Origin of the sequence: Mycobacterium paraffinicum, assembly GCF_001907675.1 — a bacterium.
Taxonomy (GTDB): domain Bacteria; phylum Actinomycetota; class Actinomycetes; order Mycobacteriales; family Mycobacteriaceae; genus Mycobacterium; species Mycobacterium paraffinicum_A.
The window spans coordinates 1-57671 of the sequence record NZ_MPNT01000032.1 but is presented as its reverse complement, the minus strand read 5'-3'; the positions used below and the strand labels follow the sequence as shown (position 1 = coordinate 57671).

Here is a 57671-nt window from a genome sequence, read left to right as displayed (position 1 = left end):
CCACAGCGCGGACAGGATCCCGACCAACAGGAACATCGAGCCGCCGCCGAAGTCGCCGACCAGGTTCAGCGGTGGCACCGGGCGCTCGTCGGCCCGGCCGATGGCGTGCAGGATTCCGTTGAGCGAGATGTAGTTGATGTCGTGGCCCGCCTGCTGGCTGCGGGGGCCGGATTGTCCCCAGCCGGTCATCCGGGCGTAGATCAGCCGCTCGTTGACTTCGGCGCACTGCTCGGGGCCGAGCCCGAGCCGCTCGGTGACCCCGGGCCGGAAGCCCTCGATCAACACGTCGGCCTTGGCGACGAGCTGGAGCACGACGGCGCGTCCCTCGTCGGACTTGAGGTCGACGGTCACCACCCGCCGGTTGCGCAGCATGGCGTCCTTGGCAACACCGCCGGGACCAGTCGACGGCCGATCGATGCGCACCACGTCGGCGCCCAGATCCCCCAGGATCATCGCCGCATGCGGGCCCGGCCCGATCCCGGCCAACTCGACGACCCGAAGCCCCTTCAGCGGTCCAGCCACGATGCACCGACCTTTCGTCTGCTCTGACGCCCGTTGTAGTTGGCATCTTCGCAGCCGCGTTCGACCGGCGCGCAGCCCGGTCACTTAGGGTGAGCCCATGCCGCAATCCGCGATCGACACCCTGGCGCCCGTCGCAGGGCTTTCCGTCACGCTGTCCGACGGCGTGCTGTCGGTGACCATCGACCGGCCGGACAGCCTCAATTCCCTGACCGTGCCGGTGATTACCGGCATCGCCGACGCGATGGAGCGCGCGGCCACCGACCCGCAGGTGCGGGTCGTGCGCCTCGGCGGTGCGGGCCGCGGGTTCTGCTCCGGGGCCGGCATCAGCGCCGACGACGTGTCCGACAGCGCGGTCCCGCCGGACGAGATCGTCCTGGAGATCAACCGGCTGATCCGGGCGATCGCGGCCGTGCCGCACCCCGTCGTGGCCGCGGTTCAGGGACCGGCGGCGGGCGTCGGCGTTTCCCTGGCGCTCGCCTGCGACGTCGTATTGGCCTCGGAGAGCGCGTTTTTCATGCTCGCCTTCACCAAGATCGGCCTGATGCCGGACGGCGGGGCGTCGGCGCTGATCGCCGCCGCCGTCGGCCGCATCCGGGCGATGCAGATGGCGTTGCTGCCCGAACGCCTGCCGGCCACCGAGGCGCTGTCCTGGGGGCTGGTCAGCGCGGTCTACCCGGCCGACGAGTTCGAAGTCGAGGTGGACAAGGTGATCGCACGGTTGTTGGCGGGCCCCGCGGTGGCGTTCGGCAAGACGAAGCTCGCCATCAACGCGGCCACGCTCCCCCAGCTGGATCCGGCGCTGCAGCGCGAATACGACGGGCAGACCGTGCTGCTGCGCTCACACGACTTCGTTGAGGGCGCAACCGCTTTCCAGCAGCGCCGCACGCCGGACTTCACCGATCGCTGACCCCGTGGCGCTTACGGCTGGCCCAAGCCGGTAATCCTCCCCCGCGTCGGGTCCGAATAGTTGGCAGACGACGAACGGAGATGCCATGGCTGGACGGCTGCGCTGTCTCGTGACCGGGGCGACCGGCTACATCGGCGCCCGGCTGGCGCCCCGACTCCTGGACGAGGGTCATCAGGTGCGCGCGTTGGCTCGCGACCCGGCCAAGTTGGAAGCCGTGCCCTGGCGGCAACAGGCCGAGGTCGCGTGCGGCGATCTGGGTGACGTCGATTCCCTGGTCGCGGCGTTCGACGGAATCGACGTCGTCTACTACCTGGTCCACTCGATGGGTTCGTCGAAGGATTTCGCCGACGAGGAAGCCCGCGCGGTCGGCAACGTGGTGACGGCGGCGCGGCGCACCGGGGTGCGGCGCATCGTGTACCTGAGCGGGTTGCATCCCGAGGGCGGCAAGCTCTCGCCGCACCTCGAGTCGCGGGCGGCGGTCGGCGACGCGCTGATCGCCTCCGGCATCGAAACCGTCGTGCTGCAGGCCGGCGTCGTGGTCGGGTCGGGATCGGCGTCGTTCGAGATGATTCGGCACCTGACCGACCGGTTGCCGGTGATGACCACCCCGAAGTGGGTGCACAACAAGATTCAGCCGATCGCGGTGCGCGACGTGCTCTATTACCTGGTCGCCGCGGCGACGGCGCCGGTGCCGTCGTCGCGCACCTGGGACATCGGCGGACCCGACGTGCTCGAGTACGGCGACATGATGCGCGTCTACGCCGACGTGGCGGGCCTGGGGAAGCGCTATCTGATCGTGCTGCCGTTCCTGACGCCGACGATCGCCAGCCTGTGGGTGGGGACCGTGACACCGATCCCGCCGGGGCTGGCGCGGCCACTGATCGAATCGCTGGAGTGCGACGCGGTGATGCGCAACCATGACGTCGACGGCATCATCGAGCCGCCGCCCGACGGGCTGACCGGCTATCGCCGGTCCGTCGAACTGGCGCTCGAGCGGGCCGCGCGGGGCGTCCCGGAACCCTCGTGGTCGTCGTTGCGGTCCGAACCCGCCGAGCCGCTCCCCTGCGATCCCGACTGGGCGGGCGAGATCGTCTACACCGATGCGCGCACCGCCGAAACCGCTACCGAACCCGCCGACGTCTGGCGGGCGGCGGAGAACGCCGTGAATGCCCGGGCGGGCTGTTGGCGGGTCGAGGAGCGCGCGGCGGGCAAGCTGTTGCGGCTGCGCTCGACCAAGCGGGCGCCGGGACGGGAATGGCTCGAGATCGCGGTCACCGGCCACGACGGCCGCGGCAGCCGCTATACCCAACGGTCCATCTTTTTGCCGCGGGGCATCCCGGGGCGGATGTATTGGTTCTTCGCGCGGCCCGCGCACAACGCCGCGATGCGCAGGCTGGCCCGCGAGGTCGTCGGTTCGGCCGGGTAGCCGCCGTCAGACGCCGAACATCGGGGGCAGCGCGAGAACCATGATCAGCCCCCACACCAAGTGGGTGAGCACCGGCGCCAGTACGCCGCCGGTCGCCCGGCGCTCGTAGGCGCACACCGTCCCCAGGATGACGGCGGCGAACCCGAGCATCGGATTGCCGCTGGCCAGCGTCGCGATCGTGTAAAGGATCGTCGAAATCAAGACCGGGTGATACCGGCCGAGGGCCGTGTAGAGCGCGCCGCGAAAGAAGACTTCCTCGGCGACGCCGTTGACGAGCGTGATCGCCACGATCACCGGATACCAGCCGTGGTGGGCGTATTCCAGCACCCGGGTGATCAGCTCGGCCACGGGTGTGATCTCCCGGGCGATCAGCCCCCCGACCACGAACACCCCGCCCAGCAGCAGGCCGATGGCCGTCCCGGTGATGACCGGGCGCTGATTGCGGCCGCGCCAGCAGATGCCACCCAGATGCAGCGGGCCGGAGGCGAACCCGCCGGCGACCCACACCCCCGCCAGCGCCAACGTCAGCCAGTAGAAGCTGGAATCACCCGGATGGCGTCGCAACGAAAACCCGAGCACCACGGCACCGAGCACCACGGTGATGGCCACGATGACCCGCCGACGGCGCACGACGACGGGCGACTCATGATGCGGCACAGCGACTTTGCTGAGCGCCCGGCGGAGCTCGGTCAGCGTGCCGGTGGCGGACGGGGCGGTTGACTGGCTCATGCGGGACGCACCTTCGGGGTCAGGGCGATCAGGAGGTCAAGGCCGGTTCGAAGCGCTCCGGCCAGCGGTCCCGGGACCATGTTGACCAGCCGCAGAGCCGGCCGCACGACCGGCGGGGTGAGCCGCCGCGCAACATGGCGGATGCGCCGCGCGTCACCGCCGGCCCACACGGGGTCGGTGTTGGCCAGGTGATGAGGGTCGGCCAGGGCGTTGACCGGGGACGGGCGATGTGGCTGATCGGCCAAGGCTAGGGCAATCGCGTCCTCCACGCCGAGCAACCCACCGGGCGGGTCGGGCACCCGATCCCGAAGGTCGCTCTCGGACGCCACCATCGGATGGTCGAGCGACTCGACCAGATCGCCGGCCAGCCCCGGCGGCACCGGCAGCGCGACCCCGGTGACCAGCGACGCCAACCCGGTGTCGACCCTGCCGACCGGCAACCCGGCGTGCCACCGCCCGGAGATCCGCGCATACGTCTTGAGCAGTTCGCGGTAGGACGTGGTGTCCGGCCCGGCGATGTCGTACGCCCCCGGGACCAACAGGTCGGGATCGGCCGCGGCGACCAGGTAGTGCAGCACGTCGCGGATGGAGATCGGGTCTATCGGGTTGTCCATCCAGCGCGGGATGGGCAGGAGCGGGAATCGGTCGCCGACGTAGCGCATCATCTCGAACGAGGTGGAGCCGGCACCGATGATCATCGCGGCGCCCAGCCAGACCAGCTCCGGGCCGTCCGGGACCGTCAGGGCCTCGGCCACCTCGGCCCGGCTGGTCAGGTGCTCGGACAGCACCTCGTCGGCGGGCACGAATCCGCCCAGGTAGACGATGCGTCGCACCCCGGCGTCGCTGGCCGCGGCGGCCAGGTTGGCGGCCGCGGCCTGGTCGGCATCGCGGAAGCCGGGCTGCCCGATCGCGTGCACCAGGTAATACACCACGTCAACGGGACCCGCATCGGCGAAGGCCGCTCGGGTCGACTCGGGATCGGCGGCGTCGAGGGCCACCGGCGCGACGTCATCGAACCATCCGAACCGCCTGAGGCGCTCGGGGTTTCGGGTGGCGGCCACGACGTGATGCCGATCCGCCAGCAGCGCCGTGACCAGCCGCGATCCGACATAGCCGGTGGCACCGGTGACGAGGATCCGCATACCCTTCAACCTAGCCCGGCGACGATCAACGCAAACCTGGCGGGCACGGCCGCTCGCGAACGTAAGGCCACGGCGCTTTTCGGGCCGGATTTTCGCCACGCCGTTACGCTCGCGGATGTTGAACCCCCGCGGCGGCGGCACCGTAACCGGTATGAGACATCGCAAAAAGATAGTGGAGACATGTATTACCTGCTGATCCTGGTTGTCGGCGTCGAACGCATAGTCGAGCTGGTGGTTTCCCAGCGCAACGCGCGGTGGTCTTTTGCCCAGGGCGCCAAGGAGTTTGGGCAGGAACACTATCCGGTGATGGTGGTGCTGCATACGGCACTGCTGGTCGGCTGCGTCCTCGAGCCGTGGGCGCTGCACCGGCCGTTCATCGGGTGGCTGGGCTGGCCGATGCTGGCGGTGGTGGCACTCAGCCAGGGGTTGCGCTGGTGGTGCATCGCCACGCTGGGCCCGCGGTGGAACACCCGGGTCATCGTGCTGCCGCAGGCCCCGTTGGTGCGCGAGGGTCCCTATCGCTGGCTGCACCACCCGAACTATGTTGCAGTGGTGGCCGAGGGGTTGGCGCTGCCGTTGGTGCACACGGCGTGGCTGACCGCGGCCATTTTCACCCTCGCCAACGCCGCGTTGCTCAAGGTGCGACTGCAGGTCGAGAACTCCGCTCTGGGCTACACGTGAGCGACTTCGACACCGACCTGTTGATCGTCGGCGGCGGGCCGGGCGGCCTGGCCACGGCGTTACACGCTCGGCGCCACGGACTTTCGGTGATCGTCGCCGACCCGCGTGAGGGCCCGATCGACAAGGCGTGCGGTGAAGGCCTGATGCCCGGCGGGCTGGCCGAGCTGACGTCGCTGGGCGTCGACCCGGCCGGCATGCCCTTTCACGGAATCGCCTACGTCAGCGAACACCGCCGCGCCGAGGCGCGGTTTCGCGGCGGCCCGGGCCGGGGCGTGCGACGCACCACGCTGCACGCGGCGCTGGCCGCGCGCGCCAAAGAGCAAGACACCGAATGGCTTCGGGCGCGGGTGACCACCGTGCAACAGGACGCCCACGGGGTGACGGCCGCCGGCGTGCGCGCGAGATGGTTGGTGGCGGCCGACGGACTGCACTCACAGGTCAGGCGATCCGTGGGGATCACGGCGGCGGCCGGAACGCCGCGGCGCTACGGGGTGCGCTGGCACTTCCGGGTGCCGGCCTGGTCGGAGTTCGTCGAGGTTCATTGGTCGCGGTTGGGCGAGGCGTACGTGACGCCGGTGGAGCCCGATCTGGTGGGCGTGGCGATCCTGTCGCGCGGCCGGCCCGACCTCGACTGGTTCCCCGGCCTGGCCCGCCAGCTGGGCGGCGCCGCCCGCGGCGCCGCGCGCGGCTGCGGCCCGTTGCGGCAGGTGGTTTCCCGCCGGGTCGCGGGGCGCGTGCTGTTGGTGGGCGACGCGGCGGGCTACGAGGACGCGCTGACCGGTGAGGGCATCAGCCTGGCGGTCAAGCAAGCGGCCGCGGCCGTCGCCGCCATCGTCGACGAGACACCGTCGTCGTATGAGCTTGCGTGGCAACGGATTACCCGCAACTACCGTCTGCTCACCCGCGCACTGGTGCTGGCCAGCGCCCCGCCGATCACGCGCCGCGCGATCGTGCCGGCGTGCACGCTGTTGCCCGCGGCCTTCCAGCGCGGGGTGAACGTCCTGGCGACGTAGGCCTATGCCCTAGCGCGCCTTCCAGACCGGCTCACGCTTCTCTGCGAACGCCAGCGGGCCCTCCTTGGCGTCCTCCGACCTGATCAGGCTGCGCATCTCCTCCATGGTCCGCGCCCAGCCCGCCTCTTCGTCGGTGATGACACCGTCGTCGACCCCGTAGGCGATGCGCTTGCTGGCCTGCACCGACAGCGGCGCGTTCACCGTCACCCGCGCGGCCAGCGCCAGCGCGGCTTCCAGCACCGTGCCCTCCTTGACCACCTGGTTGATCAGGCCCCATTCGAGGGCGTCGGCGGCGGTGATCGGTTCGCCGGTCAACAGCAGCTCCATCGCCACCTTGCGCGGGAGCTGCTGCACGATCCGGAAGACGCCGCCGGCGGCGGCGATGAGTCCCCGCTTGACCTCCGGAAGCCCGAACCGGGCCCGCTCGTCGGCCACCACCAGGTCGCTGGCCAGCGCCAGCTCGGTGCCGCCGCCCAGTGCGGTTCCGTTGACCGCCGCGATCGTGGGTTTGTCGATGAAGTGGTGCACGTAGCCGGCAAAGCCCCACTCGGGATGGTCGGGGTGGTACAGGTTCTCCCGGCGGGAGATCGCCTTGAGGTCGGCCCCGGCGCAGAACGACTTGTCGCCCGCGCCGGTGATCACCACCGCCCGAACCTCGCGATCCCGTTGGGCTTCTTCCAGCGCGTCGCCGACGCCGATGCTGACGGCACCGTTGACCGCGTTGCGGGCTTCCGGCCGGTTGATGGTGATCACCATGACGTTGCCGCGGCGCTCGGTCAGCGCGCCGCGCGCCGCGGTGTCGACGTCCGTCACAACAATTCCACGATGGTGGCGTTGGCCTGGCCGCCACCCTCGCACATGGTCTGCAGGCCGTAACGAATTCCCTTGTCCCGCATGTGGTACAGCAGCGTCGTCATGATCCGGGCGCCCGAGCCGCCGAGCGGGTGCCCCAGCGCGATGGCGCCGCCGTTGGGGTTGAGCTTCTTCTCGTCGGCGCCGATGTCCTTCAGCCACGCCAGCGGCACCGGCGCGAACGCCTCGTTGACCTCGTAGGCGCCGATGTCGTCGATGGACAGGCCGGAGCGCTTGAGCACCTTCTGGGTGGCGGGGATCGGCGCGGTCAGCATGATGACCGGGTCGGCCCCGGCCAGCGTCGCGGTGTGCACCTTCGCGATCGGCTTCAGGCCAAGCTCCTTGGCCTTCTCGGCCGACATGAACAGGATCGCGGCCGAGCCATCGGAGATCTGCGAGGAGTTGCCGGCGTGGATCACGCCGTCTTCCTTGAACGCCGGCTTCAGCGACGCCATCTTCTCCATCGGGGTGCCGCGACGGATACCCTCGTCCTTGAGCACCACGTTGCCGTCCTGATCCTTGATGCCGACGATCTGGTCGTCAAACGCACCGGAATCCTGTGCGGCAGCCGCCTTTTCGTGTGAGCCCAGGGAGAACTCGTCCAGCGCGGTGCGGTCGAATCCCCACCGCTCGGCGATCATCTCGGCGCCGATGCCCTGGTTGGGGATCTGGCCCTCGTAGCGGTCCAGGAAGGTCTTGGGGTAGGGGCGCCCGCCGTTGGCCAGCGACGACCCCATCGGGGTGCGCGACATCGACTCCACCCCACCGGCGACGACGACGTCGTAGTGCCCGGCCACCACGCCGGCGGCCGCGAAGTGGATCGACTGCTGGCTCGAGCCGCACTGGCGGTCGACGGTCACACCGGGAACGGATTCCGGCCAGCCGGCGGCCAGCAGGGCGGTGCGGCCGATGTCGAGGGCCTGCTCGCCGGCCTGCATCACGCAGCCCCAGATCACGTCGTCGACAAGGCCGGGGTCGACGCCGGCCTTGTCGACGAGGCCGTTGAGCACCTGCGCGGACAAGTCGGCCGGGTGGACGCCGGACAACCCGCCGTTGCGCTTCCCGATCGGTGATCGCACTGCCTCGACGATGACGGCTTCAGCCATGGTGGTGTCTCCTTTGACGGGTCGAGCCTCATAAAGCTTTGCGTCGATTGTCAACCAAGGGGTTGGGAGGTCAGCGGCCGGGGTTGCTCTGGGGCGAACAGGCGGCGCGGGTCTGGGTTCGCGCACCGGTTCGGCCCTTCGCCGCCCGTCCGTCCGGCGCCGCGCCGAGCCGGAAATTTGCCCCACGGTGCAGCTGTTGGCCATAAAGCTGTTGTCGAATCGGACCGATCGCTAGTGGCTTTCGGGACTTGGGTCGCCCAGCCGACTTCGAATGACCGCCCACGGATCGGCGTACGTTCCCGGCCGGCCGTGGTATGCCGACCGCCGGGTCAGGATGGCGCGCACTATCGGTACGAATGGCCGCAACAGCTGGCGCTTCCAGCCTAGTTGTGCACGGATTTCAGCCAGGATGGCGGGCCACGAATAGTGTTGGAACGCAAGATATTCTTGGGCGGGGCCGGCGTCCATCCAGTCGGTGGCGAACCAGTTCAGGTCATTGTTGGGGTCGCCGGGTCGGCCGGGTGGCAGCGCGCCGCCCAATCCGACCGCCTCCGTCATGTCGTGACCGGCGTCGGAGTACCGCAGCAGATGTGAATCGTCGCCACCGATGAGCAAGATCTGGCCGGCGACGTCGGCCGTGGTCGCCGTGGCGAATGCTTTGGCCGCGTCACGCACGTCGACGGTATGGATACGGCCGTCCGCCGGTAACGCGCTTTCGAAGAAGACGACGTCCCAACTGCTCAGCATCGAGGTCAAACGAGTGCTGATCACCCCACCCAGGCGCAGGATCACCCACTCCAGGGAACACGAACGAACCAGTTCTTCGGCCTCCAATTTCGTTGCCCCGTAGATGTCGTTGGGGCATGTCGGTGAGTCCGCTCGCGCCCGGTCGGAATAACGATGCGGGTTTCGCGGGCCGAACACCGCGACGCTGGACGCGTGAACGAACCTTGGCGGTGTGGCCTGGGCCTGTGCGGCCGCCAGCAGCGAGCGGGTGATACCGACGTTGACCGCTCGGCCGAGCTGGGGATTCTTATAGATGGCGGGCGCGATCATGCCTACCAGATGGATGATCGCCGTCGGTGCTACGCTGCCGAGCAGCTCGTCAACCTGGGCCCGGTCGGTCAGGTCGGCCCAGCGAACTTCAACGCCGGCCGGTAGCTTCTTGGCCGCCTTGACATACGCGGGCGTCTCGAGATCGGTCGCGACGACCCGACGACCGTCTTCGGCCAACCGCCTGATCGTCGCGGTACCGACCAGGCCGAAGGCGCCAGTGACCAGCACAGTCTCCGAGGCGGTCGGCGAAGATTCCCTTTCGCCATCTCCGGGGGCCGCGGAACCAAATTCAGCCATGCAACGAATACGTTTTTGTCACAACGGATCCCGTTGTCGCCGCCGCCAGTTCGTCAGCGCAGATCGACGGTGCCCGAGTCCGGATATTCGCCACGGAATCGCCCAGCGATGTCCAAAGCGCTACCGGTGCGTCGTCGCACCGCTCGACGAACGGGTACTTGTAATCGGCCATCGCTTTCCTTTACGCATTACGTCCACTCGCCCCCGCGTCGTCTGGCCCCCGTGAGCGAGGCGGTACTGTCCGAACATTATCTATGCCACATAAATTTTAACTTGTCGACCAGATGAAGCAAGCCACCCCCCGTCGCTCTGCCCGACTGGGTGACGCCGCCGCGCGGCACGCGACGAACGATCGAAGAGCTCGCCGATCCAAGGCTGGCGGACACGTGCCCCGAGTCCTGTCTCCTCACCATCGACCGCGGACGGGCGTGCGGTTGACGCGCTTATCGTGCAACCAGCGCGAGGATAATTTCTTCTTGGGCCAACCCGACCAGGAATCCCAGCGCCGCGCCGACGACGATGATGATCCACTCGTCGTCCTTGAATATGGGGCGTAGGAGATTCTCGAACTGCTGCGCATCCATCTGGCTCATCTTCTCGACCATGATTTCTTCCAGATTGATCCGCTCGGCAAAGTATTTCTCGGCATAGCCTATGTTTTCCGGCAGTTTCTTGATGACGATGTCGGCGATCTGCTGCTTCATCTCCCGATATTTGCGGCCGCCGACAGCACTGATGATGCGGGCCGCGAAACCCATTTGCTTGTCAATGGTTTGGTGGATTTCGGTTTGGATCGCGTCGAAAAACCTGTCCGACATCGGACCGGTCAGCAGGCTTTCCAGGATGGCCTGTGCGGTGAAGATTTCCCGGGCCATCAACTCCGAGTAGTTGCGAATGACCTCGTCGCGGCTGGCCTGGAATACGCCCTGCCACTTGAAACCGGGAAACACTGTCCGCCGTTCGATCGGCCGGAAGATCATCTGTAGGGCTAAGTAGTCGGTAAGGCCGCCGGTGAGCAGACCGAACGCGGGCAACGTCCACGACCATCCGGTCAAGCCGAAAGAGATCGCCTGGATCAGGCCGATGATGAATCCGAATATGAGTCCGGCTTTGACGAAGAACTTGAACGCCGTTCCGCCCATGTCCTCGAATACCTTAACGAGCCTTGCCTTATCGGTGACCATCTTGGTGACGACCATGTGCTTGACGTCGAAAAACTGATCGAGTTGATCCTTGAACTGATCAAACATTTCGCGCGAGGCCGCCGGCATGCGTGCTTCCACACCGATGACGATCAAATCCTTGACCTGGTCGGGAGTCGCCCGCCACAGCTGAGGTTGGAAAGACATCATTATCGCGTCGACAATCTCGGTTGTGGCGGCCCGCAGCGGTTCTCCGAGTTCTTTGACGAGCTCGTCGGGATCCAACTGGTCAAAGAGCTCCTGGGGTTCGATGATGTCGGACATCATCGTATCGACCATTGTGGCGGCCACCTTGGGCGCCATTCGTGGAATCTGTCCCTGCCAGCCGAGAAACGGCCTTATGCCCTTGAACTCCAACGGATAGAACATCATTTTGAGGGCGAGGATCTTCGTCGCCCAACCGATCAATGCCGCGCCGAGCGGTATTGAAATGTAAACCCATGCGGGGTGAACGAAGATGTTGCCCAGGTCGACGTCGATGTCGATTTTCACTTCGCCGCTTCCCATACTTCCCGGCCCAGTGCGGTGATGCTCACTGTGCGCCTCGTTACCTTTGCGCCGCGCATACCGCGGCGCGCTTTGACTTGAGCCAGGTTCACCGCGTCATCGGCAAGCAGCACCTCGTAGTCGTTCGCCATGGTGCTGGGCCCTTCCGGTCCGATCGCGACCAAGCCCGCCTGCAACATCCGGGTCAGGTAGAGCGGCGTATAGGAGGGCAGCGATACACCCGCAACGCGACCGACAGACGATGCGTTGGCCAATACCGTGACGTTGCTCCCGGTAGTAGTTGGTTCGGCCACGTGGACCACCGGGTAGGCGGAACCATCCGAAACCGCAGCCAGAATGCGCGCCTCATCGGGAACGAGTGCCTGAAGCAACGCGCTGTAGAGCTCATTTCGGTTGTCATCGGCCGAGTAGAACAGCGCTCGTTCGAGCAACGATCCAAGGACCGTCGCCGGTAGCGGCGGTGCGTGCTTTTCGCCCTCTGAGTGCCGGGAGCCCGACGAGTCAGGCGCGTCGAGCTGCTCGAGGTGTTGCCGGATCGCTTTGACCACATGGCGTTCGATCTCGAACAGTGCCGGCACCACACCGCCGACCACGACTGCTTCGGCCATCTTGAAGCTCCCGCGCATCAAGTTTGCCAGGTAGTTCGTGGTCATCGTTCACCATCGGATCGTGCTCGGGCCACCATGACGTTGGCGATCGCGCGGCTCGATGAAGGACGTTTTCCTTCCAAGTTCTTGGGGCCGAAATGGGCCGTTCTGCCGTCGCGAGGGGCGGGTGAAGCCGGCATCGCCGCAACTGTCTCGAATCCGGCCCGGCCACCCGAAGGAGCAAGTCGCATCGTGGCGACTCCCAGCCGAGCAACAATTCTCTTCACACATTAGACAATAGGCTCGCCGCCCTGCATCGCGCAGGCAATAGGCGGGCCTCCTCCAGGCCATCGCCTCTTTTCTGGGAGTCAAGGACCAGCGTCGAGCCGGGGGCGCCCATCGATCAAGTTCAGCGGCCAGACGCGTTTCGCGTCGAGATTGCCGCCACGGTCGCGGTTGAGCCCAAACCCGCAGCCGTGACGGCAATCTCGACGAGCCGGCCCCTTACACCGCGGGGTAGGCCACCGATTTGATCTCGGTGTACTGGTCGAACCCGGCGACACCATTTTGGCGGCCCACCCCGCTGTACTTGTAGCCGCCGAAGGGGGTGTCGGCGCCGTACGGCGCGCCGCCGTTGACGCCCATGAAGCCGGCCCGGATTCGGCGCGCCACCGCTAGCGAACGCTCCAGCGAGCTAGACATCACGTTGCCCGCCAGGCCGTACTTGCTCTCGTTGGCGATCCGGATCGCGTCCTCCTCGTCGTCGAACGGGATGACGGCCAGCACCGGCCCGAAGATCTCCTCCTGGGCGATCGTCATGGAGTTGTTGACGTCGGTGAAAAGCGTTGGCCTGACATAGAATCCCTTGTCGAAGCCGGTGGGCGCGTCGGGCCCGCCGACCAGCGCCGTGGCGCCCTCCTCGACACCCTTGCGGATGTAGCCCATCACGCGTTTCCGCTGCACCTCCGAAATCACCGGCCCGCACAGGGTTCCCGGGTCCTGCGGGTCGCCGCACGTCACGTTCTCGTAGATGTTCTTGAGGATCTCCACGCCCTCGTCGTAGCGGGACCGCGGCAACAGCAGCCGGGTGGGGTTGGCGCAACCCTGGCCCGCGTGCATGCACGGCGCGATGCCGACCATGCAAGCCGTCGCGAAGTCGGCGTCCTCCAGCACGATGGTGGCCGACTTGCCGCCCAGTTCCAGGAACAGCCGCTTCATGGTGGCGGCGCCCTTTTCCATGATCCGCTGCCCGACCACCGTCGACCCGGTGAACGAGATCAGGTCGACCTTGGGTGAGAGCGTAAGTTCCTCGCCCACAAAGTGATCCGACGCGGTCACCACGTTCACCACACCGGCGGGGATGTCGGTCTTCTCGGCGATCAGCCGGCCCAGCCGGGTCGCGTTGAACGGGGTGTTGGGTGCCGGCTTGAGCACCACGGTGTTGCCGGTGCCCAGCGCCTGGCCGAGCTTGTTGAGGGTGACCTCGAACGGGAAGTTCCACGGCACGATCGCCCCGACGACGCCCACCGGCTCGCGCCACACCTTGCGGGTGGTCAGCGTGCCGGTCAGGCTGATCACCTTGTCACCCAGGTCGGTCTCCCAGGCGTACTCGTCGATCAGCCGGGCGGGATACTTCAGCCCGTCCTCCAGCGGGGCGTCCAGCTGGGGCCCGAAGGTGATGGCCCGGGGCGAGCCCACCTCGAGGATCAGCTCCTCGCGCAGCTCGTCCTTCTCCGACTCGATCGCCTCGTGCAGCTGCAACAGGCAGCGCTTGCGCAGTTCGCGGTTGGTCGACCAGTCGCTCTCGTCGAAGGCGCGCCGGGCGGCGTCGATCGCCCGGTGCATGTCCTCCTTGGACGCGTCGGCGACCTCCCCGAGCGGCTCCTCGGTCGCCGGGTTGATGTTGGTGAAGGTGCCGGCTTGCCCATCGACGAGCTGGCCGTCGATCATCATCTTCGGCTCGAACCGCACCTTTACAGCCTCGGTCATGTTTGTCACTCTCTTCTGAGTCGTTGAGGGGCTACAGAGAGCCTTACCGGAAACTAGCCGATTGGCAAGGGACAACCCTTACGGGCCTGGTCATTGGGGGTCGAACAGCACCGGCACCGAGGTCGGCGAACGAAAAACCTGCCCGCGGATGTGCGGGTCGTCCGCGTCGGGGTCGAGCCGCAGGTTCGGCAGGCGGTCGAGCAAAAGGTTGACGGCGGTGCGCATTTCCAGCCGCGCCAGGTGCATGCCGAGACAGACGTGCACGCCATGCCCCCAACCCAGGTGGGCCCTGGTCTGCCGAAAGATGTCGAACGTGTCCGGATCGGGGTAACGGTCTTCCTGCCGGTTGGCGGAGCCCAGCATCGGCATCACCGTCGAGCCTTCCGGTATCGGCACCCCGCCGAGTTCGGTGTCGCGGGTCGCCACCCGGGTGATGGTCAGCAGCGGCGGTTCCCAGCGCACCCCCTCCTCGATCGCCTGCGGCAGCAGCGACCGGTCCGCACGGATGGCTTCCAGCTGGGCGGGATTCGACAGCAGCGCGAGCAGCAGGCTGCCCAGCGACCGGTACGTCGTCTCGACCCCGGCGGGCAGCAGCAGCCGCAAAAACGAGTAGATCTCCTCGTCCTCGAGCTTCTCCCCGTCGATCTCGGCCTGGGCCAGCGCGCTGATCAGGTCATCCTTGGGCTCGGCCCGTCGGGCCTGCAGGATCGGTGCGAAGTACTCGCAGAGCGCAGCCGAGGCGGCGAGGCCGCGTTCGGGGTTCAGGATCCAGCTGAGCAAGGAGATCGACCACCGCTGGAACTGGGGATAGTCCTCCACCGGCAAGCCCAGCAGGCCCGCGATGATCTGACTGGGGTAGTCGAAGGTGAATTCCTTGACCAGGTCGGCCTTGCCGTTCGCCGCGAACTTGTCGATCAGGCGGTTGCCCACCCGTCCGACGAGCTCGTCTTCCCAGCGCGTCAACGCCTTCTGCGAGAACGCCTTTGACACCAGTGACCGCAGCCGGCCGTGCACCGGTTCGTCCATGCCGAGCATGACGCGCTCCCCCAGCACCGGCCCGAACGCGGCGATGACGGCCGCCGACGAGAACGTCTGGTTATCGCGCAGCATCTGCTGGGCTTCCTCGTGGCGGTAGACGATGAAGACCGGCTTGGATTCCTCGTGCGGCATCCCGGAGACGTCCAGGCGCTGGATGGGCTCCTCGCGGCGCAGCCGCGCCAGTTCCGTGTACGGGTCGCGCACGTCGCCGGAGACCGCGTCGTCGAAGGCGCCGAAGTCCTCCAGATCGTCGAAAAGCTGTTCCACTATTTCCCCTCGTTTCCGTCGCGGCGCTTCGCCACCAGCCCAGCCAGGCGTTGCAGCACCGGCTGCGGCAAAACACGCGCCGCGATTACCATCGCCCGTTGGGCGGCCGTCAACGGCCACGCCCCACCCCGCATCGAGCCCTGCCTCGGTATCCCGAGCGCCAACCGCGACATGTGGTGCATGCCGGAAGCCGGCAGGATCCTGTTGGCTACCAACAGCATCGACGCGTCCGGCCCGACGCCGCGGCGGCGGAAAGCCCCCTGGTCCTGCAGCGCTTTGAGCAGGCCGTCAGTGAACCGCTCGGGCGGCCGGGCCAATCTCATCGCGGCCCTTCCCCGGCTGTTCATGGTGTTGTGCAGCCGGGCGTACGGACCGCCGAAGTCGCGATTGTCGGTGGTTCCCGCGTCGGTGATGATCTCGGTGTCGTACATGCCGGCGACCAAGACGGTGACACCCAGACCGAAGGGCGCGATCTCGCCCGCCATCGACTCCCCCCAGCGCTCCAGGGCGCCCTTGGCCGACGAGTACGGCGCGGTGGCCGGCTGTCCGCGCACTCCTGCGGCGCTGGACACCAGGACGATCCGCCCCTGGCCGGCCGCCCGCATCGAGGGCAGCAGGGCCTGGGTGAACGCGACGGGCCCAAGCACACTGGTGGCAAACATGTTCTGCCACAGGACCATGTCGGTCTCCTCGACCATCCCGGCCGCGGAGATCCCGGCGTTGTGCACCAGCCCGTAGGGCGCCCCGACGGCCTCGTCGATGGCCTTGGCCGCCGCGGCGATCGACGCGGGGTCGAGCAGGTCGAGCTGCACGCCAATCAGCAGGTCGTCGCCTTCGCCGGCGCCCGTCGCTTGTCTTAGCAGCGGCATCCCACGGTCGGGCGTCCGCATCGCCGCGACCACCCGCCACCCTTCGCGGTACAGGCGCACCGCGGACGCGAACCCCAGACCCCGGGACGCGCCGGTGATGACGACGGTGCGCGGCTCAGCCATGCGGGCTCGGGGTTGCGCAGGCGCCCACGCCCGGCGGTGGCGGGTCGACATGAGGCCGCCCCTTGGGCTCGCCGCTTGCCCAGGTCGACCAGATGCCTACGGAGTAAGGGCCCTGCGCGCCAGCTTGCTGGTAATAGCCTTGCGGGTCATACACTTTCGCCTCTGGATAGGGCCACGGGCACGCGACGGAGGTCGCCGCGTGGCTGACCTTGATGACCCAGAACCACGCCCCGTAAGCGAAGTAGGACACGTTGATGATGGCGAACATCACCAGGAACGTGCCGAGCACCGGACGGGTCGGGAAGATCCGGGCCTTCGCGGCCAGCTTCTCGCCCACCGATTTACCGGTGTCGTCGCGGTAGCACAGTATCGCCGCCGGAACCATCACGAACGTCACCGAGAACGACTCCCAGATCAGCGGGAACTGGAAGGTCGTCCCGGTGAACACCGAGCCCCACGGAATCACCTGCGAGTAGATGTACATGCCCATGTGGACGAGCTGGATTTCCAACCAGGCGTCGAAGACGAAGCCGATCGCACAGGTCAGCACGCCCAGGCTGACCAACGGGTGCCGCGACACGAACGCCGTCGGCCCGTACTTGGCCTGCAGTTTGCGCAGAATCCAGACGGCCGGGAAGTACGGTCCGAAATAGAAGGTGACGTAACCGAATACGACGAACGGCTCGACGGTCGGCGACAGCGAGACCAGCGGCCAGGACTCCGGCCAGTGAATGAGATCGGGGTTGTACACCGCGAACGGGGACCAGTTCATGATCGGGTCCTGCCACACGATCAGCGTGGTGCACAGGAACATCAGCATCACCGGGCTGCCCGGGTTGCGCCGCCAACCCCGGATGAAGACCACGAGCAGGACGAGCAGCATGATGACGGTCGAGATGTGCAGGAAGGTGATGTAGTCCAGCCCGAAGATGAACCTCACCGGACGGGGCCGCCCCCGCACGTTCGGGTTGGCGACGCGCGGGTCCAGGGCGACGCGACAGTTCGCGATGAAAAAGAGCGCGAATGCGGCGAGCGCGACCGCCGCGATCCAGCCGCCCCAGCTTTGCTTCTCGGGACCTCGCCGGGGTGCCGGATCGTGTTGTGCGACAAGCGGTGCGGATTGATCAGTGCTCATGTCTTTGTCCGCCTCACTCCCCGAAGCGATCGACCAGGTGCGAATTGGTGCCGTCGGCGTCCAGGGTCCGGGCCACCAGGTAGCCTGCGCCCATCCACGCGCGGCGCGTCCACTTCCCGAAGGAAACGCGCGTGCCGGGCGCGCCCGAAGCGGCGGGCATCATCTTGACCCGCTCCAGCGCCTCTTTGACGCCGCGGGGGCTGAGCGGGTGGGCATCGGAAAACGCGCGGACGAGGGTGGCGGCAACGTCATGGTTGACCACCGACACGCAATACTCGGGCCGGCTGCCGTCGTACTTCTGCGCGTAACGGTCGAGGAAGTCCTGGCCGAGCCGGTTCTCCTCGTCGTACTGGTCGACCCCGACCCAGCCCATGAATGCGTTCCACATGATCGGGTTCACCCAGGCGTTCTGGAATGCGGTGGTGGCGAAACGCGGCGGATCCCAATCCACGGCCTGTAGAGCGGGATTGATGAAGACGATGCCGAAGCCAAACCCCAGATGCACGACCGCCTCGGACTTGGCATCGTGCAGCGTGCGGACGGCGTCGTTGATGTCATGCGCGGTCTGGGCGATCGCCGCCTCCGCGACGATGCGAATGCCCTTGCGGCGGCATGCGGTTCGCAGGTTCTTCAGATAACTCTCGCCGATCAGGTTCTGCTCCACGAGAACACCGATTTCGGAGAGTCCGCGTTTGGCGACGAGGTCGGCGATGAAGATCGGCTCGTCGGTCATCGACCCCTGCGGGAACGCGAAGGTCCATTCGCCCAGCCAGTCGTCGGTGCCGGTGACGCTGATCGCCGGCACCTTGAACCGCTCCTCGATCGCCTCGCGGGTCGGCACGCAGTTGTCGGTGATGTGCGGCCCGAAGACCACCAGGCAGCCCTCGTCGACGAGTTCCCGGAATGCGTCGATCACGGCCTTGACCGAACCTTTGGGCAGGCCCTCCACTTCGCGGTAGATCATCTGCACGGGGCGATCGATCAGGCCCTGTTCAAGAGCTTCTTCGAAGATGAGGTCGAAGCACCGCGTGAAACTCGCCATCAGTTCCTCGGGGAATCCCGGCGGCAGGGTGAAGTCCATCAGGTAGCCGACCTTGATCGGCTCGGCGCTGCTCTCGTAGGACATCCGACCTCCCGAACTTCACGCGCGCCGATTGATGTAACCAAATATTTGTTCAGACCCTAGCTGCGGCGGTTTAGAGCGTCAATCATTCGCCCGCTCGCCCAGATAGATCTCGATCATCTCGCCCAGCGCCCTGCCCACCGCGACGTCGTCGGTGAGCGGTCCCGCGATCGCGGCACGGGCTGCCTCCCGCATGGTGAGTCCTTCTGCCACCAGCCTGCCCGCGGCGATCAGCACGCGGGTCGAAGCGACCTCGCGCAGGCCGCCGGTTTCCAACCGGCGGATGGCCTGCCCCAAGCGCACCAGCTCCGCTGCGGTGGCGTCGTCCACACCGGCCTCGTGTGCGACGATGCCCTCTTCGACATCGGCTGCGGGGAAATCGAATTCGATGGCGACCATCCGCTGGCGAGTGGAATCCTTGAGGTCTTTGAGCACGCTCTGGTAACCGGGGTTGTAGGACACCACCAGGCCGAACCCGGGCGCCGCGTCCAGCGTGATGCCGAGACGCTCGATCGGCAACTGCCTCCGGTGATCCGCGAGTGGATGCAAGACCACGGTGGTGTCCTGCCGGGCCTCCACCACCTCGTCGAGGTAGCAGATCGCGCCTACGCGCACCGCCCGCGTCAGCGGGCCGTCCACCCACACGGTTTCATCGCCCTGCAGCAGGTACCGGCCGACCAGGTCGGCCGTGGTCAGGTCGTCATGGCAGGCGACGGTGATGAGTGGCCGGCCGAGATCATGGGCCATCGCCTCGACGAAACGCGTCTTGCCACAGCCCGTGGGCCCCTTCAAGACGAGGGCCAGACCCTGGCGGTACGCCGCCTCGAAGATGGCTTCCTCACCGCCGATCGCCTTGTAGTACGGGCGCGACCCGTCGGCCTCGGGCATCGCGCCGTTGCGGTGCACCAGCCCGGACTCGTTGGCCATAGCGTCCCCTCTGCTAACCCACGGTGAATGGAGCCTATCGTGGAACAGATATTTGTTTCAAGTCGACTGACGAGCGCGTTTGTGTTCGAGGGTCGATCTCCATGCCGTGTCATGACACTCGGCGCCGAACCTCGGCCGAACGCAGCGCGGACCGGAACAGCAGGCCGATCACGCCCGCGAGTTGGTCCGGGCGCGCGATCGTCGCGTGCGCGGCGCTACCGAACACCCGCCGCAGCGACTGCACGTCGGTGCCCGCGCCGATGGTCAGGCAGACGCAGCCGGTGCCGCGGCGACGGGCCTCGGTCAAGGCGCGCCGCGCATCGGCGGCGCCGTAGGCCCGCTCGTAGCCGTGGTCGTAGGCCAGTCCGTCGGAGAGCACCACCAGCAGCCGACGCGACGTACCGCCGCGCGCCTCCAGCACCGCCGACCCGTGCCGGATGGCCGCGCCCAGGCGCGAATACGCGCCCGGCTCAAGGCTATTGAGCCGCCGCATGACCCTGGCGTCGAGGTGGTCGTCGAATCGCTTGACCGGCACCATGTTCACCGCGCGCCGGCCCTGCGAGTAGTAGGCGTAGAGCGCCACCCGGTCCCCCAAGTCATGCAGCGCGACCGTGAGGTTGGCGACCGCCGTGCGCTGGTGCTCGTGCACCGTGCGCCCGACCGTGCCGGGCTCCGCGGCCGAGCCCGACACATCGAGCAGCAGTAGCGCCGACAGGTCCCGCCGGCGCCGCAGGCTGTCGAGGTACACCGCCTCGTCGGGCACCGACCCCGCCAGCACTTCGACGCGGGCCTCGACCGCCGCGTCGATGTCGATGTCGTCGCCCTGCGGCTGCCGGTGGCGGCGGAGCAGGCCCATCCCGAGCCGTGACAGCGGGCGCCGCACACTGATCGCCGCTTCGATCGCGTGCATCGCCTCCGGTTTGATCTCGGCCTCGACCTCGCGCACGGTGCACCACGCCGGCCGGTACACCCTGCGTCCGGCGTCCCATTCCGGATACGTGACGCCGTCGGTGGACGCCGGCCGGTCCTGGCCCTCCCCGCTCGGCGCGGTGGCCAGCGACGCCACCGCCTGCGACCCGCGGTTGGCGGAGCTGGTTCGGTGCGTCGGGGTGTCCGCGCCGGGCCGCCCCCCGCGGCTGCCGGTCTTGCGCGCCGACGAGAGCATCTTCTTGAGCCACCTGCCGATGAGACCGCCGCTACCCACCGGGCTGGTGAACAGGTCGGGATCGTCGGAATCGTCGGTCTCGCGATCGTCCAGCTGCTCCAGATGCGCCGCATCCCGGTTCCTCGGGACATGTTCGGCACTCTCCCCGTCCCGGTGTTCGACCGCCCGGGCGGACGCGGCCAGCACCTTCGCGGGACGGATGACGCCGAATTCCGGTGCGGGATCGTCGATCGGCACCCGCCGGTGGGCAATCCGCAGCGACGCGGCGGGCGAGTCGCTGCGCCCCGCGGTGTCGCGGTCACCAAGGGACGCCAGAACGCCCGGCAGCAATCCGGCGTTGGCGGCGAGCGCGCGGTGCCCTTCCACCGCCAGGTAGCGCTGCGCCACCCGGGGCCGGCGCAGCAGGCGGCGCATCACGTCCGGATCCAGGCTGCCGGCCGCGATCATCGACGCCTGCACGGCAACGGCTTCGAGCTGCCGGCGCTGGCTCGCGCCCGCATCGATGTGAATGGTCTGGCCGTCGGTCCATGGTGGTTCGCCCGGACGCAGTTGGACGACGGCCACGGCTCGGCCCGCCAGAGCGGACGCGAGCATGCCGAGGCCCGGCAACCGGTCACCACGAACGTCGGTGGACACGTTCATCCTCCGAACCGCCTGGACTCCGTTGACCAAATATCTGTTCCACCGTAAAGTTCCGTGCCACCGCAGTCAATCAGGGCAAGGAGCCGTCGGTGCGTTCGGGCGCCTGGACGCGGTGATGAGCAACGTCGGCACCTTCGGCTGACGCTGCGCGCCGCCGCCGTTGTTGACCGGCTATCCGCTCAACCGTAAAGTCCGGCTAGGTCGCAAATTCACCAGGGAAACAAGGAAAAGTGGACTTTTCATACCCGGCGGAAGTTGAGCGGTTCCGCGTCGAGCTGCGCGACTGGCTATCGAAGAACCTGACCGACGAGCTGGTGGCCGCCCGCCGGCCCGCCGGACGCGATGACGCCGCCTTCGAGATGCTGCGCGCCTGGAGCGCCACGATGTCCGACGCGGGCTGGGCCGCGGTTTCGTGGCCTCGCGAGTACGGCGGCCGCGGAGCGACGGTTCTCGAGCAACTCGTCTACACCGAGGAAACCACGCGGGCCCGAGCCCCGATGCCGCTCAACGTCATTGGGCTGAACAACATCGCACCGGCGATCATGCAATACGGGACCGAGTCGCAGAAGCTCACGCTGCTCCCCCGCATGATGCGCGCCGATGACATCTGGTGCCAGGGGATGTCGGAACCCGAGGCGGGGTCCGATCTGGCCGCATTGCGTACCCGCGCGGTGCGCGACGGGGACGACTTCGTCGTCAACGGCCAGAAGATCTGGACGTCGCTGGGGCATCGGGCGGACTGGTGTCAGCTCTACGTGCGCACCGACCCCGAAGCGCCCAAGCACAAGGGCATCTCCTGCCTGATCGTCGACATGAGATTGCCGGGCATCGAGGCACGTCCGCTAGTGACGCTCAACGGCGACGCCGATTTCGCCGAGGTTTTCTTTCGTGACGTGCGCGTGCCGGCGGACGCATTGCTCGGTCCGCCGAACGCGGGCTGGCAGGTGGCCACCACCACGCTCAGCCATGAGCGGGCCGGGGCCGCCCGGCTCTACGCCGAAATGCAGGTGCGGCTCGAAGAATTGACCGACGACATCGCCGCGCACACCGCTGCGCTCGAAGACTCCGTGACGCTGCGGCGCCTTGGCGAAATCGCGCTGCGCATCAAGTATCTGGAAATCCTGTGCCAGCGGTCGATCTCGGCCACGCTGCATGGCGGTGACGCCCTCGGATCGGCCAGCCTCGCCAAGACCGTGTGGGGTGAGATCGGCCAGGACATGGCCGCGCTCGGCTTCGACGTGCTGGGCACGACCGAAGCCGGCGCGCCGTGGGCAAACTACCGACTGACGTCGCGCTCGCTGACCATCGCGGGGGGTACCAGCCAGATCAACAAGAACATCACCGCCCAGCGGGTGCTCGGGTTGCCACGCAGATGAACCTCGAACTCACCGACGAGCAGGTCGCACTACGCGACACCACCCGACGCTATCTCGCCGAAAAGGCCTCCATCCCTGACCATGTGCGCCCGTTGCTCGACGACCCGGCCGGCATCACCGAACCCGTGTGGCGCGGCCTGGCCGCACTCGGGACCACCGGCCTGTTGGTGCCAGAGGCCTACGGCGGCGCGGGCATGACGATCGTCGAGGCCGGAATCGTGGCCGAAGAGCTCGGTGCCGCCCTGCATCCGGGGCCGTGGTTGTCGACCGCGGTCGCCGCCGCCCGGACGCTGACTCGGCTCGGTCGTACCGACGCGGCGGCCGAGCTGTTGAGCGGGATTGCCGACGGCACCACGATCGCCACCGTCAGCTTCCTCGGTGCCGAAACCGCTTCGGTTGCCGCGAGCCGGCAAGGCAGCGACACCGTCGTACGGGGCGAGCTCGCCGCCGTCCCGGACGCCGCCGCCGCGGACGTGGTGTTGACACTCGCCGAGAACGACGGCGATCAAGTGCTTTTCGCGGTGCGGACAGACTCGCCGGGTGTTTCGGTCGCGCCTGAGCGTGGTATCGACCAGACCCGCAAGCAATTCCGCGTCACGTTCGACGCAGCACCCGCGCAACGACTGGCCGCGGCGTCTCCGAAGGATATCGCGGCGGTGGTCGACGACGTGCTGATCGCGACCGCCGCCGACGCACTCGGCGCCGCGCGAGCCATTATGGATAGCGCCATCGAATACGCCAAAACCAGAACGCAATTCGGCCAGCCGATCGGTTCGTTCCAGGCCGTCCAGCATCTGTGCGTCGACATGTTCGAGACCGTCGAGCTGGCCCGCAGCGGTGTCATCCACGCGCTCTGGGCCGCCGACAACGCCGAGCCTGACGAGCGACACCTGGCCGCGCTGCGTGCGAAGGCGTTCGCTGGGCGACTGGCCACTGTGGGTGACACGGCCATCCAGGTGTTCGGCGGGATCGGCTACACCTGGGAGCACGACGCGCACCTCTACCTGAAGCGACTGCTGAGCTGGAGCGCGTTCCTGGCTGGGCCCGATCGATACCTCACCGAACTGGGTGCGCGCCTTGCGAAGAGGGGTCGGCCGTGATGAATATCGAGTACCGCTCAGCGCCACCCGCTCGGCGTGCAGGACGCTCGACGTGGACGCAGCCGGTGGGCCGGCTGCGCGCTGCGCACACGTTCCGGCCCGCCCGTCGACGGCCGGTTAGCGAGGTGGTCGCTCGCGACAGTTGGGACGGCCCGGCGCTTTAGAATGGATCCGGCACCGCCGTTATGCAGCGCATTTGTTGCGCCGGGTCTGATAGCCTTTACCAAAGATTTGGTTCAGTGAGAGGGACGAATGCGAATGGATGCCCGTCCGCAGTCGTCCGGATGCGCGCACCGCTGATCATGCCGAAGGCGGAATCATTGCGAGCCGGCGCCACGGCCGATTTGGGCACGCGCCGCACCGAAATCCTGACCACCGCGGCCTCGTTGATCGCGCAGTCGGGATTGCGGACCTCCCTGCAGGAGATCGCCGACGCGGCGGGCATTCTTCCGGGCAGCCTCTATCACCATTTCGAATCCAAAGAGGCGATCCTCATCGAGTTGATCCACCGCTATCAGGAGGATCTGGACCGGATCGGGCAAGCCGCGCAAGCGAAGTTGGACAAACCCGACCCGCGCCCGGTTCCCGAGCAGATCGTCGAGCTGGGCTCGGCCATCGCCAACTGCGCCGTGCGACATCGCGCCGCACTGCAGATGTCGTTCTACGAGGGGCCGAGCACGGACCCCGAGTTGATGAAGCTGACCCGGCAGCGGCCGGTGGCGATTCAGGAGGCGACGCTGCAGACGCTGCGCGCCGGCAGGTGGAGCGGCTACATCAAACCCGATATCGATCTGCCCACGTTGGCCGATCGCATCTGCCAAACCATGTTGCAGGTCGGCCTCGACGTGATGCGGCACAAGTCCCCCGCCGACCAGGTGGCCGCGCTTCTTTGCCGAATCATGTTGCAAGGGTTGGCAACCCGGCCCCCAACCGACTCGGCGCTGGATGGGTCCAACGCCTTCGCCGCCGCCAGGGACGTCATCGACGCCTGGTCGGACGACAGCGAGGCCGACCCCAGCGATAAGGCGGCGCATGTCCGAGCGGTGGCGCGAGCGGAATTCGGCCGCAAGGGGTACGAGGCCACCACCGTCAGGGACATCGCCTCCGCGGCCGGGCTCGGCACCGGAACCGTCTATCGGGTGATCGGGTCGAAGGACGAGCTGCTCGCGTCGATCATGGAATCGTTCGGCCGGAAGGTCGAGGCGGGCTGGGTCAGCGTGCTGCGCTCGGAGTCCACGCCCATCGAGAAGCTGGACGCGCTGAGCTGGGTCAACGTCAATGCCCTGGATCGGTTCTCCGACGAATTCCGCATCCAACTCGCCTGGATGCGTCAATCTCCGCCGGACACTCCCAACCCGGGATGGCTATATGCAACCCGACTTCGGCAAATGAAAACGCTTCTGTCCGAAGGCGTCCGATCGGGGGAGATCAGGGTGGACGCGGCGTCCACCGCGATGCTGGCACGCTGCGTCATCGGCCTGCAGTGGATACCGGAGAACATCCTGGCCGATATCGGCAAGCACGCCGCGCTGGTGCACGTCCGCGACACGGTTCTGCGTGGCGTCGCGGTTCGCGCCGGGTAGGTATTGAACCAAAAAACTGTTACCCATACAGTTGGGCAATTAGAATCGCGTTGGCAGTGAACGAGAAGGGGATTTCCATGACAATCGTCGATCGGTTGCGCTACGACGGCAAGCGGGCTCTCGTCGTCGGCGGCGCCACCGGCATGGGTGCGGCCGCGGCCAAGTCAGCGGCCGAGCTCGGCGCCGAAGTGATCGTGATGGACTACGCTCCGGTGAACTACGACGTCGCCAAGTCCATCCAGGTGGACCTGCGCGATCCCGCGTCGATCGACGCCGCGCTCGAGCAGCTGGACGGTCCCGTCCACGCACTGTTCTCGGCCGCCGGCATCGCCGACGGGACCACCGACCTGATGGCCATCAACTTCATCGGCCACCGCCACCTCATCGACCGGCTCATCGAGAAGAACCAGCTGCCCTCGGGCTCGGCGATCTGCTTCATCTCCTCGGTCGCGGGCATGGGCTGGGAGAACGATCTGGACGTGCTGACCGAGTTCCTCGCCACGCCGGACTTCGCCTCGGCGCAGGAGTGGGTGAAAGCCCACGAGGCCGAAGGCATCATCCACTACGGCTTCTCCAAAAAGGTCGTCAACGCCTACGTCGCCACCCAGGGCTACCCGCTGCTGAAGAAGGGCATCCGGATCAACGCGATCTGCCCCGGCCCGACCGACACCCCGCTGGCCCAGGCCAACGCCGACCTCTGGCTCACCTTCGCGCAGGACTACCGCGAGGAGACCGGTTCGAAGGTGCACACCCCGGAGCAGATGGGCGACGTGATGGCGTTCCTCAACAGCGCCGCCGCGTTCGGCATCAGCGGGATCACCCTGCTGGTGGACTACGGGCACACGATGGCCTCGCTCACCAACGCCTATCCGCCGGGCAAGCCGATCATCGACATCATCATGGGGCGCGTCAAGCTCTAGTGGCGATCGCGAGCGCGGCCGCGGCGATCGCGAGCGCGGCCGCGGCGATCGCGAGCGCGGCGTAGCCGGGCGAAGCGGGTCGCCGCCAAGGCCTAGCCGGGCGAAGCGGGTCGCCGCCAAGGCCTAGCCGGGCGACGCGGGTCGCCACAATCGAGTGGCGGCGAGGGGCGCTCACACAGCCGAGTCTGGCTCGACGAGCAAGCGTTGCGGACTGCGGCCGAGGACGCGACGCCACGCGATGTGGGCCGGGTCCTCGACTAGCGACAGCCCGGGGTCTGCTTGGAGGACGGACCGCACGCACTCCTCCACCGCGACCTTCGCGAGTGCCGTACCCAGGCAGTAGTGCGCTCCGGCACCGAAGTTCATCAGCCGGGGCATCCCCGGGCGTGTGAAGCGTGCGGGGTGGAACCGGTCCGGCTCGGGCCACGCCAACCGGTCCCGGCATGCCGAGGCGATGCACAACAAGACGATCGATCCTGCCGGAATGGTCGTGTCGTGCAACTCGATCGGCGCAGTGGCGGTGCGCGGAATCAGGGGGATGCTGGGTTCGATGCGCATGGTCTCGGCGACCGCGCTAGCCAGCCGCGCATCATCCCCCGCTACCCCACTGAGCCGGTCGCGGTGCTGCAGCGTGACAAGCAGGCTGCATGGGATTTGACTTCCCGTCGTGTCATGGCCGGCGACAAGAAGATTCGCGATCATCGCCACGGCCTCGTCACGAGTCAACCTCTCCCCCTCGGCCTCCCCGGTCAGCAAACCGGTGATTAGATCCGAGGCTGGGTCTTCGGTCCGACGCTGCGCCAACGCCGCAACATAGCGACGCAATTCGACAATCGCTCTTGTTGCCTCCGCGATCTGGTCAGGAGTCATCACATAGAACACCGGGCTCAACGCATCCGCCCATCGCGAGAATGCACTGACATCGCTGTCCGGAACTCCAAGGAGGCGGCAAATCAACCGGGTTGCCAGGCCGGCACAGGAAGCCACCAGATCTCCGCCGTCCCTCGTTGCCGAAGCGATGGCGTCGGCGGCCAGCTCAGCGGCGGCCGGCCTCAGTTCCTCGACGGAGCGCGGCGTGAAGGCGCGGGAGACGAGCGATCGAAGGCGGCGATGATAGTCGCCCTCGGTGGTGACCATCAGCCCGCTGTACCAGTCGCGCAAGGGGCCGTCGCTGATCCCCATGAGATCGAACAGCGCCAGTCCGATTCCCTTCAGCCGCTCATCGCGGGCAAGCGTTTCGACGTCGCGCTGCCGCAGCACAACGGTCGCGCCGGTGATCTTGTCGGTCGCCAGCGGCCCACGCCGCGCCGCGTCGCCGAGTACCTCGTGCATGTGCATGGTGAAGCTGCCGGTCAGGTCCACCATCAGTTTCGAAGTCATCCCTAACATCCCTCCAATCGACTCACAGGCCGTGCTCGTGCCGCAAAATCTGCCCGGCGCGCTCGCCGATGATGACGCAGGGAGCCATGGTGTTTCCGGTGGTGACCCGCGGCATGACGGAGCCATCGGCGATCCGAAGGCCTTCGACGCCATACACTTTCAAGGAGCCATCGACCACTGACATGCTGTCCCGGCCCATCTTGGCTGTGCAGGTCTGGTGGTGATAAGTCGTGGCCTCGTTGCGGATAAAGCGCACGAGGTCCGCTTTGTTGAGGCTCCCCGGCATGACCTCGCGTTTGCTGAATCTACGAAGAGGGCCCGAATTGCCAAGGTCCCGACACAGTTCGAGACACGCGACCGCGGCGCTGAGGTCGTCGGGGTGTGAGAGGAGATTGGCGTGGATCCGCACCGGGTCGTTCGGGTCCGGCCCGGTCAGACGAATCTGTCCGCGGCTTTTCGGTCGCACCACCGCGCCATACATGCTCCAGCCTGACTCGGGCAGGCCGTATCGCTCGGCGTTCTTGTCACTGCAGAACGGAAACTCGAGTTGATAAGCCTGTAGATCCGGCGTGCGCAGACTCGCGTCGCTTCGGGCGAAGACGGTCATTTCCCCGCCGCTGTTGCGCCAGGGTAGCGGATCCCGGTACTCCCAGACACACGAGAAGCCCGGGTGATCCTGCAGATTTCGGCCGACCCCGGGCAAATGCTGGACGACCCGAATACCGTGGGATTGCAACTCAATCTGGTCGCCGATACCGGATTGCATCAGGACCTTGGGCGTGTGGATCGCGCCGAGCGAAAGAACCACTTCGGATTTCGCCTCGACGCGGTGCAGCCTGCCGCCGTGGAAGAACTCCACCCCGGTGGCACGCCCACCGTCAAGCGTCACCCGAGTAACCAACGCGCCCGCCAGAACGGTCAAGTTCGGCCTGTCCATCAGCGGGTACAGGTATGAGCGAAAGACCGACTGACGCAATCCATTACGGATACGCAGATCCACGAGCGACGCGCCGCCCCCGCCCTCCATCAGCTCGCCGTTCTGACTTGGGAAGGTCGGAATGCCCAGGGAACTTGCCGCTGCCAGTCCCGCATGCGCGATCGGACTAGGCTCAGTTGCCGATTCGACATACACCGGCCCGCCCGTGCCTCGGTGCTCGGGATCGGGAGCACCGTGCCAATCCTCGATTTCCCGATAGATGGCCAGCACCGAGTCATAGCTCCACTGCGGATCCTTGGCCTCGGAGGCGAAGTAATTCCAATCGTTTCTGTGACCCCGTGCCCACACCATGACATTGATGCTCGAACCGCCTCCCAAGACCTTGCCCATCGCGTACGGGATCGCTCGCCCGTTCAAGTGACAGTTCGGCTCGGCAGTGAAGTTCCAGTCGCGCTCACTTCCCAGATTCGCAAGCCACATCTCTGGATTCCTGATTTCGGGCCCGTCGTCGCAGCCACCGGCCTCGAGCACCAGGACGCTGGCGCCCGGGTTTTCGGCCAGCCGGCGGGCCACCACCGAGCCGGACGAGCCCGATCCGCACACGATGAAGTCGTATTGCCGCTTCAGCCGGCCAGCAAGTCGCCTCTGATTGCGGTGCACGCGGTCCGCGAATACCGCTGCAAGAAAGCCTCTTTCATCAGATGTCGATGTCATCTCGTCCTCGTCTCCTCAAATCGGCACGGCCGGTCATCGGCGTTCGTCGAAACCGCGCGCTTTGAGCCATGATTCATGGCTACACCGTCGGCGTGATCGCTGGCGATGCCCAACGCGGACGGGCGCGCCCAGCGGCCACCGCTCCGCGTTTTTTGGATAGCAAGGAGGACGCGGCCAACCCGCTCGGCGAGAGGGCGCACGGACACAAGCGATTACAAAACACCGGCGCGCCAGACAAATGACGAAGCCGGAACAGCCGATTAACGGCTAGAGCGCGTCAGTCGGCGCGAGCACGAAGTGTCTGGACGGGCGTTTCGCCAAATGTGGCCTGGTAGGCCGCGGCGAACCGGCCGAGGTGGCTCAGCCCCCAACGCTGGGCGACGGCCGCGACGGTGGTTTGCGAGGAATGCGCCGAACGCAGATCGGCGTGCGCACGGCGGAGCCTGACCGCACGAAGGTAAGCCATCGGCGACATCCCGAGGTGTCGCCGGAAACCTTCCTGCAATGCCCGCACGCTGACGTTGCATTGCCGCGCCAGAGCCGCGGTCGATAACGCCGACTGCGGCGCTCTCTCGATGATGTCGATCGCTTCGCGTACAGGTGCCGGTCCGGCGGGCCGTACCGAGGATGCCAACTCCTCGCGGTGGGGATGGTTCGCCACCAAGAGCAGACCATAGACGAGGCTCTCCGCCAGTCGGTCTAGAACGGCCCAGTGCCGCAGCGGGTTGTCTACGCGAGCCAGTTCGCGGTTGATCCAGAAAAGCTGACTCACCCAGCTCCGGGTGGGTTCATCGGCGAGCGGAAACGTCGGCTCGAAGGCGACGGGCGCGTCCAGCCGGCGCACCAAGAGCGTCTCGAGCGCACTGTCGACGACCAGTCGATCGATCTTGACCCCCAGGTGACGACTGCCGCCGGGCCATCGTGTCACCGCCAAGTCCGCATCGGGCCGGTATATCGACGCTGTCGTCGGAGACGACAGCAGCTCCTGCCCGAGGTGCTGCGACTCCAGCCAACCCTGAATGGGAATGTGTACGTAGTAGCTGTCGCGCCCCTCCGCGAAACCGAGCGACACGTCGGTGTCGTAGGCGAGATCGGCCAGCGTGATGGGCCCGACCTGCACGAGTCGTTGAGTGAAGCCGAAGCCCTTCGACGGACCGAGCAGGCGAAGTTTGTGGGAATGGAACGCCGATTCACACAGATGGATCGCGTGCTCCGGTGAGCGGGTGCGAAAGGTGGTCGATCCGTCGCCGCTAGAAGTCACGCTTCCCATCGTTCCCCTCTCCGCCGACAGGCTGATTCGTTTCAAGGTACGGGCGAGCGGGGCCATCGGTTCATTCCGTCGCTGTCCGGGGGCGGCGGACCCACCGGCTATGCCTGGATCCAGGGATGCGACGCCTTGCTATGTGGAGAGCTCTCCGGTAACGTCTGCTCGCGGTAGCGGAGAGTTCTCCGGTTCGGGCGTGAGAAGGAGGGATTCGTGCGATACATCAAGCTAGGCAACACAGGTCTTGACGTGTCTCCCATCGCGATCGGAGCCATGACTTACGGCGACCCCCAAAGGGGACATCCGGTGTGGTCGTTGCCAGAGGACGAGTCGCGGGCCCTGATCAAGCACGCAATCGAGGCTGGCATCAATTTCTTCGACACCGCGAACATGTACTCGCAAGGGTCAAGTGAAGAGATCCTTGGGCGCGCACTGCGCGACTACGCAGACCGCGACGACATCGTCATCGCCACGAAGTTGAGGCACCCGATGCGTTCGGGCCCGAACGGAAAAGGGCTGAGCCGTAAGGCGATCATGAGCGAGATCGATCATTCGCTGCGCCGGCTTGGCACTGATTACGTCGACCTCTACCAGATCCACCGCAACGATCACACCACGCCGCTGGAGGAGACCCTCGAGGCCCTGCACGACCTGGTGAAAGTCGGCAAGGTTCGCTATCTGGGCGCCTCGTCGATGCCGGCGTGGGAGTTCTCGAAGGCTCTTCATACGCAACGCGCGAATAGCTGGGCCCGATTCGTATCGATGCAGAATCACTACAACCTGCTCGCCCGCGAAGAGGAACGAGAGATGGTTCCGCTCTGCCTCGACGAAGGCGTGGGCATGATTGTCTGGAGTCCGCTGGCGCGCGGACGACTTGCTCGAGCATCGCAGCACGCGAAGTCCACCGCACGCTCGTCGAACGACGGCTTCGCCGATATGCTTTACGCGACTCCCGACCCACGGTCCGATGCCGCCATCGTCGACGCCGTCGGCGTCGTCGCCGAACGGCACGGCGTCAGCCGCGCACAGGTGGCGTTGGCGTGGTTGCGTGCCAAACCCGCAGTGACGGCACCCATCGTCGGGGCAAGCGCTGTCGGTCAGATCGAGGATGCCGTTGCCTCGCTGACTATCCGGCTCACCCAGGACGAAATGCAGATGCTGGAGGCGCCGTACACTCCGCGCTACGACTTCCAAGGCATCTCCGACGATGCCCAGTTGCAGGCGGTTGCGGCGCGGATACCCCGACTGTCTCCCACCCACTAGGCGCGGCAAATCGCCTCGACCGCAACGGAGCTTATGCTCGCGACTGAGAATGTTTCGCGACGGGCAGGAAAGGCCGGTCTGTGGCACACGACGGAGTCGTCCGGATTCGTTCCGACGCATTGCGAAATCGGGAGCTGATCCTCGAGGTCGCGCACGACGCCTTCGCAGAGTCAGGAACGACATCCATGAACGAGATCGCCAAACGGGCGGGTGTCGGCGCGGGAACCTTGTACCGCCACTTCCCGACGCGCGAAGCGTTGATCCTTGCGGTATACCGTCACGACGTCGAGCGACTGGTGAGTTCGGTGCCCAGGTTGCTGCGCGCCCACCCGCCGCTAGATGCCCTGCGCGCATGGTTCCTCAAGCTCGCCGAATACATTCGCCTGAAACACGGCCTTGGGGAGGCCCTCGACAGCGCCGCGGCCCAAGAGGTCATCAGTCAGACCTATGCGCCCGTGGTCGCCGCAGTCGGCGAGTTGCTGGATGCCTGCGCGGCGGAGGGATCGCTTCGGTCCGGCCTTGATCCCGCAGACGTGGTGCTGCTCATGAGCTTCCTCTGGCGGGTGGGAGAAGGCGCAGAGGGCAAGCGGCAAGCGAAGCGGATTATGGAACTAGCGATCGACGGACTTCGGGGTCGCTGACGCGGCCACGCGCGGCGCCTCATCACGGTCCGCTTTGACGTCGGTACCGTCGAAGGCATGGCACGAATCATCATCATCGGCGGCCACGGCAAGGTCGCGCTGCAGCTCGCCCGCATCCTGAGCGAACGGGGCGACGAGGTGAGTTCGGTGTTCCGCAACCCCGACCACTCCGACGACGTCGCCGCCACCGGCGCCACGCCCGCGGTGGCCGACATCGAGCGGCTGGACACGAGTGCGCTGGCCACTCGGCTGGCCGGCCACGACGCGGTCGTCTTCTCCGCCGGGGCCGGCGGCGGCAACCCGGCGCGCACGTACGCCGTCGACCGTGATGCGGCCATTCGGGTGATCGACGCCGCCGCGCAGACCGGCGTCAAGCGGTTCGTGATGGTGTCGTACTTCGGTGCTGGCCCGAATCACGGTGTACCGCCGGACGATCCGTTCTTCCCCTACGCGGAGTCCAAGGCCGCGGCGGACGCCCACCTGCGCGCCAGCGGCCTGGACTGGACCGTGCTCGGACCGGGCCGGCTCACCTTCGAGCCTGCGACCGGACGAATCGAGATCGACGGGGAAATGCGCGAAGTCTCGCGTGCGGACGTCGCACTCGTCATAGCCGCCGCACTGGCGGAAGATGCCACGATCCGCCGGACCATCGACTTCAACAACGGCGACGTCCCGATCGCCGACGCGCTGGCGAGCTGACCGCTGAGGAGACGCGCAATAACGCTTGACTGTCCGGTCTACCCGGGCTTGGTGCCGGTCGGTGCCCGGTGCTTAAGGTTGCGCGGGAGCGGGCGCAGGCGCCTTTCCCGACAGGCACTGCTGAAGCTCCGGACTACCGGGGGCGAAGTCGAAGCCGCAGTTGCAGTCGTGAGCGTCCTTGGGCGGGAGCGCATTGCAGAAATCCGTGCCGGCCCAGGCCGATGGCGCGGTCCAGATGAGCCCAGCGGCTAAGGTCGCCACCGCAGCGCCGAACGTGGATGTCAAAACCCTCGTCTTCATGTTGGGATTCCTTTTCTGGCGGTGAAGCATTTGTACCAGTGCGGACGGTTCCGCGCTGTGTTTGACGGGCGAGCTAACCGGCCACGCGCTGGCGAGCTGACCCGCGCGACGGGCGTAGACTGCGCTACGCAGCTGGTCTGCCGTCGCCGCACCCCGCGGCTTCGGCATCGAGCGAGGCGGGTTAGTAACGCCTCGCGAGAGGGAACCCGGTGAGAGCCCGGGACTGTCCCGCAGCGGTATGCAGGAACGACCGCCGTCACCCAAGCACTGGTCGCAAGACCGGGAAGCGATGGCCACTAGGAACTGCCCGGCTCGCCAGCGGCCCTTTACGGGCCGCATGGTCGGCCGGTCAGGAGCACCAGCCGGTGCGCGCCTGCGAGTCCGAAGACCTGCCAGCTGTGTCGGGCGCGCCGCGCCCGGCGGCTCATCGCCTCGTGGAATGGGCGGATGGCCGCGTCGGTTGCGGTTTATGTACGTAAGGTGCGCACCGCAGCCGGATCGGCCTGCGTCCGCAATGGCGGTGACCACCCCGTCGATTGAAGGACGAATATCATGACCTCTCAACCATTTACCGCCACGGTCGTCGGCTCCCCCCGCATCGGCCCGAAGCGCGAACTCAAACGTGCCACCGAAGGCTACTGGGCCGGAGGCACCAGCCGCTCCGAGCTGGAATCCGTTGCCGCCACGTTGCGCCGCGACATGTGGGCCGGCCTCGCCGCCGCCGGCCTGGACTCGGTACCGGTGAACACCTTCTCCTATTACGACCAAATGTTGGACACCGCGGTGATGCTCGGCGCCCTGCCGCCGCGGGCCGCCCAGGTGTCGGACGACCTCGATCGCTACTTCGCCGCCGCCCGCGGCAACTCCGATGTGGCACCGCTGGAGATGACCAAGTGGTTCGACACCAATTACCACTACCTGGTTCCCGAAATCGAGTCCGCGACCGCGTTCGCGCTCAACCCGGACAAGGTGCTTTCCGAGTTAAAAGAGGCTCTTGGGCAAGGTATTCCCGCGCGGCCGGTCGTGATCGGGCCGATCACCTTCCTGCTGTTGAGCAAGGCGGTCAACGGCGGCGGCGCACCGATCGAGCGGCTCGAGGAGCTGGTGCCGGTTTACTCCGAGCTGCTCTCGCTGCTCGCCGACAACGGGGCGCAGTGGGTGCAATTCGACGAGCCGGCACTGGTGACCGACATCTCCCCCGACGCCCCGGCGCTGGCCGAGGCCACCTACAACGCGCTGGGCAAGGTGAGCAACCGCCCCGCCATCTACGTCGCCACCTACTTCGGTGACCCCGGCGCCTCGCTGGCCGGGCTGGCCCGCACCCCGGTCGAGGCGATCGGCGTCGACCTGGTTTACGGCGCCGACGCGGCGGTGGCGGGCATCCCGGAGCTGTCCGGCAAGACCCTGGTGGCGGGCGTCGTCGACGGGCGCAACATCTGGCGCACCGACCTGGAGGCGGCGCTCGGCAAACTGACCACCGTGTCGGGTTCCGCTGGGGCGGTTGCCGTCTCAACGTCGTGCTCCACGATGCACGTGCCGTACTCACTGGAACCCGAGACCGATCTGGACGACGCGCTGCGCAGCTGGCTGGCGTTCGGGCAGGAGAAGGTGGCCGAGGTCGTGACGCTCGCGCGCGCCCTGCGCGACGGGCGCGAGGCCGTCGCGGACGAGTTCGCGGCGTCCAACGCGGCGGTGTCGTCCCGCAAGAGCGATCCCCGGCTGCACAACGACGAGCTGCGGGCCCGCATCGACTCGGTCGTCGCCACCGGCACCCACCGCGGGGATGCGGCGGAGCGCCGCGCCAGCCAGGAAGCCAGGCTGCACCTGCCGCCGCTGCCAACGACGACCATCGGCTCCTACCCGCAGACCTCCGCGATCCGCAGGGCGCGCGCGGCGCTGCGGGCCGGCGAGATCGACCAGGCGGAGTACGAGAAGCGGATGCGCAAGGAGATCGCCGACGTCATCAAGCTGCAGGAGGAGCTGGGTCTCGACGTGCTGGTGCACGGCGAGCCGGAGCGCAACGACATGGTGCAGTACTTCGCCGAGCAGTTGGAGGGCTTCTTCGCGACACAAAACGGATGGGTGCAGTCGTACGGAAGCCGCTGTGTGCGTCCGCCGATCCTCTACGGCGACGTCATCCGTACCCACCCGATGACCGTCGAATGGATCTCCTACGCGCAGTCGCTGACCGACAAGCCGGTGAAGGGCATGCTGACCGGTCCGGTCACGATCCTCGCCTGGTCGTTCGTCCGCGACGATCAGCCGCTGGCCGACACCGCCAATCAGGTGGCGCTGGCCATCCGCGACGAGACCGTCGACTTGCAATCCGCGGGCATCGCCGTCATCCAGGTCGACGAACCGGCGCTGCGTGAGCTGCTGCCGCTGCGCCGCGCCGATCAGGAGGACTACTTGCGTTGGGCCGTGGGATCTTTCCGGTTGGCCACCTCGGGCGTGGCCGACTCCACGCAGATCCACACCCACCTGTGCTATTCGGAGTTCGGTGAGGTGATCGGGGCCATTGCCGACCTGGACGCCGACGTCACGTCCATCGAGGCGGCGCGCTCACACATGGAGGTGCTGGACGACCTCAACTCGATCGGCTTCTCCAACAGCGTCGGGCCGGGCGTCTACGACATCCATTCCCCAAGGGTGCCGAGCACCGCCGAGATGGCGGAGTCATTGCGCGCGGCACTGAGAGCGGTTCCCGCGGAACGGCTCTGGGTCAACCCCGATTGCGGACTCAAGACGCGCAACTCCGACGAGGTCACCGCTTCGCTGAAGAACATGGTCGCAGCGGCGCGGGAGGTCCGGGCCAGCGCCTAACCGAGTGTCACGCCAGCGTGGCACTCAGTCCCGAGCGTCACGCTGGCGTGGTCTCGCGAGCGGACCTGGTCAGGCCGACACCACCTCAACGGGAACGTCGTCGGCCCACGGCTGCCGCGTCACCATGTCCGCAACCCGGACGAAGCCGCGCTCGAATTCGCCGGTCGCCGCGTCCACCAACCGGTACGCCTGCGTCTGCTTGTGGATGGGCTGCGCGTCGAGCAGCACGACCCGCACCTCGCCCGGCTCGAAGTGGCAACGCTCCTGCAGCGCGGCGATCAGCTGCTCGTTGTGCATGTGGCCGTCGCCGAAGTTCCAGCCGATCGCGGTGCTGCATATGCGTTCGCCGTCAGTCAGCACATAGTCGTCCTCGTTCTGGCCGGCCATCGCGCGATGCGCCAGGGTGAACAGCGCACGGCCGTGAGTGTTGAACCCGCGGAACGCATATCCCATGTAGAGCGGGATCTGCGCGGCCTCCGGGCTGCCGTAGAACCGCTCCAGCTGGGCCTGCGGCATGCTGGCGATCGCCACGATGCCCCTGGCGATCTTGTCGCTCGCCGATCCCTTGATGCACCACAGCGTGGTGTCCCAGTTGCCGGCGTAGTACCTCATCCCCGGCAGGAACGAGACCTTGCGGGGAAACATGTTGCCCACCAAGACGATTCCCGCGAGGACGACGAACAGAATCGCCACCACCACCGGGTGCCTCAGGTCGCGCAGGCCCAGGCGGGCGTGCGCGACGAACAGCGACAGCACACCGAAGATCATGAAGACGTTCCATTCCAGCGGCACGCCCATCGGGATCGACACCAGGATCCCCAGGTGGAAGCAGACCATGACGATGGCGGCGACGGTGATGGGCCAGCCGCTGTGGCAGAAGAACAACGGCAGCGGCACCAGCATCTCGATGGCAGTGCTCAGGTGCGCCAGCCACCGCGACAACCGCCCGGGCCGCAGATCGTCCGGGAACTTCTCAAAGAATTGCCGCTTCAGCCAGCGGGGCCGCACCAACGGATTGTTGGACATCATCGTGGAGATCACGAACGGGAAGTGCTTGTTGAGCTTCGACGTGGCGGCGCCCATCCAGATGACCAGGAACACCACCTTGGACCCGACGATCATGTCCACCCCGCCGAAGAGGAACGTCACCGCCATCGTCGCGTAGACCTCGCCGCGCGCGGCCAGGAAGATCACCTTGTCTCGCAAGCCGAGCACGCCGAGCAGCAGCAGGATGAGCACGATCTTCCAGGCTGGCAGCAGCCCGACCGTGGTGCCGAGCTCGGGCATCGGGCCGGTGCCGTCGGCGAACAGCGCGCTCAGCGTCACGAGCAGGAACAGCGCGTACAGCGCGACGTCGACCGGCTTGCGCTTGGTGCCCTCGGTAAGCGGGACCCGGTTCGGCCAGGGTGGTAGCCGGATAGTGCCGAACCGCATCCAGTACAGGATCGAGCCCATGGGCGGGAAGAACCGGTTGTTCAGCGGGCCGAAGCCGCAACCCAGCCCGATCACCTCGAACAGCATCGTGTACAGCACGACCTTCTCGAACACGATCGGCTCCGACCACCACGACGCGACGTGGGTGAACCCGCCGAGTCCCCTGGTGGCCGAGGCGAAGACCCACGCGCCAAGGATGTAGAGCAGGATTTTGGCCACGTAAAACAGGTGCAGCGCGACCGGCGTGCCGAAGCCCACCTCGGCCCAGTGCTTGGCCATCGGCCGGATCTTCTCGCTACGGGTGCCCTTGTTCCACTCGGCCATGTCGAGCTGCGGCAGCTCAGGCTTGAGAAATCCCATGGTGGTCAGGTTAGAACGTGTTCTAGCTCCGCGGCACGCGAGCCGCGCAAGAATTCTTTGCTCGCGCCTCGCCCGCCGGATACCGTGAAACCGGATCGGCGCGGCCCTTAGGAGGCGTCCACCATGAGCATGTTCCGACTCGCCATATCGGCCGCGGCGCTGGCGACGCTCGCCGCTGTCTCACCGGTTGGCGTCGCCCGCGCCGACACCCCTGGGCCCGGTGATTCCTGCACGGTGTTGGACGCCACCACCCAGGACGTTAACGGCCGGACGATGTGGTGCAACCCCACGATGACCGGTGCGCACGACCTGGTGTGGCAGTACGGCGGACCCGCCGAAGCCACGGCCGCCCGCGTTTGAGACATGAGCCGACGGCGGGAGATCCGCCGCGGATTTCACTCACCGAAGAGACCCGGCGCGATCGCGGGCGCCCGCTCGAGCACCCGGGGGTCGACCCTGAGATTCAGCGCGCCGAGGTCGCCCGCCCGCAGGTCGGCCAGCGCGCCCACCGCGGCCAAAAACCTCTCCCGCTCAGCCGGTTCGACGACGGCGCCCGCTAGCTCGGTGAACTTCTGGACGTACTGCGGGCGCCGGAACGGCCGCGCGCCCAACGGATGGGCATCCGCGACGGCCAACTCGTCGACGATCACGTCCCCGCTCTTCATCGTGACCTCGGCGCGCGCCCCGAACGCCTTCTCCGCCGGATCCGCGGAGTGATAGCGGCGGGTCCACTCCGGATCCTCGAGCGTCGAAATCTTGTGCCACAGTTCGACGGTGTCGGGCCGGTGGGCGCGTTCGGCGGCGTAGGACCGCTCGTGGTGCCAACTCCCGTCCTGCAGCGCGACGGCGAAGATGTAGGGCAGCGAGTGGTCGAGCGTTTCCCGCGACGCGTCCGGGTCGAACTTCTGCGGATCCCCCGAGCCCGTCCCGATCACGACGTGGGTGTGGTGGCTGGTGTGCAGCACGATGGTCGCGATCTCGCCGAGGTCGTCGATCCGCTCGCGGAGCCGCCGCGCCAGGTCGATCGGCGCCTGGCTCTGGTATTCGGCCGAGTGCTCCTTGGTGTAGCTGTCCAGGATGGCGCGCTTGGGCTCGCCGGGAGCCGGCAGCGGCACCCGATATTCGCGGTCGGAGCCGCCCAGCAGCCAGGCGATCACCCCGTCCTCGCCTTCCCAGATGGGCGCGGGTGACCCCTCGCCGCGCATCGCGCGATCCACCGCCTCGATGGCGACCTTGCCCGCGTGCGCGGGGGCGAAGGCCTTCCAGCTGGAGATCAGCCCCTTGCGCGACTGGCGGGTGCTGGTGGTCAGGTGCAGCGCCTGCCCGACCGCCTGGTAGATCGTCTCGGTGTCCAGCCGCAGCATGGCACCGATACCGGCGGCCACGGACGGGCCCAGATGCGCGACGTGGTCAATCTTGTGCTCGTGCAAGCAGATTCCGCGGGTCAGGTCGATCTGGATCTCGTATGCGGTGACCACGCCACGGATCAGGTCGGCGCCCGCCAGTTCCAGCTGCTGGGCCACCGCGACCAGCGGGGGAATGTTGTCGCCCGGGTGGGAGTATTCGGCGGCCAAAAACGTGTCGTGAAAGTCGAGTTCGCGCGCCGCGACGCTGTTGGCCCAGGCCGCCCACTCCGCCGAATACGTCCCGCCGACACCGAAAACCCAGGCCCCCCGCCGCGCCGGATGGGCCAGCGCCTGCTGCCGCGCCACCGTGACGGGCCTCCGCAGCACGGCGGCGGCGCTGACGGCCGCGTTGTCGATGATCCGGTTCGCCACCATCTCGGCGGGTTCCGGCTCGACAGGAACCGGGTCTGCGGCGACTTCGGCGATCTTGGCCGCCAAATGGTCGGCGCGGGGAAAATCCTCGGAGCTGCGCCGCGCGCGAACCGTATGCGTCAACACACCCGCACCCTATGACCAACGCGCGCAGAAATCTGAGTTAACCCACCACCATCGGCGCCGCCCGCGGTGTAGTTTGCTGCTGGGGCGGGACATAGGTCGAGGAGCCAGCCGTGTCTGAAGTCGATTACTGCGTGGTCGGAGCGGGATTTGCGGGCCTGGCGGCCGCCCTGCGGCTCAAACAGGCCGGCCATTCGGTGGCCTTGCTGGAGGCGCGCGACAGGGTCGGCGGCCGCACCTTCACCGAGTACCGTGCCGACGGCACGTGGATCGACCGCGGCGGCGCGTGGATCGGACCGGGCCAGGACCGGATCTATGCGCTGATGGACGAGTTCGGCGTGCCCGAGTACAAGCAGCACAACGACGGCGACGCGATGATGATCGTCGACGGCAAGAAGCACCGCTACGGCGGCACCGTCCCCTGGACGATGAGCCCGTGGGCCGTCGCGAACCTCGGCGTCGGTTTGTTGTCGATCGAGAAGATGTCCAAAACGCTTCCGCGGGAAGCCCCCTGGGACGCCAAGCAGGCTGACGAGTGGGACCGCATCAGCATCGGGGAATGGATCGAACAGAACACCATGTCCAAGCAGGCCCGCGAGATGCTGGACATGGCCTTTGCCGGCCTGTACACCTCGGCGCCGTCGGAGACGTCGTTGCTGTGGGGGCTGTTGCAGACGGCGTCGGCGGGCGGATTGACGTTCGCGATCTCGGGCAAGGGCGGCTCCCAGGACGCCCGCCCGGTCGGCGGAATGGGCGCCATCTACGGTCCCATCGCGGCCGAATTGGGCGAAGCGCTGCACCTTTCGCAACCCGTCCGCCAAATCGCCCAGGATGCCGACGGCGTGACGGTGACAGCGGCCGACCTGACCGTCCGCGCCCGGCGCGTCATCGTGGCGATACCGCTGGCCATCGCGCCCTCGATCGTCTACGACCCGATGCTGCCGGTGGACCGGGCGATGCTGCACCAGCGCATGCCGAGCGGCGCGGTCATCAAGACGTCGGTCATCTACGACGAGCCGTTCTGGCGCGCCGACGGGCTGTGCGGTCAGTCGGCCGCGCCGGGATCCCCGGCGACCCTGACGATCGACGCGTGCACCGACACCGGCGACCCCGGGGTCATGTGCGTCATCACCGAAGGGCCCGCGGCGCGGCGGCTGACGAAGCTCAACGAGGCCGAGCGGAGGGCGGCGCTCATCGGCGAGTTGGTCGACAGGTTCGGCGAGAAGGCGAGGACGCCGCACGAGTACCACGAGCAGAACTGGACCATCGAGCGCTACTCCGGCGGCGGCATGATCGGCCACGCCCCGACCGGCGTGCTCACCGAATTCGGCTATACCCTGCGCGAGCCATGCGGCCGCATCCACTGGGCCGGAACCGAGAGCTCGGCCATCATGTGCGGCTGGATCGACGGCGCGATCCGCTCCGGTGAGCGTGCGGCCGCCGAGGTCCGGGAAGCCGAGACCGCCGCGGTCGCCTAGGACCTGGCGGAAACGCATGTGCCACTTCCCTTTCAGCGGCACCAAGCTAACTTCGCCGGCCAGCCGGGAATCAGACAGGGATTAGCTCGGACAACGAGTTGGATGTAACGTCGAAATTGCCGGCAGCCCGACATCACCGTCGTGAAGGAGACGCCTTGGGGCTCTTCAGGAGTAGGGCTCGCTCTGCGAGAGCACACAGTGAAGACAAGGTCTACTACTCCACCGCTTTCGGCAACACTCGCGAGGCAGGGCGTTAATTTGCGGCCCGATTCGGCGGCGGGCGAGATCGCGTCAGACTGGTTGGCGTTGATCGGAATGTGTGACGTCGTTTGTTTGTGGATTCTGGCGTCAGCGCCATGATTGGCCGGTGCCATCTGTTGGCGAATGTTGACGTCACTTGGTGTCGCTTTGATCACGGCAGTTCGCGGTCGGACATGCCGCTGCGGGCGTCTCGGCGGATCGCAGCGAATAACTCCACTCTGGAGGGCCGCGATCCTGCCAACGACGGATTACTTGCCGGGTGTGGCGAAGACAAACAACGCCATGAAGGCGAGGTTGATGAAGAAGACGGCTTCGACGAGGCCCACGGTGATGAGGAAGGGCGCGAACATGCGTTGTTGGGCCTCGGGTTGGCGGGCCACGCCGGCGACTAGTTGGGCGCCGGCCATGCCGTCACCGATGCCGGCGCCGATCGCGCCACCGGCCATCATCACGCCGCCACCGGCGAGGGCTCCTGCGGTGATGACTGCGTGGACGAGTTCGGGGTCTGCGGCCATTGGTTACTCCTCTAAGCGGCTTGTTGGATCAGGCAGTTGACGGACGAAACGACTTGCGAAGCGCCGTCTTCGGCGCCTATGAGACCGCTGATATGGCGGGCGTTATCTCGCAGGTTGTGATCGTTGACGGCGACGCGCATGGCCTCGGCAAGGCGTTCAGAGGTGAGTTTGCGTTGGTTGATAGTCGCCGCGCAGATTCCGAGTTCGGTGATGCGCCGGGCCCAGAACGGGCCGTCACCGTAGCCGGGTAAGGCGATGGTGGGCACTCCGGTGCGAATACCTGCCGCAGTGGTTCCCGCGCCGCAGTGGTGCGCCACGGCTGCGACCCGAGGAAATAGCCAGTCGTGTGGGGCTTCGCCGATGGTCAACATGTGGTCATCGGCGACATGCAGATTGGTCCAGCCGGCTTGCACGATGACCCGAACATCGGCCCGTTGGGCGGCGCAGCGGATGGTCTCGGAAAGCTGCTGCGCCCGCGCCGGGGTGGTCATTATGCTGCCGAACCCGACGAACACCGGTGCCGGACCGGCAGCCAAGAAATCGGTGAGAACAGCAGATGGCTCCCAGACGCCGCTGCTCGCCGGCCACCAGTACCCAGTGACCTCTAGTCCTGGGCGCCAGTCCGTAGGGCGGGGCGCAACCAAGGGAGAATACCCATGCAGGACAGTCCATTGCGCAGCGGTGCGTTGTCGGCGCAGACGCCGGGCCGACGTGCGCGGCAGCCTGAGCTGGCGGCGGAATTCCGCGACCACGCCGCCGTAAACGCGGTCGAGCAGCCACGTGCTTGCGTTAGCGGCGGCACGATTTCCGAACGACCCGACCGACCAGGCACCCATAATCGACGGCGGGCACTGCGCTGTCGCTGATAACGGCTGCAACCGGACTCCAAGAGAGGGAATAGCTTTGGCTTCGGCCAGCGGGTGTCCGACCATTTCGGCGAACGGCGAGAGCAACAGGATGTCTGCGGGTTCATCGGCGAGCGCAGTGAGGATGTCGTTGCCCAGGGCGCGCATGCCCTTGGGTGAGGCGAATGCTGCCAAGCCTTGCGCCGGTGATACCTCGGCGCCATCGGCGCCAAGCTGCAGATCAGCTGGGAGATTGCGAAACCCCAAACCGCAGCCGGAAATCATGTTCCCGAAGGGCGTGTAGGCGGCTATGGCGACCTCGTGTCCGCTCTGCTGCAGCGCCACGCCCACCCCGGTTAGAGGAGCGACATCGCCGCGGCTACCAACCGCGATGATGACCACCCGGCTCATCGGTTCACCGCCACGACACGACCGAAGATGGCGACCAGGTCCTCACCGTAAGCACGAGCGTCAAAGCCGGGTTCGCTCAGAATCTTTTCCACCGCGGCATAGACCGAGCCGCGGAGGGCGACTGCCGTCGACGCGACCGGAAAATCGCCGAATTCCTGATCCTGTCGCCCCGCAGTCAGGATCGCCGTCGGATCCAAGACGGCCAGGTCCTGTTTCAGTTCAGGTGTCAGTCCGAGCTCCTCAAAACGGCGCCCGTCTGCCAGCTGGTAGGTCGTAGCGAGCTGCGTGAGGGCCGCCAGGTGCGAACGGTGGACGTCGAAGTACCCGACGCTGCTCCTGATGTAGGCGGCCAGCTTGTTGGCCGCGGTTGACTCCGCATCGACGGCGGGTACGACGACCGACAGTGCCGTGCGGTACATCTCCTCGACGATCGCCTCGACCAAATTGTCCTTGGTGCCGAAGTGATACAGCACCGCACTCATCGCGACCCCGACCCGATCGGCGATCTTGCGGATCGAGGTCTGGGCCCATCCGATCTCGGCGATCACCTCGATCGCGGCGGCCACAATCTGCGCCCGTCGCGCCGACTGGGTGAAGGTCGGCGGCTTCTTCAGATCTGATCGCATACTCTGATATTAGATCAGTTGATCAGTTGACGAAAGCGCGCGCGTTAGGCGGTGCTTCGGCCTGTACTGCGTGCCACCGAGCGGTGGCACTGACCGGGCCACCGCTCGCGGAAGCCGCGAAGCCGACACTCGCAAACACTCGACTGCGAAAGCGGACGCCGCCGCCAGGATTCACGAACAAACGACGCCGAGATCGGCACACACGGCCAACTGGTCGACAACGAGGCGCTGCGACCCGAACAGGGCACGACGGGGGATCGTCGTCAACCCAGCAGCCCCGTACATTTGGATTGCGTTGACCGAGTTCCTCGGCCGACGGGCAAGCCGAGGAGAGGCCGAGTGCGGGTTAAGGCAATCGATGCAGTGGCCGTCGTGGCGGCCATCGCGTCAGCCGCACTGACCCTCTCGCCGTGGGTCGATACGAGCAAATTGGGCTTGCCCATTCGTTGGAACGGCCTGGGCATCTACATCGGCGAGTATGGCCAACACTACGGCGGGCTGTTCGCCGGCCTGGTCAGCGGCGTGCCGGGCTGGGTCGTGGTGATCGCCTCGATCGCCGCCGCCGGTGCGCTGCTTGGAGCGAGCCGAGTGCGGCTGCTCGGGCTCGTCGCGTGCGGATCCGCCGTCGTCGCATTCGTCAGCGCTGTCTTGTGTTTGGCGTATCCGGCGATGTTGGCCGGCGATGCCAAACGCGAATTGGGCATAGCACTGATCCCCGACCGGGAGGTGCTCAACTCGCGTGCTCTGATCGCCGAAGCCGCGGCCACCGGTGTGCTCGTGGTGTGCGCCGTGCTCTCGGTCGTCAAGACGAGAAACGCTTTCAGCAAACCTGATCAGCTCGAGCGCTCGACTGCTTGCCCGCCCCTGCGGGCGTTGAACGGCACCGCGCGCCGCCTCAGCTACCCCGCGTTCGGTGGTGAGCTTGAGTCGCAGCCTAAAAGGTCCAGCTACCCAGCGACGAGAGGACGAATCCGTGCCGGGTGGATGGGTCGTCTTGTTGGCAGGCTGTCGTGATAGGATCCACTCCGCAGGTGAAGCCGGCGTAGCTCAGCTTGTCCTGTGGCGCCAACGGTTTGTAGTCCTTGGGGTCGATGTTTCCTGCGGGGCCCTCGGCGGGGCCGAAGTCGTATGTCTCCATGGTGGACAGGTCTACGTCGGAGAATGCAGCGGCCATCGTCTGTTTCGATTGCGTGACGAGCCCGACATGATTTCTTGTGGTCCCGGGAAGCACGCCCCAGCAATCCATCATTTGCCGTGACGCCTTGAAGTTCGTGCTCATGCGGCACCGATAGCCGCCCGGGGTGGCGAATTGCACGCCTTGAATTCCGTAGGTCGCGTACGTTCGGTACTCGTCCCCGTTGACGGCGTGGTACCCGCTCAAATCCGGGAATTCACGAGGATCGGCCGTCGCGGGCGGCGCAAGTGCCGGCGCGGCGAGGAGACAAATCGCCACGGATGACGAGGCTGCGACGGCACCCAGCGCACGGACAACCGCCTCAGCCCGACCTATGCGGCGCATCACCGACTCCGCGATAACGGCGGACGGCCCCTGGCTAACCGGCCTGCTTCGCCGGCGGCCGGTAGAAGATCACCAGCTGACCGATCGCACCGGCGAGGCCGAGCACCAACGAGATGAGCAGGCCACGCCAGCCGTCCATCCAGTTGTGCCCGAACACGACGTAGTCCAGGCTGAACCTGCCGGCGCCCAGGGTGGCCACGGCGATGGCGCTGACCGCCAGGACCAGGTTGTATTCCCAGCCCTCCTTGACGATGAAAAATCCGTTGGCCCGGTGCACCGTCCACGCTGCCACCAGCATCAACGACACGAAGCCCGCCGCCGGGATCGGTGTCAGCAGCCCGGCGGCCAGGCCCAGCCCGGCGGCCATCTCCGTCGTGGCCGCCACGGTGGCGTGGAACTTGCCCGGCTTCATGCCGATGCTCTCGAACCACCGCGCGGTGCCCGGGATTCGGCCACCACCGAAGAACTTGTTGTAACCGTGCGCGGCCAACGTCACGCCCAGTACCAGCCGTAGGATGAGTAACCCGACATCGTAGGGAGTCATACCTGCAAACCTAGATCATGGGGCGGATCGGATGACAGGACCGCCGAGCAGCTAACTCCGTCGACCCATGTGGGAACATTGCGGACGTTCCCACGTTGGCCTCTCGACAGCTGATCACCAGGGGGTGCACCACGGCTCGTATCGCACGCGGTGCCCGCCGTGACGCGTCTGGGACCGCTTTGGACGGGCAATCCGTGGTGTTGCTGGACGGCACAGCGAGTCACCCGCGGGAGCTGTTGGGCAACAAGGGCCACGGCATCGAGGTGATGCGCCGGCATGGTCTGCCGGTGCCGCCCGCCTTTTGCATCACCACGGAGGTGGGCCTGCGGTACCTCGCCGACCCCCGGGCCGCGATGGACGCCATTTGGGACGACGTGCTCGACCGGATGAGTTGGCTGGAAGCGCAGACCTCACGCAAGTTCGGGCGGGCCCCGCATCCCCTGCTGGTCAGCGTGCGCTCCGGGGCCACCCAGTCGATGCCGGGCATGATGGACACCATCCTTGACCTCGGCATCAACGATCAGGCCGAGCAGGCGCTAGCCGCCGGCTCCCCGGCGTTCGCCCGCGACACCCGCCGGCGGTTCGACCGGATGTATCGGCGCATCGTCGGCGTAGCCGAGCACGAGTCGGTGCCCGCCGACCCCTACGCGCAGCTGCGCGCAGGAATCGAGGCGGTGTTCGCCTCGTGGAACTCACCCCGCGCGGTCGCCTACCGCGCCCATTCCGGTATCGACGACCAGAGCGGCACGGCCGTCGTCGTGCAAGCGATGGTATTCGGCAATCACGGCCCCAATTCAGGTTCGGGAGTGCTGATTTCACGCAACCCGATCACCGGGGACAACGAGCCGTTGGGCGAATGGCTACCCGGAGGCCAGGGCGATGATGTGGTGTCCGGATCGGTCGAGGTCGGACCAGTCAGCGCCCTTCGCGACGAGCAGCCGGCTGTCTACGACGAGTTGATGGACTCCGCACGAAGATTGGAGCGGCTCGAGTCCGACATCCAGGAGATCGAATTCACCGTCGAAGACGGCAAGCTGTGGCTGCTCCAAACTCGGGCCGCGGAACGTTCGGCGCAGGCCGCAGTGCGCCTAGCGCTACAACTGCGGCACGAGGGGCTGATCGACGACGCCGAGACGCTGCGGCGCGTGACGCCGACGCACGTGCAGACCCTGCTGATGCCGGCGCTGCAACCGGAAACGCGCTTGGCGGCCAAGGTTTTGGCCAGGGGGTTGCCGGCCTGCCCGGGCGTGGCGTCGGGCAAGGCCTATACCGACGTCGACGCGGCGCTCGATGCCGCCGAACGTGGCGAGTCGGTGATCCTGGTGCGCGACCACACCAGGCCCGAAGACGTTTCGGGCATGCTGGCCGCGCAGGGTATCGTCACCGAGATCGGCGGCGCCGCCAGCCACGCGGCGGTGGTCAGCCGGGAACTCGGGCGGGTGGCGGTGGTGGGTTGCGGCCCCGGGGTGGCCGCCGCGTTGGCCGGTAGATCGATCACCGTCGACGGCGCGAAAGGCGAAGTGCGCGAGGGTAACCTAAGCCTGTCCGCGTGGTCGGAGAACGACACACCCGAATTGCGCGAGCTCGCCGACATCGCTCGTCGGATCAGCCCGCTGCGCGCCCACACCGCTGGCGAGCACGTGCGGCTGGATGACAACACCGAGGCCGCGGTGGCCGCGGCGCTGAAGACCGGGCATACCGACGTCGTCTCGGCCACCCCGCTGGTCGTCATGCTGACCGCGCTGCGCCTGGCCGACTCATGAGCGAATTGGCAGTGCTGCAGGCGGTTCGGCTGAAAGGGCGAGTGCGTCCCGCCGACCTGGCCGCCACCTTGGACACCGACCTTGCCGACGTCACGACGATCGTCGAACGGCTGACCGCGGCGGGCCTGCTCGCCGACGGTGCGACGGTGCGAATCACGCCCGGAGGGCGCGACAGGCTCGCGGCGCTGCTCGACGAGGAGCGCAGGGGCGTCGACCGTGCGGCGATCGCGGCCGCCTATGACGACTTTCGGTCCGTCAACGCCGACTTCAAAGCCCTGCTGACCGATTGGCAGCTCAAGGGCGGCCCCCGCGGCACTCCCAACGCCCACGACGACGCGGCGTACGATGCCGCGGTGCTGGCGCGGCTCGATGACGTGCACGCGCGCGTGCTACCGATCATCGACTCAGTCGGCGCACAGCTGCCACGATTGAACTCTTACGCGTCGAAATTGATTGCGGCACTGAATAAAGTGCGTGACGGGGACACCGCTTGGCTGACCAGGCCGCTCATCGACTCCTACCACACCGTGTGGTTCGAGCTGCACGAGGAGCTGATTTCCGCCGTCGGCCTGACGCGCGAGGAAGCGGCCCGATCCGGCGACGCGCAGTAGCTACAGCGCCGCGTCGAGCAACTCCAGATACGCGTCGATGTCGGGAACGGCCGTCTCGGCCGCGTGCACGCTGATCGCGATGGTGTCGCCGATGCCGTGCACCCCGTGCGTCAGCCCCATCGCCGGTGACAGCGCCGGGTAGCCCGCCGTCAACACCACCCGGGCGCCGCCGAAGGTCAAGTCGGCCGCCCCGCGGTTGACGCTGGACACGACGGTGTTGCCGGACACCTGCGTCGGACGGATGTCAGGGTCGAATTGTGCTATGCCCCAACGTAATAGCGGCGCGGGAACCGCGGCGAAAGCCCGGTCGGCGGAGCGGGTCGCCGGATGCGCGAAGCGGCGCCGGCCATCGGCCAGCTCCGTCGCGATCCGTTCGGCGCGGGCCTGCAGCGCCAGCCTCGGGTGCAGGCCCACCACGACATTGCCGAAGTGATTGTGCGCGTGCGCCACACCGGGTTTGGCCATCGGAACTTCGGCGCCCAGCGTATCGGCGGCATGGCCCACGAGGTCGGACAGCGCCGTGGAGATCGCCGACAGCGCGCCCACGGTGACGGTGGGGCCGCGCAACTGCTTGCGGTGCCGCACCAGCGTGCGCACCGAGCGGACCGTGCCTGGGCGCGCGTTCGTCGGCAGCAGGGGCCGCGGACCGGGCCGGGGGGACAGCAGCCCGGCGCGGGTCTCGGTTACCAGCCGGCGGTGGGCCCACGCCGCCTGGGCGGCCCGCCAGGGCAGGAACCCGGCCCGCAGGCGTTGCAGTGGGGGCAGCGGATCCGGCCGGCCGAACAGCCAGCCCGCCATGGCCGCTGCTCGCGCCCCGTCGGCCAGCGCGTGCGCGACCTGCAACACCGCCACGGAGCCGGACCCGGCCACGCCCGGGAGGCCCAGCACCGGCGTAAAGACGTGCAACCGCCAGGGCATCCGGCGGACGTCCAGTTGGTCACCGGCCAGGGCGACGACGGCCGCCAGGCAGCCGGCCCACGTCTGGTCGTCGAGGTCATGGCGGACCACCCAGTCGGGCGTGACGGCCGCCGGCACCCACCGTGGGTAGGTCAGCGGACTGCCGTCTCGGACCCGCACCGTCAGCGCCGGCTCGGCGCCTGCCCTCCTGCGGAGCTGCTCGACCGCCGCCGGGTAGTCCGCGGGCTCGCCGTCGAACGCGTAGAGCAGGAACTCGTCACTGGGGATCTTGGCCGACATCCAATAGAACTGCGCATCGACGGCGGCCATCCGCTGCGCGGCCATTTAGCCGGCTGCGCCGATGAACCCGAGCACCAGGTCGGCGACCTTGTCCGGCTGTTCGAGCTGTAGGAAGTGCCCCGCGTGTTCGACGATGGCCACCTCGCTGCCCGGCGGCAACGCCTTCTCCGCCCAGGGGACGAAAGCCGGTGTCATGCAGCCGTCGTCGCGGCCGTGCAGGTACAGGCACGGCCACACGGGCTCCTCGGTCCACAGCTCGTTCAGCTCGGCATACCGCGCGGGTGGCCGGGTGTTGCGGATCGTGGCGCGGTACGGTCCAAGCGCCGCGCGCCAGCTCTCCGGCGTCCCGATTGCCGCGTCGACGTGGCGCAGATCCTCGTCGGCGCGATATCCCGGCGACCATCGACGCCACAGCAGGGGCAGCACCCACGACTCGGAACGCTCTGGCAGCCAAGGTAATTGGAAGTACATGATGTACCAGCTGCGCAACAACTGCCGCGCCAGGTGTGCGATCAGCCGGGCGCGCTCGCCGGCGCCGGCCCGTCGACGGAAGGCCGCCGAGGGTGGCACGGACATGATCACCGCCTTGGTGAACGGGCTGTCGGGCATGGCGGCCAGACCGGTGGTGGCGATCGCGCCCCAGTCGTGGCCGATCACCACGTCAGCGTCGGTGCCCCCCGCGGCCGAACGGACCCGCAGGGCGTCGTCCATCATCGCGCCGACGTGATAGCTGCCGTCGGCCGGAATCGAGGACGGCGCGTACCCGCGCATGAACGGCGCCACCACCCGCCAGCCCGCCTCCACGAGCCGGGGAGCGATTTTGCGAAATCCGTAGGGTGTGTCGGGGAAGCCGTGCAGGCACACCGCGAGGGGGGCGTCGTGGTGCCCCCAAGTGAGTGCCTTCAGGTTCCCTGCAGGGCTCGGCACGTCGATCCAGCCCGGTTCACCCATGTTCACTCCCTGCTCGGCGCGTCCGCACGGACCAACCTAACGCGTGCGGGTCCACGACGCACCGACCGCATGCCCCAAGCGGTCAAATCGCAGCTGTGACAGGGAGTTTCGCTATACCTGTGCGGCGGCTCGGTCCAAATCGGCGATGATGATCTTGCGCATGCCGTACATCGCTTGCGTGGCCGCCGCCGCGCGCGCCCGGTCGGGATCACCGATCAACTCATATAGCCGGTCCGGGACGATCTGCCAGCTCAGGCCGAAGCGGTCTTTGCACCAGCCGCATTGCGATTCCTCGCCGCCGTCGGTCAGCCGTTGCCAGTAGTAGTCGACCTCGTCCTGATCCTTGCAGTGGATCGTGAAGGACACGGCCTCGCTGAACTGGAAGTGCGGGCCGCCGTTGATGCCGATGAACCGGGTGCCGTCCAGCACGAAGCTGCCGGACAGGACGGTGCCCGGTTCGCCGGGTCCGGCCTCGGTGGTTCGGTTGAAGCCCTCGATGTGGGAGTTCGGGAAGACCGAGGTGTAGAACCTGGCTGCCTCCTCCAAGTCGTGGTCGAACCACAACGACGGGGTGATCGATGGCATGGGCAACGTCCTCCTTGCTGGCTCGTGGGTGTCGTCCTGATAGACCCCGGCCGGGGCGAAAACTCATCGCGTCGTCGCCCCGGCGAACGGTGCATATACGCGCTATGTAACGTCAGGTCACATGAGCACCGTCAGCAGCACCCCCGAGACGGTCGAGTTTTCCGGTGTCGGCGGGATCACCCTGGTCGCCGACGAATGGAATCACGGGACGGGCGGCGCCGGCCGGCCCAGCGTGCTGATGCTGCACGGCGGCGGGCAGAACCGGCATTCGTGGAAAAACACCGGTCAAATCCTGGCGGACGAGGGCCTGCACGTCGTGGCGCTTGACACCCGCGGACACGGTGACAGCGATCGCGCGCCCGACGCCGACTACGACGTCGACACCCTGACCGCCGACGTCCTGCGGGTGATCGAGGCGATCGGCAGGCCGGTGATGATCATCGGGGCGAGCATGGGCGGGCTGACCGGCATCCTCGCCGCCCATCGGGCCGGACCGGCGCAGGTGACGCGACTGGTCCTCGTCGACGTGGTGCCGCGATTCGAGAAGGGCGGCAGCGCCCGCATCCGCGATTTCATGATCAGCGGCCTCGACGGTTTCGACTCGCTGGAGGAGGCCGCCGACGCTGTCGCCGCCTACCTGCCGTATCGAGACAAGCCGCGCAGCCCCGAGGGGTTGAAGAAGAACCTGCGCCTCCGCGACGGCCGCTGGTACTGGCACTGGGATCCGGCATTCATGACCAAGCCGGGCGACGATCCCGAGTTGCGCACGGAGAAGTTCGAGCAGGCCGCGAAGAGCCTGTCGATTCCGGTTCTGCTGATTCGCGGGAAGCTGTCCGACGTCGTGAGCCCCGAGGGCGTTCGGCACTTTCTGGCCACGGTGCCCCGGGCGGAATTCGTCGAGCTGCCCAAAGCCGGGCACACCGCGGCCGGTGACGACAACGACGCGTTCAGCGACGCGGTGGTCAAGTTCGTCAAGCGCCACTGAGCCCGACGGTGGCGACCCGCATCGCCCGGCTACGCCGCCCTCGCGATCGCCACGGCCCGACGGTGGCGACCCGCATCGCCCGGCTACGCCGCCCTCGCGATCGCCACGGCCCGATGGTGGCGACCCGCATCGCCCGGCTCCGCCGCCCTCGCGATCGCCACGGCCCGACGGTGGCGACCCGACCCTAGTGTCGTGAGTCGTAGGTTTACCGCCAGCAGAGGACGGCCGACTCGACCTCCGATGCGCACCGAGTGTGGCGGTTATACACGGATTTCAGCGAATTTTGGTGCAGATCCCCCACGGTCGGCGAACGGATTCACTGCAACTGCAAGCGGATTAATGACTCGCGACGCTAGTTGGCCGGCTTCTCGGCATGCCCCCCGAATTGCTTGCGCATCGCCGACAACGCCTTGTTGGCGAAGTCATCGAGTGACCGCGAGGCGAAGCGGGACTGCAGCGCGGTCGTCAACACCGGCGAAGGGACCCCCTCGTCGATCGCCGCGATGGCGGTCCACCGACCCTCCCCGGAGTCGGACACCCGCCCGGAGAACTCCTTGAGGTCGGGCGAATCGTGCAGCGCGATCGCCGTCAGGTCGAGCAGCCAGGAACCGATCACGCTGCCCCTGCGCCACACCTCGGCGACCTCGGGGATGTCGAAGTCGTATTGGTAGAACTCAGGATTCGACAGCGGCGCGGTTTCGGCGTCACCCTCCTGCACGTGCTTGCCGACGTCGGCGTTGCGCAGGATGTTGAGCCCCTCGGCCAGCGACGCCATCATGCCGTACTCGATGCCGTTGTGCACCATCTTGACGAAGTGCCCGGCGCCGGACGGCCCGCAGTGCAGGTAGCCCTTTTCCGATCGGGCGACCTCGCCGTCCCGGCCCGGCGTACGCGGCGCCGCGTCCACCCCGGGAGCGACGCTGGCGAAGATGGGCTCGGCGTGCAGGAAAGCGTCGTCGTCGCCGCCGATCATCAGGCAATAGCCACGCTCCCGGCCCCACACACCACCGCTGGTGCCGCAGTCGAGCAGGTGAATTCCCTTCTCCGACAGGGTCTTTGCGTGGCTGATGTCGTCGCGGTAGTACGAGTTGCCGCCGTCGATGACGATGTCTCCGGAGTCCAGCGTCTTGGCCAGCTCCTCGATGACGCCCGTCGTGATGGTCCCGGCCGGCACCATCACCCAGACCACCCGCGGCGCGGTCAGCTTCTCGGCGAGCTCCCGCAGCGACGACACACCGGTGGTCCGCTCCTCCCCCGCCATCGCCTTGACCGCGTCAGGGTTGTGGTCGTAGACGACGCATTCGTGTCCGTCCTTGGCGACGCGGCGGACGATGTTGGCGCCCATCCGGCCGAGTCCGATCATCCCGAGCTGCATCTCTTCCGGTTCTCCTTACTGTGACGACGTGCGCTTGGGCAGCCACGGCTCTTGCCAGCTGCGATGACCGTGGAGCAGCGACTGCGCGGCCTGGGGCCCCCACGACCCCTGGTCGTAGTGGTGGATGCGGCTCGGCCTGTCCAGCACGGGCTGCACGATCCGCCACGTCTCCTCGATGGCGTCTTCCCGGGCGAACAGCTGCCGGTCCCCGGTGAGCGCGGCGTACAGGAGCCGTTCGTAGGGCCGCACGGCTTCCCCGAGGTCCTCGGCGAACGACGAGTCCAGGTGCACGTCGTGCCATCCCTCGCCGAGTTGGGCCGACAACTGCAACCGCATCCCGGGATCGGGATCGATGCGCAGCACGATCTGGTTGGGCTCGGGTGGCCGGCGGTTCGGCAGAAACGAAAATCCGGGAACGTGGTGCAGGAACATCCGCACCTCGGTCACCCTCTCCGGCAGCGCCTTTCCGGCGCGCAGGAAGATCGGCACACCGGCCCAGCGCCAGTTGTCGATCTCAGTCTGCAACGCGATGTAGGTCTCGGTTTGCGAATCCTTCGCGACCCCGTCGACGTCGGTGTAGCCGCGGTACTGGCCGCGCACGCACCGCTCGGGATTCAGCGCCGGCATCGCCCGGAACACCTCGGCCTTCTTGTCGTTCAGGTCGTCGGCGCTGGGACCGACCGGGGGCTCCATCGCAACCAACGCGAGCACCTGCAGCAGATGGTTTTGCACGACGTCGCGCAGGGTGCCCACCGCGTCGTAGAACTTGCCGCGGTCCTCGATGCCGAAATCCTCGGCCATGGTGATGTGGATTTCGGAGATGCTGTCGCGGTCCCACAGCTTGGCCAGGGCGTTGTTCGCGAAGCGCAGGTATTGCAGCTCTTCAACAGGCTGCTTGCCCAGGAAGTGGTCCACCCGCAGGATCTGGTCTTCGTCGAGCACCGCACGCAGCCGGGCGTTCAGGTCGCGCGCCGAGGCCAGGTCATGGCCGAACGGCTTCTCCACCGCGACCCGACTGCACTCCAGCAGGTCGGCCTTGGCGAGGTTCTCGACGATCGGGGCGAACAGCGACGGCGGCATTTCCAGGTAGTACAGCGGCCGGCAGTCTTCGCCGATCTCCTTGGCGAGCCGGCCGTACAGCTCTGCGTCGGTGACGTCGCCGTGCAGATAGGACAGCCGGCCGGCGAGCCGGTCGAAGACGGCGTCGTCGACCTCCCCGCCGGAGGCCTTGATGGCCTCGCGGGCGCGCTCGACGAGCTTCTCGAGCGGCATGTCGTCACTGGCCACGCCGATGATCGGGACGTCGAGCAATTTGCGCGCCTCGAGGCGGTACAAGGCGCGGTAGGTCATCTTGCGCGCCAGATCGCCGGTGATGCCAAAGATCACCAGCTTGTTCGAGAAGTTGTCCCCGCCGACAGCCAAGCCCGCACCTCCGAAGTCGTTGGCTCTTTGAAGACTCACTACCCGCGGCGGTCGGACCTAACACTAGACACCGCACACAGGCCCGACAACCGCAAGCCATCGCGGCCTTGGCAGGATGCTTGCGTGGGTGATGCGCTGCATATCACGGTGTACGTCTTGGCCGGTGTCGCCGTGATCGAAGCCGTGGCGCTCGCCGTGCTTTCGCGGTTGCTGGTGCGCAGCCGGCAGGAGATCGACGAATTGCGGCAGCGGACCGACACGCGCAGCTGGCTCCTCTCGGGAGGGCGCGAGGCCCTCAAGACCGTCTGGAACACCGCCAACGTGGTCCGAAAAGAAGGCTTCGGGGCCGCGGTGCGCGGCTCGATCGAGGAGCTCGCCGATTGGGCGGAGGTGGAACGACCTGACCTGGCGAAGGTCACCCCGGACGGCCGGGTGGTGATCCTGTTCTCCGACATCGAGGAATCGACCGCGCTCAACGAGCGGATCGGTGACCGCGCCTGGGTCAAACTTATTGGCGCACATGACAAGCTGGTGTCAGACCTGGTTCGCCGGCGGTCCGGTCACGTGGTAAAGAGTCAGGGCGACGGCTTCATGATCGCCTTCTCCCGCGCCGACCAGGCGGTGCGGTGCGGCATCGACCTGCAACGCGCGCTGCGCAGGGACGCAAAACGTAAGCGGCACGAGGAGATTCGCGTTCGGATCGGTATCCACATGGGCCGGTCGGTGCGCCGGGGCGATGATCTGTTCGGCCGCAACGTCGCGATGGCGGCGCGGGTGGCGGCTCAGGCCGCCGGCGGCGAGATCTTGGTGAGTCAGCCTGTGCGGGACGCCCTTTCCGACTGCGACGATATCCGCTTCGACAAGGGCCGCGAGGTCGAGCTGAAAGGCTTCTCGGGAACCTATTCGTTGTTCGCCGTCGAGGCCCCGGCCGATCCCGACCTGGACTGAAAGCCCTCCGCGTCGTACTCGGCCAGCCGTTGATGTAGCCGCGACCGGACTTCGTCCGCGGTGTAGGCGCGTCGTTTGCGTTGGTCGCGCGCCACCAGCGCGCCCCCGGCGACGACACCGGCGACTCCGGCCAGCCCAACCCACTTCCACACTCTGCGCATGAACACAGCGTATTCGGCTGTGATTAACTTGTGTGCCCTTGCAACCGGACACAGGCATCGACACGCTCATGACGCTGACCCTCGATCAGGCCCTGAACGAGACTCGCACCGGCGATCTTTGGTTGTTTCGCGGCCGCTCGCGGCCCGACCGCGCGATTCAGACGCTGACGAACGCACCGGTGAATCACGTGGGCATGACGGTGGCCATCGACGACCTGCCGCCGCTGATCTGGCACGCCGAGTTGGGCGACAAGCTCGTCGACATGTGGACCGGCACCAACCACCGGGGCGTGCAGCTCAACGATCTGCGCCAGGCCGTCCTGCAGTGGACGCAGCGGTATCAGCAGCGATGTTGGCTGCGCCAGCTCACGCCCAACCCGACCCGCGACCAGGAGAACAAGCTGCTGCGGGTGATTGCGCGCATGGACGGCACCGCGTTTCCCACCACCGCGCGGCTGACCGGTCGCTGGTTTCGCGGCCGGCTCCCGACCATCAACGACTGGGTGCGCGGAATCCCGGTGGTGGACAGCAAGGTTCGCGAGCAGACCCGGCGTCGGCGGGAGGATCGCAAGATGAGCCTTTCCACGGCCTATTGCGCGGAGACGGTGGCGATCACCTACGAGGAAATGGGATTGCTCAACACCGACAAGGACGCGAACTGGTTCGACCCCGGCAAGTTCTGGAGCGGTGACACGCTTCCGCTGGCGCCGGGCTACCAACTGGGCGGCGAAATCACCGTGACGGTAGGCGAAGCCGGCTAGCCGACTGACATCTCGCCCAGTTCCGACCATCCCGTCGCATCGATCGTCTGGTTGATGATCTTCGGGGTGGACGTGAGGGCCTTCGGGAGCTCTTGCATCGCCCGTTTGAAGTGATCGCTATTGACGTGGACAGCGCCCGCCGCGTCGTCACGGAACGCCTCCACCAACACGTACTCCGCTGGGTTGTCCAGGCTGCGCGACCACTCGAACCATAGGTTGCCGTCCTCGGCGCGGGTGGCCGCGGTGAACGAGGCGACCAGATCAGTCCAGCGATCCGTCCACTCGGGCTTGGTCTCGAACTTGACGACGATGAAGATCACGGCCGGTATCCGCCTTACTCGCGGGGAGAAACTACGCCCGCCCGATACGGGGCGGGCAGCGCCAGCATATCCGCCCGTGTCACGGGACTGCCAGCAAAGTGTGCCCCGGCCCTCTTAATCGACAGGCGGGGCACACTTCACTTCGTTTTCCACAAATCCTGGGCAGCTCGACCCCGCCCGTCAAGTGGCCTAGGTCACAAACTCCACGAGTTCGGGCCTATTTCACTCTGGTAGGGCGCGGACATATGTACCACGGAAATAATCTGTGCGTCGAATCGAATCCTCCACGAATTCAATTCGTTAAGGATTCGCAATTCCGGGATCGCCGGGCGGGGCCGATTCCGGCGCCGGCGGGGCCGGCGGCGGAGCTGGGAGGGCCGCGTCGACCAATAC

At 67.0% G+C, this 57671-nt stretch carries 52 protein-coding genes, 1 pseudogene and 1 riboswitch (1 of these 54 running past the window's edge); of the genes and pseudogenes, 21 read left to right on the top strand and 32 right to left on the bottom strand.

Going from position 1 to position 57671, the window contains the following annotated elements; translation table 11 throughout:
* A protein-coding gene (locus tag BRW65_RS25060) for a CaiB/BaiF CoA transferase family protein (protein ID WP_073879246.1) crosses the window boundary here: on the bottom strand, positions 1-522 show its 5' portion. 564 nt of this gene lie to the left of the window's left edge; 522 of the gene's 1086 nt are visible here — the first part of the coding sequence; the start codon lies at positions 520-522; the stop codon falls past the left edge of the window.
* A gap of 97 nt (positions 523-619) precedes the next feature.
* On the opposite strand from BRW65_RS25060, the gene BRW65_RS25055 reads away from it, so the two are divergent.
* The gene (locus BRW65_RS25055; protein WP_073879244.1) at positions 620-1429 is read left to right on the top strand and encodes an enoyl-CoA hydratase; all 810 of its coding nucleotides are present in this window, start codon (positions 620-622) and stop codon (positions 1427-1429) included.
* An 85-nt stretch (positions 1430-1514) separates the two neighbouring features.
* Entirely contained in the window at positions 1515-2855 is a 1341-nt protein-coding gene (locus BRW65_RS25050) for a DUF2867 domain-containing protein (RefSeq protein WP_073879242.1), read from the top strand.
* Positions 2856-2861: 6 nt separating this feature from the next.
* Here BRW65_RS25050 and BRW65_RS25045 read toward each other — a convergent pair whose 3' ends face one another.
* Together BRW65_RS25045 and BRW65_RS25040 are read right to left on the bottom strand one after the other, a co-directional pair.
* On the bottom strand, positions 2862-3584 hold the full coding sequence (locus BRW65_RS25045; protein ID WP_073879240.1) for a CPBP family intramembrane glutamic endopeptidase: 723 nt from the start codon (positions 3582-3584) through the stop codon (positions 2862-2864).
* Complete coding sequence (locus tag BRW65_RS25040) at positions 3581-4726, bottom strand: NAD(P)H-binding protein (protein ID WP_073879239.1); 1146 nt, start codon at positions 4724-4726, stop codon at positions 3581-3583. The genes BRW65_RS25045 and BRW65_RS25040 overlap by 4 nt, the downstream gene beginning before the upstream one ends.
* A gap of 180 nt (positions 4727-4906) precedes the next feature.
* Between BRW65_RS25040 and BRW65_RS25035 the strand changes: the two genes are divergently transcribed.
* Complete coding sequence (locus BRW65_RS25035) at positions 4907-5407, top strand: isoprenylcysteine carboxyl methyltransferase family protein (protein ID WP_073879238.1); 501 nt, start codon at positions 4907-4909, stop codon at positions 5405-5407.
* Entirely contained in the window at positions 5404-6420 is a 1017-nt protein-coding gene (locus tag BRW65_RS25030; protein WP_073879237.1) for an NAD(P)/FAD-dependent oxidoreductase, read from the top strand. Before BRW65_RS25035 ends, BRW65_RS25030 begins: the two co-directional genes overlap by 4 nt.
* 9 nt (positions 6421-6429) lie before the next feature.
* On the opposite strand, the gene BRW65_RS25025 is transcribed toward BRW65_RS25030, so the two are convergent.
* The 12 genes from BRW65_RS25025 to BRW65_RS24970 form a co-directional block, all read right to left on the bottom strand.
* Positions 6430-7233, bottom strand: coding sequence for a crotonase/enoyl-CoA hydratase family protein (locus tag BRW65_RS25025; RefSeq protein WP_073879236.1), 804 nt, complete (start codon positions 7231-7233; stop codon positions 6430-6432).
* Complete coding sequence (locus BRW65_RS25020) at positions 7230-8378, bottom strand: thiolase family protein (protein WP_073879235.1); 1149 nt, start codon at positions 8376-8378, stop codon at positions 7230-7232. The genes BRW65_RS25025 and BRW65_RS25020 overlap by 4 nt, the downstream gene beginning before the upstream one ends.
* A gap of 231 nt (positions 8379-8609) precedes the next feature.
* A complete protein-coding gene (locus BRW65_RS25015) occupies positions 8610-9731 on the bottom strand; it encodes an NAD-dependent epimerase/dehydratase family protein (protein WP_073879234.1) in 1122 nt (373 codons plus the stop codon).
* A 443-nt stretch (positions 9732-10174) separates the two neighbouring features.
* Positions 10175-11425, bottom strand: a complete 1251-nt coding sequence (locus BRW65_RS25010) for a DUF445 domain-containing protein (protein WP_139273233.1) — start codon at positions 11423-11425, stop codon at positions 10175-10177.
* A complete protein-coding gene (locus BRW65_RS25005; protein ID WP_073879230.1) occupies positions 11422-12093 on the bottom strand; it encodes a hypothetical protein in 672 nt (223 codons plus the stop codon). The genes BRW65_RS25010 and BRW65_RS25005 overlap by 4 nt, the downstream gene beginning before the upstream one ends.
* Before the next feature lie 438 nt (positions 12094-12531).
* Positions 12532-14016 carry an aldehyde dehydrogenase family protein gene (locus BRW65_RS25000; RefSeq protein ID WP_073879229.1) on the bottom strand — a complete coding sequence of 495 codons (1485 nt, stop codon included), beginning with the start codon at positions 14014-14016 and terminating at the stop codon, positions 12532-12534.
* A gap of 90 nt (positions 14017-14106) precedes the next feature.
* Positions 14107-15321, bottom strand: coding sequence for a cytochrome P450 (locus tag BRW65_RS24995; RefSeq protein ID WP_073879227.1), 1215 nt, complete (start codon positions 15319-15321; stop codon positions 14107-14109).
* A complete protein-coding gene (locus tag BRW65_RS24990; RefSeq protein WP_073879274.1) occupies positions 15321-16313 on the bottom strand; it encodes an SDR family NAD(P)-dependent oxidoreductase in 993 nt (330 codons plus the stop codon). The genes BRW65_RS24995 and BRW65_RS24990 overlap by 1 nt, the downstream gene beginning before the upstream one ends.
* On the bottom strand, positions 16306-17448 hold the full coding sequence (locus tag BRW65_RS24985) for a spirocyclase AveC family protein (protein WP_073879225.1): 1143 nt from the start codon (positions 17446-17448) through the stop codon (positions 16306-16308). Before BRW65_RS24985 ends, BRW65_RS24990 begins: the two co-directional genes overlap by 8 nt.
* Positions 17449-17461: 13 nt before the next feature.
* Complete coding sequence (locus BRW65_RS24980) at positions 17462-18574, bottom strand: ABC transporter substrate-binding protein (RefSeq protein ID WP_073879223.1); 1113 nt, start codon at positions 18572-18574, stop codon at positions 17462-17464.
* A gap of 78 nt (positions 18575-18652) precedes the next feature.
* A complete protein-coding gene (locus tag BRW65_RS24975) occupies positions 18653-19498 on the bottom strand; it encodes a CbbQ/NirQ/NorQ/GpvN family protein (RefSeq protein WP_073879221.1) in 846 nt (281 codons plus the stop codon).
* 109 nt (positions 19499-19607) lie between these two features.
* Complete coding sequence (locus tag BRW65_RS24970) at positions 19608-21305, bottom strand: nitric oxide reductase activation protein NorD (RefSeq protein WP_073879220.1); 1698 nt, start codon at positions 21303-21305, stop codon at positions 19608-19610.
* Positions 21306-21535: 230 nt separating this feature from the next.
* On the opposite strand from BRW65_RS24970, the gene BRW65_RS24965 reads away from it, so the two are divergent.
* The 5 genes and pseudogenes from BRW65_RS24965 (at position 21536) to BRW65_RS24950 (ending at position 26284) form a co-directional block, all read left to right on the top strand.
* Positions 21536-22681 carry an acyl-CoA dehydrogenase family protein gene (locus BRW65_RS24965; RefSeq protein WP_073879218.1) on the top strand — a complete coding sequence of 382 codons (1146 nt, stop codon included), beginning with the start codon at positions 21536-21538 and terminating at the stop codon, positions 22679-22681.
* On the top strand, positions 22678-23781 hold the full coding sequence (locus BRW65_RS24960; protein WP_073879216.1) for an acyl-CoA dehydrogenase family protein: 1104 nt from the start codon (positions 22678-22680) through the stop codon (positions 23779-23781). The genes BRW65_RS24965 and BRW65_RS24960 overlap by 4 nt, the downstream gene beginning before the upstream one ends.
* Positions 23782-23843: 62 nt before the next feature.
* Positions 23844-23945 (top strand): annotated as a pseudogene (locus BRW65_RS32450) (nitroreductase family protein); the annotation flags it as partial.
* Positions 23946-24083: 138 nt separating this feature from the next.
* Positions 24084-25364, top strand: coding sequence for a TetR/AcrR family transcriptional regulator (locus BRW65_RS24955; protein WP_073879272.1), 1281 nt, complete (start codon positions 24084-24086; stop codon positions 25362-25364).
* A gap of 77 nt (positions 25365-25441) precedes the next feature.
* Positions 25442-26284, top strand: coding sequence for an SDR family oxidoreductase (locus BRW65_RS24950; RefSeq protein ID WP_073879270.1), 843 nt, complete (start codon positions 25442-25444; stop codon positions 26282-26284).
* Positions 26285-26455: 171 nt separating this feature from the next.
* On the opposite strand, the gene BRW65_RS24945 is transcribed toward BRW65_RS24950, so the two are convergent.
* The 3 genes from BRW65_RS24945 to BRW65_RS24935 form a co-directional block, all read right to left on the bottom strand.
* A complete protein-coding gene (locus tag BRW65_RS24945; RefSeq protein ID WP_073879215.1) occupies positions 26456-27664 on the bottom strand; it encodes a cytochrome P450 in 1209 nt (402 codons plus the stop codon).
* Positions 27665-27686: 22 nt separating this feature from the next.
* Complete coding sequence (locus tag BRW65_RS24940) at positions 27687-29315, bottom strand: GMC family oxidoreductase (protein ID WP_084187980.1); 1629 nt, start codon at positions 29313-29315, stop codon at positions 27687-27689.
* 277 nt (positions 29316-29592) lie between these two features.
* Complete coding sequence (locus tag BRW65_RS24935; RefSeq protein WP_167374090.1) at positions 29593-30576, bottom strand: AraC family transcriptional regulator; 984 nt, start codon at positions 30574-30576, stop codon at positions 29593-29595.
* A 216-nt stretch (positions 30577-30792) separates the two neighbouring features.
* Here BRW65_RS24935 and BRW65_RS24930 point away from each other — a divergent pair, with 216 nt between their 5' ends.
* The 4 genes from BRW65_RS24930 (at position 30793) to metE (ending at position 36305) form a co-directional block, all read left to right on the top strand.
* Complete coding sequence (locus BRW65_RS24930) at positions 30793-31842, top strand: aldo/keto reductase (protein WP_073879212.1); 1050 nt, start codon at positions 30793-30795, stop codon at positions 31840-31842.
* A gap of 80 nt (positions 31843-31922) precedes the next feature.
* Positions 31923-32483: a TetR/AcrR family transcriptional regulator gene (locus BRW65_RS24925; protein WP_073879209.1), complete on the top strand. Its 561-nt coding sequence runs from the start codon at positions 31923-31925 to the stop codon at positions 32481-32483.
* A 57-nt stretch (positions 32484-32540) separates the two neighbouring features.
* A complete protein-coding gene (locus BRW65_RS24920; RefSeq protein WP_073879207.1) occupies positions 32541-33182 on the top strand; it encodes an SDR family oxidoreductase in 642 nt (213 codons plus the stop codon).
* Between the two features lie 461 nt (positions 33183-33643).
* Positions 33644-33893: riboswitch (cobalamin riboswitch) on the top strand.
* A 141-nt stretch (positions 33894-34034) separates the two neighbouring features.
* Positions 34035-36305, top strand: a complete 2271-nt coding sequence (gene metE / locus BRW65_RS24915) for a 5-methyltetrahydropteroyltriglutamate--homocysteine S-methyltransferase (RefSeq protein WP_073879199.1) — start codon at positions 34035-34037, stop codon at positions 36303-36305.
* A gap of 69 nt (positions 36306-36374) precedes the next feature.
* On the opposite strand, the gene BRW65_RS24910 is transcribed toward metE, so the two are convergent.
* Positions 36375-38099 (bottom strand): DUF3556 domain-containing protein, encoded by a 1725-nt coding sequence (locus BRW65_RS24910; RefSeq protein ID WP_073879197.1) that lies wholly within the window; start codon positions 38097-38099, stop codon positions 36375-36377.
* Between the two features lie 123 nt (positions 38100-38222).
* Between BRW65_RS24910 and BRW65_RS24905 the strand changes: the two genes are divergently transcribed.
* Entirely contained in the window at positions 38223-38459 is a 237-nt protein-coding gene (locus tag BRW65_RS24905; protein WP_073879195.1) for a hypothetical protein, read from the top strand.
* Between the two features lie 35 nt (positions 38460-38494).
* On the opposite strand, the gene prpD is transcribed toward BRW65_RS24905, so the two are convergent.
* A complete protein-coding gene (gene prpD / locus BRW65_RS24900) occupies positions 38495-40003 on the bottom strand; it encodes a 2-methylcitrate dehydratase PrpD (protein ID WP_073879193.1) in 1509 nt (502 codons plus the stop codon).
* A gap of 110 nt (positions 40004-40113) precedes the next feature.
* On the opposite strand from prpD, the gene BRW65_RS24895 reads away from it, so the two are divergent.
* Entirely contained in the window at positions 40114-41478 is a 1365-nt protein-coding gene (locus BRW65_RS24895) for a flavin monoamine oxidase family protein (protein WP_073879191.1), read from the top strand.
* A 509-nt stretch (positions 41479-41987) separates the two neighbouring features.
* Here the strand turns inward: BRW65_RS24895 and BRW65_RS24890 are convergent.
* From BRW65_RS24890 to BRW65_RS24880, 3 genes are read right to left on the bottom strand one after another with little or no spacing between them, the layout of a single operon-like run.
* Positions 41988-42254, bottom strand: a complete 267-nt coding sequence (locus BRW65_RS24890; protein ID WP_073879181.1) for a F0F1 ATP synthase subunit C — start codon at positions 42252-42254, stop codon at positions 41988-41990.
* An 11-nt stretch (positions 42255-42265) separates the two neighbouring features.
* Positions 42266-43510, bottom strand: coding sequence for a glycosyltransferase (locus BRW65_RS24885; protein WP_073879179.1), 1245 nt, complete (start codon positions 43508-43510; stop codon positions 42266-42268).
* Positions 43507-44136, bottom strand: a complete 630-nt coding sequence (locus tag BRW65_RS24880; RefSeq protein WP_073879177.1) for a TetR/AcrR family transcriptional regulator — start codon at positions 44134-44136, stop codon at positions 43507-43509. The genes BRW65_RS24885 and BRW65_RS24880 overlap by 4 nt, the downstream gene beginning before the upstream one ends.
* Positions 44137-44475: 339 nt before the next feature.
* Between BRW65_RS24880 and BRW65_RS24875 the strand changes: the two genes are divergently transcribed.
* On the top strand, positions 44476-45150 hold the full coding sequence (locus BRW65_RS24875; protein ID WP_244168201.1) for a hypothetical protein: 675 nt from the start codon (positions 44476-44478) through the stop codon (positions 45148-45150).
* On the opposite strand, the gene BRW65_RS31460 is transcribed toward BRW65_RS24875, so the two are convergent.
* Complete coding sequence (locus BRW65_RS31460) at positions 45071-45589, bottom strand: hypothetical protein (protein ID WP_139273231.1); 519 nt, start codon at positions 45587-45589, stop codon at positions 45071-45073. The two genes, BRW65_RS24875 and BRW65_RS31460, sit on opposite strands and share 80 nt — an antisense overlap.
* Positions 45590-45689: 100 nt before the next feature.
* Complete coding sequence (locus tag BRW65_RS24870) at positions 45690-46199, bottom strand: DoxX family protein (protein WP_073879175.1); 510 nt, start codon at positions 46197-46199, stop codon at positions 45690-45692.
* 179 nt (positions 46200-46378) lie between these two features.
* Here BRW65_RS24870 and BRW65_RS24865 point away from each other — a divergent pair, with 179 nt between their 5' ends.
* Entirely contained in the window at positions 46379-47962 is a 1584-nt protein-coding gene (locus BRW65_RS24865; RefSeq protein WP_244168200.1) for a pyruvate, phosphate dikinase, read from the top strand.
* Positions 47959-48573 carry a winged helix DNA-binding protein gene (locus tag BRW65_RS24860; RefSeq protein WP_073879173.1) on the top strand — a complete coding sequence of 205 codons (615 nt, stop codon included), beginning with the start codon at positions 47959-47961 and terminating at the stop codon, positions 48571-48573. The genes BRW65_RS24865 and BRW65_RS24860 overlap by 4 nt, the downstream gene beginning before the upstream one ends.
* Here BRW65_RS24860 and BRW65_RS24855 read toward each other — a convergent pair whose 3' ends face one another.
* From BRW65_RS24855 to BRW65_RS24845, 3 genes are all read right to left on the bottom strand, one after another.
* Complete coding sequence (locus tag BRW65_RS24855; protein ID WP_073879171.1) at positions 48574-49815, bottom strand: WS/DGAT domain-containing protein; 1242 nt, start codon at positions 49813-49815, stop codon at positions 48574-48576.
* The gene (locus BRW65_RS24850) at positions 49816-50721 is read right to left on the bottom strand and encodes an alpha/beta fold hydrolase (protein WP_073879264.1); all 906 of its coding nucleotides are present in this window, start codon (positions 50719-50721) and stop codon (positions 49816-49818) included.
* 111 nt (positions 50722-50832) lie between these two features.
* Positions 50833-51306, bottom strand: coding sequence for a VOC family protein (locus BRW65_RS24845; protein WP_073879169.1), 474 nt, complete (start codon positions 51304-51306; stop codon positions 50833-50835).
* Positions 51307-51427: 121 nt separating this feature from the next.
* Here BRW65_RS24845 and BRW65_RS24840 point away from each other — a divergent pair, with 121 nt between their 5' ends.
* On the top strand, positions 51428-52291 hold the full coding sequence (locus BRW65_RS24840) for an alpha/beta fold hydrolase (RefSeq protein WP_073879167.1): 864 nt from the start codon (positions 51428-51430) through the stop codon (positions 52289-52291).
* A 352-nt stretch (positions 52292-52643) separates the two neighbouring features.
* Here BRW65_RS24840 and gnd read toward each other — a convergent pair whose 3' ends face one another.
* The gene (gnd, locus tag BRW65_RS24830; RefSeq protein WP_073879164.1) at positions 52644-53666 is read right to left on the bottom strand and encodes a phosphogluconate dehydrogenase (NAD(+)-dependent, decarboxylating); all 1023 of its coding nucleotides are present in this window, start codon (positions 53664-53666) and stop codon (positions 52644-52646) included.
* Positions 53667-53681: 15 nt separating this feature from the next.
* Positions 53682-55088, bottom strand: coding sequence for a glucose-6-phosphate dehydrogenase (locus tag BRW65_RS24825; RefSeq protein WP_073879163.1), 1407 nt, complete (start codon positions 55086-55088; stop codon positions 53682-53684).
* A gap of 123 nt (positions 55089-55211) precedes the next feature.
* On the opposite strand from BRW65_RS24825, the gene BRW65_RS24820 reads away from it, so the two are divergent.
* Positions 55212-56036, top strand: a complete 825-nt coding sequence (locus tag BRW65_RS24820; protein WP_073879162.1) for an adenylate/guanylate cyclase domain-containing protein — start codon at positions 55212-55214, stop codon at positions 56034-56036.
* On the opposite strand, the gene BRW65_RS24815 is transcribed toward BRW65_RS24820, so the two are convergent.
* Positions 55988-56197: a hypothetical protein gene (locus tag BRW65_RS24815; RefSeq protein ID WP_073879262.1), complete on the bottom strand. Its 210-nt coding sequence runs from the start codon at positions 56195-56197 to the stop codon at positions 55988-55990. The genes BRW65_RS24820 and BRW65_RS24815 overlap by 49 nt on opposite strands.
* A 68-nt stretch (positions 56198-56265) precedes the next feature.
* Here BRW65_RS24815 and BRW65_RS24810 point away from each other — a divergent pair, with 68 nt between their 5' ends.
* Positions 56266-56958: a guanylate cyclase gene (locus BRW65_RS24810; protein WP_073879161.1), complete on the top strand. Its 693-nt coding sequence runs from the start codon at positions 56266-56268 to the stop codon at positions 56956-56958.
* Here the strand turns inward: BRW65_RS24810 and BRW65_RS24805 are convergent.
* Entirely contained in the window at positions 56955-57278 is a 324-nt protein-coding gene (locus BRW65_RS24805; protein ID WP_073879160.1) for a putative quinol monooxygenase, read from the bottom strand. The genes BRW65_RS24810 and BRW65_RS24805 overlap by 4 nt on opposite strands.
* Positions 57279-57671 lie beyond the last annotated feature (393 nt).

Bases quoted from the DNA above. Each gene is read 5' to 3' on its own strand.
- BRW65_RS25055 (WP_073879244.1), top strand. From the start codon at position 620: ATGCCGCAATCCGCGATCGACACCCTGGCGCCCGTCGCAGGGCTTTCC.
- BRW65_RS25050 (WP_073879242.1), top strand. From the start codon at position 1,515: ATGGCTGGACGGCTGCGCTGTCTCGTGACCGGGGCGACCGGCTACATC.
- BRW65_RS25045 (WP_073879240.1), bottom strand. From the start codon at position 3,584: ATGAGCCAGTCAACCGCCCCGTCCGCCACCGGCACGCTGACCGAGCTC.
- BRW65_RS25040 (WP_073879239.1), bottom strand. From the start codon at position 4,726: ATGCGGATCCTCGTCACCGGTGCCACCGGCTATGTCGGATCGCGGCTG.
- BRW65_RS25035 (WP_073879238.1), top strand. From the start codon at position 4,907: ATGTATTACCTGCTGATCCTGGTTGTCGGCGTCGAACGCATAGTCGAG.
- BRW65_RS25020 (WP_073879235.1), bottom strand. From the start codon at position 8,378: ATGGCTGAAGCCGTCATCGTCGAGGCAGTGCGATCACCGATCGGGAAG.
- BRW65_RS25015 (WP_073879234.1), bottom strand. From the start codon at position 9,731: ATGGCTGAATTTGGTTCCGCGGCCCCCGGAGATGGCGAAAGGGAATCT.
- BRW65_RS25005 (WP_073879230.1), bottom strand. From the start codon at position 12,093: ATGACCACGAACTACCTGGCAAACTTGATGCGCGGGAGCTTCAAGATG.
- BRW65_RS25000 (WP_073879229.1), bottom strand. From the start codon at position 14,016: ATGACCGAGGCTGTAAAGGTGCGGTTCGAGCCGAAGATGATGATCGAC.
- BRW65_RS24990 (WP_073879274.1), bottom strand. From the start codon at position 16,313: ATGGCTGAGCCGCGCACCGTCGTCATCACCGGCGCGTCCCGGGGTCTG.
- BRW65_RS24985 (WP_073879225.1), bottom strand. From the start codon at position 17,448: ATGAGCACTGATCAATCCGCACCGCTTGTCGCACAACACGATCCGGCA.
- BRW65_RS24980 (WP_073879223.1), bottom strand. From the start codon at position 18,574: ATGTCCTACGAGAGCAGCGCCGAGCCGATCAAGGTCGGCTACCTGATG.
- BRW65_RS24975 (WP_073879221.1), bottom strand. From the start codon at position 19,498: ATGGCCAACGAGTCCGGGCTGGTGCACCGCAACGGCGCGATGCCCGAG.
- BRW65_RS24970 (WP_073879220.1), bottom strand. From the start codon at position 21,305: ATGAACGTGTCCACCGACGTTCGTGGTGACCGGTTGCCGGGCCTCGGC.
- BRW65_RS24960 (WP_073879216.1), top strand. From the start codon at position 22,678: ATGAACCTCGAACTCACCGACGAGCAGGTCGCACTACGCGACACCACC.
- BRW65_RS24955 (WP_073879272.1), top strand. From the start codon at position 24,084: ATGCCGAAGGCGGAATCATTGCGAGCCGGCGCCACGGCCGATTTGGGC.
- BRW65_RS24950 (WP_073879270.1), top strand. From the start codon at position 25,442: ATGACAATCGTCGATCGGTTGCGCTACGACGGCAAGCGGGCTCTCGTC.
- BRW65_RS24945 (WP_073879215.1), bottom strand. From the start codon at position 27,664: ATGACTTCGAAACTGATGGTGGACCTGACCGGCAGCTTCACCATGCAC.
- BRW65_RS24940 (WP_084187980.1), bottom strand. From the start codon at position 29,315: ATGACATCGACATCTGATGAAAGAGGCTTTCTTGCAGCGGTATTCGCG.
- BRW65_RS24920 (WP_073879207.1), top strand. From the start codon at position 32,541: ATGGCACGAATCATCATCATCGGCGGCCACGGCAAGGTCGCGCTGCAG.
- metE (WP_073879199.1), top strand. From the start codon at position 34,035: ATGACCTCTCAACCATTTACCGCCACGGTCGTCGGCTCCCCCCGCATC.
- BRW65_RS24910 (WP_073879197.1), bottom strand. From the start codon at position 38,099: ATGGGATTTCTCAAGCCTGAGCTGCCGCAGCTCGACATGGCCGAGTGG.
- BRW65_RS24905 (WP_073879195.1), top strand. From the start codon at position 38,223: ATGAGCATGTTCCGACTCGCCATATCGGCCGCGGCGCTGGCGACGCTC.
- BRW65_RS24890 (WP_073879181.1), bottom strand. From the start codon at position 42,254: ATGGCCGCAGACCCCGAACTCGTCCACGCAGTCATCACCGCAGGAGCC.
- BRW65_RS24885 (WP_073879179.1), bottom strand. From the start codon at position 43,510: ATGAGCCGGGTGGTCATCATCGCGGTTGGTAGCCGCGGCGATGTCGCT.
- BRW65_RS24880 (WP_073879177.1), bottom strand. From the start codon at position 44,136: ATGCGATCAGATCTGAAGAAGCCGCCGACCTTCACCCAGTCGGCGCGA.
- BRW65_RS24870 (WP_073879175.1), bottom strand. From the start codon at position 46,199: ATGACTCCCTACGATGTCGGGTTACTCATCCTACGGCTGGTACTGGGC.
- BRW65_RS24860 (WP_073879173.1), top strand. From the start codon at position 47,959: ATGAGCGAATTGGCAGTGCTGCAGGCGGTTCGGCTGAAAGGGCGAGTG.
- BRW65_RS24855 (WP_073879171.1), bottom strand. From the start codon at position 49,815: ATGGCCGCGCAGCGGATGGCCGCCGTCGATGCGCAGTTCTATTGGATG.
- BRW65_RS24850 (WP_073879264.1), bottom strand. From the start codon at position 50,721: ATGGGTGAACCGGGCTGGATCGACGTGCCGAGCCCTGCAGGGAACCTG.
- BRW65_RS24845 (WP_073879169.1), bottom strand. From the start codon at position 51,306: ATGCCATCGATCACCCCGTCGTTGTGGTTCGACCACGACTTGGAGGAG.
- BRW65_RS24840 (WP_073879167.1), top strand. From the start codon at position 51,428: ATGAGCACCGTCAGCAGCACCCCCGAGACGGTCGAGTTTTCCGGTGTC.
- gnd (WP_073879164.1), bottom strand. From the start codon at position 53,666: ATGCAGCTCGGGATGATCGGACTCGGCCGGATGGGCGCCAACATCGTC.
- BRW65_RS24815 (WP_073879262.1), bottom strand. From the start codon at position 56,197: ATGCGCAGAGTGTGGAAGTGGGTTGGGCTGGCCGGAGTCGCCGGTGTC.
- BRW65_RS24810 (WP_073879161.1), top strand. From the start codon at position 56,266: ATGACGCTGACCCTCGATCAGGCCCTGAACGAGACTCGCACCGGCGAT.